48 protein-coding genes and 1 tRNA gene (1 of these 49 running past the window's edge) are annotated in these 57,671 nt (G+C 31.7%); 13 read left to right on the forward strand and 36 right to left on the reverse strand.

Annotated elements, in window-relative coordinates:
* Positions 1-138: 138 nt before the first annotated feature.
* From WC663_05600 to WC663_05685, 18 genes are all read right to left on the reverse strand, one after another.
* Positions 139-2,268, reverse strand: a complete 2,130-nt coding sequence (locus WC663_05600) for an OPT/YSL family transporter (GenBank protein MFA6296805.1) — start codon at positions 2,266-2,268, stop codon at positions 139-141.
* 211 nt (positions 2,269-2,479) lie between these two features.
* Positions 2,480-4,399: a hypothetical protein gene (locus WC663_05605; protein ID MFA6296806.1), complete on the reverse strand. Its 1,920-nt coding sequence runs from the start codon at positions 4,397-4,399 to the stop codon at positions 2,480-2,482.
* A 95-nt stretch (positions 4,400-4,494) separates the two neighbouring features.
* Complete coding sequence (locus tag WC663_05610; protein MFA6296807.1) at positions 4,495-5,406, reverse strand: FAD-dependent oxidoreductase; 912 nt, start codon at positions 5,404-5,406, stop codon at positions 4,495-4,497.
* A gap of 122 nt (positions 5,407-5,528) precedes the next feature.
* The gene (locus WC663_05615) at positions 5,529-5,717 is read right to left on the reverse strand and encodes a hypothetical protein (protein MFA6296808.1); all 189 of its coding nucleotides are present in this window, start codon (positions 5,715-5,717) and stop codon (positions 5,529-5,531) included.
* 5 nt (positions 5,718-5,722) lie between these two features.
* A complete protein-coding gene (locus WC663_05620; protein MFA6296809.1) occupies positions 5,723-7,474 on the reverse strand; it encodes a choice-of-anchor D domain-containing protein in 1,752 nt (583 codons plus the stop codon).
* 9 nt (positions 7,475-7,483) lie between these two features.
* Positions 7,484-7,759, reverse strand: coding sequence for a ferredoxin-thioredoxin reductase catalytic domain-containing protein (locus WC663_05625; GenBank protein ID MFA6296810.1), 276 nt, complete (start codon positions 7,757-7,759; stop codon positions 7,484-7,486).
* Positions 7,735-8,022, reverse strand: a complete 288-nt coding sequence (locus WC663_05630) for a thioredoxin family protein (GenBank protein ID MFA6296811.1) — start codon at positions 8,020-8,022, stop codon at positions 7,735-7,737. The genes WC663_05625 and WC663_05630 overlap by 25 nt, the downstream gene beginning before the upstream one ends.
* 1 nt (position 8,023) lies before the next feature.
* Positions 8,024-8,317 (reverse strand): hypothetical protein, encoded by a 294-nt coding sequence (locus WC663_05635; protein ID MFA6296812.1) that lies wholly within the window; start codon positions 8,315-8,317, stop codon positions 8,024-8,026.
* 142 nt (positions 8,318-8,459) lie between these two features.
* The gene (lgt, locus tag WC663_05640) at positions 8,460-9,902 is read right to left on the reverse strand and encodes a prolipoprotein diacylglyceryl transferase (GenBank protein ID MFA6296813.1); all 1,443 of its coding nucleotides are present in this window, start codon (positions 9,900-9,902) and stop codon (positions 8,460-8,462) included.
* Between the two features lie 58 nt (positions 9,903-9,960).
* The gene (locus WC663_05645) at positions 9,961-10,830 is read right to left on the reverse strand and encodes a cytochrome c biogenesis protein CcdA (protein ID MFA6296814.1); all 870 of its coding nucleotides are present in this window, start codon (positions 10,828-10,830) and stop codon (positions 9,961-9,963) included.
* A 201-nt stretch (positions 10,831-11,031) separates the two neighbouring features.
* Entirely contained in the window at positions 11,032-12,672 is a 1,641-nt protein-coding gene (locus WC663_05650) for a hypothetical protein (GenBank protein ID MFA6296815.1), read from the reverse strand.
* 148 nt (positions 12,673-12,820) lie between these two features.
* The gene (locus WC663_05655) at positions 12,821-14,065 is read right to left on the reverse strand and encodes a hypothetical protein (protein ID MFA6296816.1); all 1,245 of its coding nucleotides are present in this window, start codon (positions 14,063-14,065) and stop codon (positions 12,821-12,823) included.
* A 69-nt stretch (positions 14,066-14,134) separates the two neighbouring features.
* Complete coding sequence (locus tag WC663_05660; protein MFA6296817.1) at positions 14,135-15,082, reverse strand: carbohydrate kinase family protein; 948 nt, start codon at positions 15,080-15,082, stop codon at positions 14,135-14,137.
* 25 nt (positions 15,083-15,107) lie between these two features.
* The gene (locus tag WC663_05665; GenBank protein ID MFA6296818.1) at positions 15,108-15,464 is read right to left on the reverse strand and encodes a hypothetical protein; all 357 of its coding nucleotides are present in this window, start codon (positions 15,462-15,464) and stop codon (positions 15,108-15,110) included.
* 30 nt (positions 15,465-15,494) lie between these two features.
* Entirely contained in the window at positions 15,495-16,511 is a 1,017-nt protein-coding gene (gene gap / locus WC663_05670; GenBank protein MFA6296819.1) for a type I glyceraldehyde-3-phosphate dehydrogenase, read from the reverse strand.
* A gap of 184 nt (positions 16,512-16,695) precedes the next feature.
* Positions 16,696-19,086 (reverse strand): chitobiase/beta-hexosaminidase C-terminal domain-containing protein, encoded by a 2,391-nt coding sequence (locus WC663_05675; protein MFA6296820.1) that lies wholly within the window; start codon positions 19,084-19,086, stop codon positions 16,696-16,698.
* 102 nt (positions 19,087-19,188) lie between these two features.
* The gene (locus tag WC663_05680) at positions 19,189-19,473 is read right to left on the reverse strand and encodes an MGMT family protein (protein ID MFA6296821.1); all 285 of its coding nucleotides are present in this window, start codon (positions 19,471-19,473) and stop codon (positions 19,189-19,191) included.
* A 73-nt stretch (positions 19,474-19,546) separates the two neighbouring features.
* A tRNA-Glu gene (locus WC663_05685) sits at positions 19,547-19,618 on the reverse strand.
* Between the two features lie 100 nt (positions 19,619-19,718).
* Between WC663_05685 and WC663_05690 the strand changes: the two genes are divergently transcribed.
* Both WC663_05690 and tsaD read left to right on the forward strand, forming a co-directional pair.
* Entirely contained in the window at positions 19,719-21,245 is a 1,527-nt protein-coding gene (locus WC663_05690) for an FG-GAP-like repeat-containing protein (protein ID MFA6296822.1), read from the forward strand.
* A 122-nt stretch (positions 21,246-21,367) separates the two neighbouring features.
* Positions 21,368-22,441 carry a tRNA (adenosine(37)-N6)-threonylcarbamoyltransferase complex transferase subunit TsaD gene (gene tsaD / locus WC663_05695; protein ID MFA6296823.1) on the forward strand — a complete coding sequence of 358 codons (1,074 nt, stop codon included), beginning with the start codon at positions 21,368-21,370 and terminating at the stop codon, positions 22,439-22,441.
* Positions 22,442-22,487: 46 nt separating this feature from the next.
* Here the strand turns inward: tsaD and WC663_05700 are convergent, their stop codons facing one another.
* On the reverse strand, positions 22,488-22,865 hold the full coding sequence (locus WC663_05700) for a hypothetical protein (protein MFA6296824.1): 378 nt from the start codon (positions 22,863-22,865) through the stop codon (positions 22,488-22,490).
* Between the two features lie 92 nt (positions 22,866-22,957).
* Between WC663_05700 and WC663_05705 the strand changes: the two genes are divergently transcribed.
* The gene (locus WC663_05705) at positions 22,958-25,507 is read left to right on the forward strand and encodes a valine--tRNA ligase (GenBank protein MFA6296825.1); all 2,550 of its coding nucleotides are present in this window, start codon (positions 22,958-22,960) and stop codon (positions 25,505-25,507) included.
* A 159-nt stretch (positions 25,508-25,666) separates the two neighbouring features.
* Here WC663_05705 and WC663_05710 read toward each other — a convergent pair whose 3' ends face one another.
* From WC663_05710 to WC663_05735, 6 genes are all read right to left on the reverse strand, one after another.
* Entirely contained in the window at positions 25,667-25,915 is a 249-nt protein-coding gene (locus tag WC663_05710; GenBank protein MFA6296826.1) for a hypothetical protein, read from the reverse strand.
* Between the two features lie 30 nt (positions 25,916-25,945).
* A complete protein-coding gene (locus tag WC663_05715; GenBank protein ID MFA6296827.1) occupies positions 25,946-27,598 on the reverse strand; it encodes a GspE/PulE family protein in 1,653 nt (550 codons plus the stop codon).
* A 145-nt stretch (positions 27,599-27,743) separates the two neighbouring features.
* Positions 27,744-29,051, reverse strand: coding sequence for a Glu/Leu/Phe/Val dehydrogenase (locus tag WC663_05720; protein MFA6296828.1), 1,308 nt, complete (start codon positions 29,049-29,051; stop codon positions 27,744-27,746).
* A gap of 64 nt (positions 29,052-29,115) precedes the next feature.
* Positions 29,116-29,310: a DUF1858 domain-containing protein gene (locus tag WC663_05725; GenBank protein ID MFA6296829.1), complete on the reverse strand. Its 195-nt coding sequence runs from the start codon at positions 29,308-29,310 to the stop codon at positions 29,116-29,118.
* Between the two features lie 8 nt (positions 29,311-29,318).
* Entirely contained in the window at positions 29,319-29,519 is a 201-nt protein-coding gene (locus tag WC663_05730; protein MFA6296830.1) for a ferredoxin, read from the reverse strand.
* 129 nt (positions 29,520-29,648) lie between these two features.
* Positions 29,649-30,791, reverse strand: a complete 1,143-nt coding sequence (locus WC663_05735) for a DHH family phosphoesterase (GenBank protein ID MFA6296831.1) — start codon at positions 30,789-30,791, stop codon at positions 29,649-29,651.
* 260 nt (positions 30,792-31,051) lie between these two features.
* Here WC663_05735 and tsaE point away from each other — a divergent pair, with 260 nt between their 5' ends.
* Both tsaE and WC663_05745 read left to right on the forward strand, forming a co-directional pair.
* The gene (gene tsaE / locus WC663_05740) at positions 31,052-31,486 is read left to right on the forward strand and encodes a tRNA (adenosine(37)-N6)-threonylcarbamoyltransferase complex ATPase subunit type 1 TsaE (GenBank protein ID MFA6296832.1); all 435 of its coding nucleotides are present in this window, start codon (positions 31,052-31,054) and stop codon (positions 31,484-31,486) included.
* A gap of 143 nt (positions 31,487-31,629) precedes the next feature.
* Entirely contained in the window at positions 31,630-32,325 is a 696-nt protein-coding gene (locus tag WC663_05745) for a PrsW family intramembrane metalloprotease (GenBank protein ID MFA6296833.1), read from the forward strand.
* A gap of 167 nt (positions 32,326-32,492) precedes the next feature.
* On the opposite strand, the gene WC663_05750 is transcribed toward WC663_05745, so the two are convergent.
* From WC663_05750 to WC663_05775, 6 genes are all read right to left on the reverse strand, one after another.
* On the reverse strand, positions 32,493-34,541 hold the full coding sequence (locus tag WC663_05750; GenBank protein MFA6296834.1) for a chitobiase/beta-hexosaminidase C-terminal domain-containing protein: 2,049 nt from the start codon (positions 34,539-34,541) through the stop codon (positions 32,493-32,495).
* Positions 34,542-34,615: 74 nt separating this feature from the next.
* Positions 34,616-36,463: a hypothetical protein gene (locus WC663_05755; protein MFA6296835.1), complete on the reverse strand. Its 1,848-nt coding sequence runs from the start codon at positions 36,461-36,463 to the stop codon at positions 34,616-34,618.
* A gap of 50 nt (positions 36,464-36,513) precedes the next feature.
* Complete coding sequence (locus WC663_05760; protein ID MFA6296836.1) at positions 36,514-38,358, reverse strand: hypothetical protein; 1,845 nt, start codon at positions 38,356-38,358, stop codon at positions 36,514-36,516.
* Between the two features lie 56 nt (positions 38,359-38,414).
* Entirely contained in the window at positions 38,415-40,265 is a 1,851-nt protein-coding gene (locus WC663_05765) for a hypothetical protein (protein ID MFA6296837.1), read from the reverse strand.
* Between the two features lie 72 nt (positions 40,266-40,337).
* Positions 40,338-42,149 carry a hypothetical protein gene (locus WC663_05770; protein MFA6296838.1) on the reverse strand — a complete coding sequence of 604 codons (1,812 nt, stop codon included), beginning with the start codon at positions 42,147-42,149 and terminating at the stop codon, positions 40,338-40,340.
* 77 nt (positions 42,150-42,226) lie between these two features.
* Positions 42,227-44,077, reverse strand: a complete 1,851-nt coding sequence (locus tag WC663_05775; protein ID MFA6296839.1) for a hypothetical protein — start codon at positions 44,075-44,077, stop codon at positions 42,227-42,229.
* A 221-nt stretch (positions 44,078-44,298) separates the two neighbouring features.
* Between WC663_05775 and WC663_05780 the strand changes: the two genes are divergently transcribed.
* From WC663_05780 to queA, 7 genes are all read left to right on the forward strand, one after another.
* Positions 44,299-44,856, forward strand: coding sequence for an Hsp20/alpha crystallin family protein (locus tag WC663_05780; GenBank protein ID MFA6296840.1), 558 nt, complete (start codon positions 44,299-44,301; stop codon positions 44,854-44,856).
* Positions 44,857-45,030: 174 nt separating this feature from the next.
* The gene (locus WC663_05785; GenBank protein MFA6296841.1) at positions 45,031-45,309 is read left to right on the forward strand and encodes a hypothetical protein; all 279 of its coding nucleotides are present in this window, start codon (positions 45,031-45,033) and stop codon (positions 45,307-45,309) included.
* A gap of 25 nt (positions 45,310-45,334) precedes the next feature.
* A complete protein-coding gene (locus WC663_05790; GenBank protein MFA6296842.1) occupies positions 45,335-45,709 on the forward strand; it encodes a cupin domain-containing protein in 375 nt (124 codons plus the stop codon).
* 87 nt (positions 45,710-45,796) lie between these two features.
* Entirely contained in the window at positions 45,797-47,536 is a 1,740-nt protein-coding gene (locus tag WC663_05795) for a VanW family protein (GenBank protein ID MFA6296843.1), read from the forward strand.
* A gap of 437 nt (positions 47,537-47,973) precedes the next feature.
* Positions 47,974-48,996 carry a Holliday junction branch migration DNA helicase RuvB gene (ruvB, locus tag WC663_05800; GenBank protein ID MFA6296844.1) on the forward strand — a complete coding sequence of 341 codons (1,023 nt, stop codon included), beginning with the start codon at positions 47,974-47,976 and terminating at the stop codon, positions 48,994-48,996.
* A 297-nt stretch (positions 48,997-49,293) separates the two neighbouring features.
* Positions 49,294-49,809 carry a PH domain-containing protein gene (locus WC663_05805; protein ID MFA6296845.1) on the forward strand — a complete coding sequence of 172 codons (516 nt, stop codon included), beginning with the start codon at positions 49,294-49,296 and terminating at the stop codon, positions 49,807-49,809.
* A 180-nt stretch (positions 49,810-49,989) separates the two neighbouring features.
* Positions 49,990-51,033, forward strand: a complete 1,044-nt coding sequence (queA, locus tag WC663_05810) for a tRNA preQ1(34) S-adenosylmethionine ribosyltransferase-isomerase QueA (protein ID MFA6296846.1) — start codon at positions 49,990-49,992, stop codon at positions 51,031-51,033.
* 96 nt (positions 51,034-51,129) lie between these two features.
* Here the strand turns inward: queA and WC663_05815 are convergent, their stop codons facing one another.
* From WC663_05815 to WC663_05825, 3 genes are all read right to left on the reverse strand, one after another.
* Positions 51,130-51,666: a hypothetical protein gene (locus tag WC663_05815; protein ID MFA6296847.1), complete on the reverse strand. Its 537-nt coding sequence runs from the start codon at positions 51,664-51,666 to the stop codon at positions 51,130-51,132.
* A 274-nt stretch (positions 51,667-51,940) separates the two neighbouring features.
* On the reverse strand, positions 51,941-52,786 hold the full coding sequence (locus WC663_05820; GenBank protein ID MFA6296848.1) for a hypothetical protein: 846 nt from the start codon (positions 52,784-52,786) through the stop codon (positions 51,941-51,943).
* Positions 52,787-53,050: 264 nt separating this feature from the next.
* Positions 53,051-53,404: a hypothetical protein gene (locus tag WC663_05825; protein ID MFA6296849.1), complete on the reverse strand. Its 354-nt coding sequence runs from the start codon at positions 53,402-53,404 to the stop codon at positions 53,051-53,053.
* Positions 53,405-53,580: 176 nt separating this feature from the next.
* Between WC663_05825 and WC663_05830 the strand changes: the two genes are divergently transcribed.
* Positions 53,581-54,381: a hypothetical protein gene (locus tag WC663_05830; protein MFA6296850.1), complete on the forward strand. Its 801-nt coding sequence runs from the start codon at positions 53,581-53,583 to the stop codon at positions 54,379-54,381.
* 183 nt (positions 54,382-54,564) lie between these two features.
* Here WC663_05830 and WC663_05835 read toward each other — a convergent pair whose 3' ends face one another.
* Both WC663_05835 and WC663_05840 read right to left on the reverse strand, forming a co-directional pair.
* Entirely contained in the window at positions 54,565-55,932 is a 1,368-nt protein-coding gene (locus WC663_05835) for an O-antigen ligase family protein (protein ID MFA6296851.1), read from the reverse strand.
* Between the two features lie 165 nt (positions 55,933-56,097).
* Positions 56,098-57,671 carry the 3' portion of a glycosyltransferase family 39 protein gene (locus WC663_05840; GenBank protein MFA6296852.1) on the reverse strand. The gene runs 307 nt beyond the window's last position, so 1,574 of the gene's 1,881 nt are visible here — the last part of the coding sequence; the start codon falls outside the window, past its right edge — the gene reads right to left on this strand; its stop codon occupies positions 56,098-56,100.

Raw genomic sequence — 57,671 nt, forward strand, 5'->3', positions numbered from 1 at the left:
TTGCTTGGAAATTTAATCATAGAATGATTTCGCTAGACAAACAAGAAGAATTATTAATTGATTTAGTTACTAAATTTGGTGGCTAAATCCAGTTATTACCCTTCACAAAAAAAATCATGTCTCAAACATGATTATAACTTATGCTTTTTGTGTCTTCGTCTTTTTCGAAGTGTACCAATAAAAGAACCAAATTGAAAATACAATAATCAACAGACTGATCCAATTCGACCAATCATAGTTCGTTGCCAAACTATAAGTTACCATTTCACCATTATCATTCACCAACGCCGGATATCCCAAGAAATGAACAAAGAACCAAGTCGGAAGATCAAATCCGTAATACTTCAAAATATACTTCAAAATTCCAGCTGTAATTCCAGCAATGGAACCTCCTGCTACAAAGCCAGTTCCAATCAAAGTACCTCGATCATACCTTTCCTTTGCCAGTTTTTCTTTTTCATCGCCATCATCTTTACGCTGTTTTGAAACAATCATTGCAATAATTGCGCCACCAAGCAATGGAATATTGTATTCAATTGGAATATACAAGCCCAAAGCTACAGCCAGAGCCGAAATTCCCATCCAGTTCAAGATAATTGCCATCGCCATTCCAAAGCCATACAAATACCAAGGCGCTTGCCCACCACCCAAAAAAGTCTTGATAATACTTGCCATTGCATTTGCCTGAGGCGCTGGCATTGGATTCTGATGAGCATCGCTCTTCACAAATCCATACTCTTGATTGATAATATGCATTGCAAAAATTACCACTGCTACTGAAACAAAAGTTGATGCTAACTTCAGTGCCTGCTGTTTTGCAGGAGTTGCTCCAAGCCAGTAGCCAATCTTCAGATCAGTCACAAAGCTTGAAGAAAACGCCAACGCAGTGCACATGAATGTTCCAAACAATGCTGCAACAAGCATTCCATCCTTGCCCTTGAAACCAAGAGCCAGCAATGCAATACATGCCAAGACCAATGTTACGATAGTCATTCCTGAAACTGGTGCATTACCCATCGTTACGGTTGCCATAATCGCTGCCGGCACAAAAACAATCAGCAAAGCAGCTGCAATAAAGAAAACGACAACTGCAATCAGAACATTCAAACCTACCAAACCAAAAATATATCCAAAAAACACCAGCATCGTAATTCCCAAAAGAATCAATACCAGATTCATCTTCAAATCCCTCAAATGCTCTTCCGAAGTTTCGCTTGAAGAAAGCTTCGTCTGCTTGAAACTCGTCTTCACCGAATCAACAATCTTTCGAAACTGCTTGATAATGCCAATCACACCAGCCATGAAAAACACACCAATACCGATTGGCCTAACAAAAACAATAAAGATATCATCAGCTGAAGCAGACGCCATTGCCGCTTCATGAGAAATTGCCTGTCCGCCTGAGATCTTCATCCACAAATAATCTGGAATGAATGGCAACAAGTCAGAATAGCCAAAAGCAAAACAAGGAACCAAAATATAATAACCAACCATGCAAGCAACACACATGTACAAAGCGAATCTGATTCCAACGAGATAGCCCATGCCCAAAATTGCCAAGCTTGTATCATAGTTGAAAAGCAACTTTCCCTTTTCTGCTACACCCTTCAATACCGGCATGTACGATGTCTGAAAAATGGACTTCCAGAATCCAAAATAATTATTGCCAAAATCAACCAGATAGCCAACCAAAAGACTGATCCAGATTGCCCTTGATTCTGCACCACTACTCACTCCAGAAACAAGAATTTCAGTGGTTGCAGTTGCTTCAGGAAATTCGTATTCTCCATGCTGTTCAACAACATAATACCTCTTCAACAAAATCATCAATAGCAGTCCAATAAAAGCGCCCAATCCAACTGCCAAAAACATCTGCAAAAACATCATCATTACATTAGAAATTTCAAGCTCCAAAATATAGATTGCCGGAAGCACAAAAAGCGCGCCAGCTGCAACGCCAGTCGAAACTGAAGCCATACTTTGGATAATCACATTCTCAAGCAACGAATTATTGCGCTTCAAAATCTTTGCCAATGCAACAGCAACAAGAGCCACAGTCATTGAAGCTTCAGGAACCTGAGCAATCTTCACACCCAAAAATGCCGATGCTCCTGTAAAAATCACGACCATGAAAAATCCAAGAATTACTGCATACGAAGAACTCTGACGCCAAGAAGAATTGTTTGAAACAACCGGAACATACTTTTCGCCATTATTCAACTTTCTCTTCCAATTATCTGGCAAACCCAACTTCTGTTCTTCTGCCATTCCTACCTCCCTTTGCCCGCCGTAACTCCGCAGAGTGAAGGCGGGATTGTTCGCCGTTTGGCGGACTTGTCGGCTCACAAAAAGCACAAATTGTAATGAACAAAAATAAGACAAAAATAACAAAACATCAATGTCTTAATATACAAAAATTAATAATTTTAGTCAACAAAAAAGAAACTATTTCTAGTTTCTTTTTATATATAAAATTATTTTACTCCTCACCATATCTTGCCAAAACTTCTGGATCAATCTTAATTTGTTTTTCTTTATCTTCAGAAATCTCCATTCCTTCTTGTTTATATCCCATTATTTTTTCATAACCAACTTTATACATTTTCACCAAATATTTCATATCAGCTTCATTTTTTTCAAGTTCTTTCAAACGTTTTTCCAATATTCCTTCAGCAATCGTTTCCACTAATTTGTTCATATTAAAAAACTCGCTCGCTGCTTCACGTAATTGTTCAAAATTTTCCAAATCATCTATATCTCTAAAAAAATGATCATAAGCGGAAAAATCAATTTCTTCAATACCCTCATACCTAAGTTTCACTTGAGAATATGAATACCTTAAAGGAGTTTTCAACCAATCACTTTTAATCCCACGCCATTTTTCTGCTAATTTTTCTTTCTTGCCTATCGTCCAAGAACTTGCTAATTTATCATATGCTTCCATTTCTTCTTTTAATCCATCCATTCTCTTTCCAAAGAATTTTACGTCTGTCGATTTCAAAATCTCTTGTTCTTCTTCAACCTTAGTCGGAACCTCTTCTTCAATTTTTGCTTGCTGATTTCTTATTTCATTTGTTAAATGCCATAAAAAAGGAAAAAGCGGATAATCTCTACGCATGATATCTTCCAAAAATGCTTTCATCTCTGCTTCACTCAATTTTCTTTGTCCAGATCTCCATTCCTGTTGAAGATACATCCAACCATGGTCCTCATAAAAACCAGGACGACTATCTTCACGAAAAACATTATGCTTATAAAAATAACTTCTTTCTGCCTCACTCGCTTTTCTTGTCTGCTCTTCATACATTGGTTTATACATCGTTTCATAATCTTCATTTCCAACTCGATTAGTTTCGAGAGCCATTTTATTAATCGCTTCGCTACCTTCAAGTCCAGACAATACAACTCCATCTTCTTCATAAAGATCCAAAAAAGGTTTATCTTGCAAAAGTCCAGTTACTTTTAATCTTTCTTGATAATTTGCTAAGTTTGACAATGTTCCTCTTTCTTCCATACCATGTCTTTCCGGACGACAAGCTAAATAATAATTCACTACTGGCAAAAGATCTCTAGCCATTTCCTGGCTTCTATTTTTTATTTCATTAAACAAATCACCTTGAATTTCCAAATTCCCATCTTCACTTACTAATAAAACTTTATCGGAAGATAAATGATAAGCACTACTTGCAATTAATCCTTCCAATACAGTTCGAGCTTCATTAACAGAAACATGACGTCCATATAAAAGTTGGGTTCCTCCTAAATTTCTTTGTAATTGCAAAAATAATTCGCTATTATTTTTTTGGGCATCTCTCAATACTCTTTTAACAATATCTCTTGAGCCAAATCTTGATAAGCTTTCTTTATCATATATTCTATTTTTGACTTCCCATGCTTCTCTTGATAATGGACTGCTATAATTTTCAGCCTGAACATAACTTTTTATCCCTTCAAACAAATCTTTTCTTTTGCTTACTTCTTTAACATCAGTCAATCTCGCCACTTCTTCCAATCCCAAAAATAATTTTCCTTTATCGTCTTTCGCCACATCACCAGATTCAGTAAAAGTTTTTAATTCGGTCGCATAATCTCTAAATTCTTTTTTCTTTAACATTGCCAATTTTTCTGGATCCAAATGAACCAATTCTTTTCCAATCCATTCTACATCAAAAGGATCTCTAGCTTCAGTAGTTTCTTGTTCTAATCTAGTTTTCAATTCCGAAATCAAATCACCAAAACGAGGATCATTTTTAAATTCCTCTTGATCTAACATAGTCGCCAGCAATTCTCTACTTGATCCGCCATAAGCTTCAACAGCATGGCCCAATCGGACTTCTTTTGACTCCTGATCAGTTGAAACTTCTTCTTCACTAATTGGATTGCCTGTATCTCTTGGCATAATATTAAAATTATTTTATTTATAATTAAAAATTTTTAATTCAGTTTAGTTTCCGCATTTTCCGCGTTAGCTTCCGCGTTATTCCGCGTAAAGAATCAGCGATTTAAATATTCATAAATTGCCAACCCAGCCTTTGCACCTTCACCAACCGAAATCGCAATTTGTTTATACTTTGTATTTGTCACATCTCCAGCCGCAAAAATTCCAGGCTCTGTCGTCATATTTTTTTCATCAACAACAATCTCGCTCTTTTCATTCAATTTTATTGCCTGTTTTACAAGTGCCGGCATTGATCCAATTTCTACGAATACTCCTTCAACTTCCAATTTATTTTTCTTTTTACTATTCAAATCTTCATAAATAATTTCTTTTACAAATCCTTTTTCATTGCCAATAAATTCAACAATCTTTGAATTATGAATTTCTTTTACATTTTTATTTTTCAAAACTTTTTCTGACAAAAATTTATCAGCAATAAATTCTTTGCCAATATCTAAAATATAAACAAATTTTGCAATCATTGATAATTCATTTGTTGCATCCAATGCCGCATTTCCTCCGCCAACTACTACTACATTTTTATCTTTAAACATCGGCGCATCGCAAGTCGCGCAATATGATACGCCTTTGCCCACAAACTTTCCTTCATTCTGTACACCCAATCTTTTTGGCTTGCTTCCTGACGCAATCAAAACAGTTTTACCCAAAAAAGATTCTGCATTTGTTGCCACTTTAAAATTTTCATTTTCTTTATCAATCTTGTTAACCAAAGCATTTTCTTTGACCAAAATATTTTCAAACAAACTTATATGCTCTCGCATTTTTTTTGCAAAATCAGTTCCTTTTATTTTTCCTAATCCTAAATAATTTTCTATCTCCCAAGCTTCTTTCACTTGCCCGCCAATTTCTTTGCATAAAATTAATGTTTTCAATTCTTTGCGCGCAGAATAAATTCCAGCTGACAAAGCAGCTGGTCCGCCGCCAATTATAATCAAATCATATATCATATTTTTCTAATTATTTTCAGATCTTAAATTTGTTAAATATTCTTTCAATTCGCTATATAAATTATTTAATTTTCTTGCTTCAATCACATCTTTAGTTTTTGCTTTTTCTAAACTTAGCCAATCTAAAAATATTTTTGTTGCGCAAAAGAAAAATCATTCCTAGCTACTTCAGCCAATTTTTTATTAATCAAAATTTTTTTAGAGTCTGACAATCCAGAATCTTCCACAACATCAACAAAACTAGTTTTTAGTTCTTCATTTTTTATAGCTTTCGCTTTTGCCAAACTGATCTCTCTAAATCCTTCAGACATAAATTTTATTTAATACCAATACCAAAATAATAATTAGCATTATCTAAGTTTGTATAATATTTGATTAGAGTATTATTTTTAGTTGATAATTCTGCCTTTAAATTTTTCCATTCCAAACCATCATAATACTTTAATCTCAAGTTTTTTTCTTTAACAAGCTTATTTCTTTTCTTCAAAGCTTTAAATTCTTTTTGGCTATACTTAAATTTAAACTTAATTTTATAATTTTTACCACTATAATTATAAAAATTATTATTTAGTTTAATATATTTTTTCAAAAATATCTCTGACGATTGAGCTGGATTTAAATATTTTTTATATTTTCTAATTTGCAAATAATATTTTACTTTTTTTAATTTTTTTGGATATTTTTTAAATTTCAAAGTTAAATTTTTTGCATAAAGATTTTTGTTTTTCTCAATTAGCACTTGCTTAGATTTTGGTCGCTTAGTAACAAAACGATCCGCATAAATACTAGCACCGCTCAAATTTATCAAAGTTGTAATATGATCTGGATCATTAGATGTTATCGTTAAACTAGCAGTTTTTGAACCTGAAGTTTGTGGTCTAAAAACGACATCAAAAGTACAAGTCCCTTGCGGTATTATTGATTCGTTTGAACAATTATCATTTTCTAATACAAATTCATCATCAGTTGAAGATATTTGATTTAAATTCAAATTAACTGTCCCATAATTGAAGACTGTAATATTTTCTATTCTCTCCTCGCTAGCTAAAGTTCTCTCAAAACTTAAATCAGATTCAGAAACAGAAATAATTGGTTGCTGTTCTAAAAAAGTTCCTACTGCATAAGGCCTATTTCCAACGGAAATTGTATCAATAACAGTATTAGTTGACACATCAATCACTGATATATTCTTAGAATCTTGATTTACAACATAAACTCTAGTACCTAAATAATTTGATGATATTCCCCATGGAGCATCGCCAACAGTTATAGATCCAATTACTGAATTATTAGTTGTATCAACTATTTTGACTTCATCAGTTAAAATATTAGTTGCATATAGCAAACTGCCCAACGGATTCAAAGCTAATCCGGTTGTATCAGTACCAGCTCCCATACTAATAGAAGTAAGATACAAATCATTAACAGTATCAATTACTGCAACATATCCATTGCTCGATCCATCAAATGATGCAACATATAATCTAGTCCCAGCCGAATTAATCACTGCATCATGAAGAAAATTTCCAACTCCGCTTATTGTTTTTATTACGGTATTAGAATTCAAATCAATAACTGAAACATCGCCTCCATTAAAATTCGCAACATATAATTTTGTTCCCAACGGATTAATTGTTAATCCCGCCGGACTATTTCCAACAGTTATTAAAGCCTCTTGCTCATCTGTTGCTACATTTATAACTGAAACATACCCGGACAAATTTCCTAATGACACATAGCCTTTTGTCCCAGATGGATTAAAAACAATTCCATAAGGCTGATCAACTAAAGATATTGTCTTAACTACTTCTAAAGTCGTAGTATTAATTACTGAAATACTATTACCAAAAGCATTAGTAATATAAACTTTAGTCCGATCTGGCGTAATTCCAACGCCTAAAGAAAAATTTCCTGCACCAATAGTCTTTATCACACTATTAGTTGCTGTATCGATAACTGAAACGCTATTATCATCAGCATTCGTAACGTAAGCATAAGGTCTCGCCCAGACAATCGCTGGTAAGACAAATAAGAGAGCCCCATAGAGAATTAATAGTAGCTTTTTCATAATATAAAATTATTTTTTAATAAATAAACCACACCAACATTCTCCTTTTTCTTGCCATACTTTTTGTACAAAAAAATTGCAAGGACAAACTAATTTCAAATCCTCAACTGCATTTCCGCTTTTCATTCGGCAAGGACAAAATTTCAAACCATGTTTTTCTTCATTATTCAAAACACCAGTTGCCAATTTTTCAACTTTTGAAGAATCTGGATTAATCTTAAAAACTTGTTGTTGATTTCCCAATTTTTTCCAAACTTCGATTATTTTTGTTGTTTTTGTATCCATTGTTTTAATTTTTCATAATTAAGCTCTCCGCATGTACAATCTTTTGTGTCCATATTTATAAAAACAGGAACACCCATCTCTCCTCCACAAGCTTTTTTTATCGTTACAGTATCCTTTTGCATCTCCGCTGCATTTTCATCATTTTGCCAAACTTCTTTTTTTTCTATTTCTACATTTAATTCTTTTTGTACTTTATCAATCAATGGCATCATTGCCTGGCAATGTGGACAATCTTGTCCATGATACATAACTATTTTTGCCATATTATTTTTTTAATGTTAGTAAAATTATATCAAATTCCTCTCGACTAATTTCAACATAAACATTCTGGTGCTTACAAGTCGGACATAATGCTGACCATCTTTTCCCAAAATGAATGTCATTACAAACAATACACCTCCAATATTTTTTGCCAATTAATCGCAATGTGTAGAAAAAAACAGAAAAATTTTTTCTTTCATAATAAGTATTAACATGTCCGCAAGTGGGACACCTTTCTGGCCCCTCAATTCCAAAATGAATATCTCCACAAACTCTGCATCGATAAACTTTTTTCATTTTTATTTTTCCTAATCTTTAATATTCTTTATTATAACATAATTATTAAAATCAAAAAACCCACGAAATCGTGGATTTTTTAATCATTCGAAAAAAATATTAGTGGTATTCGAAAAGTTATTCGAGTGAGGCCGAAAATTTATTAGAGTGATTTCAGCTCCTCATCAATAATCTGTTTAAATGCTTCAAATGGTTGTGCACCAACAATTTTTCTACCATTAATAAAGAATGCTGGAGTTCCATCTACACCTACTGCCTCGCCATCAGCTAAATCTTTTTTAACTTCATCAGCAAATTTATTGCTATCTAAACATTGATTAAATTTTACTGTATCTAATTTTAAATCGCCAGCATATTTTTTCAAATCCGCGACTGTCAAAGCTTTCTGATTAGCATATAATTTATCATGATATTCCCAATATTTTCCTTGATCATTCGCGCATTGTGAAGCTTCAGCTGCTTTTTGTGCATCCTTATGCATTGCCAAAGGAAAATCTCGATATACCAATTTCACCTTGCCACTATATGTATCCAAAATCTTTTTTAAAGTAGGTTCAGCTTTTTCACAAAATGGACATTCAAAATCAGAAAATTCAACAATTGTTATTTTTGCGTTTTTATCTCCTTTTATTGGATCATCATCAGTACTTACATCAACAACTGCTTCCTCATTAGTATTTACAACTTGTTTTGCCTCGCCTTTTACTTCATTGCCAACATCATTACCTTTATTACTAAAAATTATTGCACCCGCAATTATTGCTCCTGCAATTACAATTGCCAAAGGCATAAACATTGCACTAGATTTTCCTGATCTTTCTTCATTCATATTTTTTTTATTATTTTTTAGTTTTAACTTAATTAAAATAATTAAACCAATCACTGCGACTAGAATTGATATCCATTGAGAAATCGTTAGATTAAAGTATCTTACATCAAAATTTCTAAACATGTCAATAATTAAAAATCTGAAAAAAGAATACCAAATTAAAAAGCTCGCAAAAATTACGCCATCTGTCTTTATTTTTTTTCTTAACAACCAAAATATCACAAAAAATAATAAACATAATAATGATTCATACATCGCAGTCTCGTGTCTAACAACACCATTACCCATATTAATCCCAAAAAAACGCACATTTTTCATTACAATGCCTAAATGATCATGAATCAAAAAACAACCAATTCTACCAACAAACAATCCAAACGACATTGCCAAAGAAATGACATCTACAACTTTCCAAAAATTTAGTTTCTGTTTGAATATATAAATTAAATCTAAAATAAATGCCAAAATCAATCCGCCATAAAAAACCATTCCACCTTCCCAAACTTTAAAAATATCCCAAAAATTTTTAAATTCATTATGGTATTGAATTAAATAAAAAATTCTTCCGCCCACAAATCCGCCAATTAAACTTAACAAAACCAAATTTAAAATATGATCGGTATTTATCTTTTTTTCTTTTGCTAATCTGTTTGCAAAATACCAAGCCAATAAAAAAGCAAAGGCTTGAAACAAGCCCCACACAAATATTTTAACTGGCCCTAAATTTATGTATTCAAGAGTAAAATAAGGAATCATGACAATCAATTTCTAATTTCTAATTTCTTAATATCCGAATTTCCGAATATCTTAATATCTATAGCAATACCAATATTATCCCCATTATTACAAGAGTAATTCCCATAATCAGCTTCAATGTTCGAAGTTTTGATTCCTGCCATTCTTTTAAAACTGCAATTTTCCTGCCAGCCAAAACCAAAACCCAAATCGCAACTAACGGCAAAACAAATAACAAATTATAAAGTATCAGATAAAAAACAATTTTTACAATTCCTAAATTATCATGTATGATCGAAACTGATCCAACATACAAAGGCAAAGAACATGGCATTTCAAATAACGTTACCAAAATTCCTAAAATAATTGTTGATGGAATGCTCGCCTTTTCCACAAATTTCGTTAACATCCATCTTCTTTTTTGTGATACTTCCAAAGAAAAACCCTGACCATGCCACCAAAAATCTTTGATATTAATAAGACCTGCTAAAATTATAAAAAATGCCAATACATATTTTAGATATAAAGAAATATCGCCAAAATAAGGCATTGTCACCAAAATATCAATGAACTTGTAGAAAAATATTCCAACTAAAAGATAAGTCAAAAAAACAGTCACAATGTAAATTCCGCCAATTTTAAGAATTTCTTTAAACTTTTTGCCATTATCTTTTTCTTCAGGATGAACAAAAATAATTAAATAGCCTAAAAGCAAAATTATCAATCCAATCGCGCATGGATTTATGCCATCAATCAATCCAGCAACTATCACAATAGGCAAAGTTAATTGTTCGGCATTCAAATGCAACATTTGTCCGACATCACAACCAAAAATAACAATTTTTTGCGCTTTACAAGTCGCTTCCGCAGCCAAAACTTGGTTAGTAACTAGCAAACAGTAACTAGTAATTAGCAAAATAAAAACACTGATTTTTCTAAAATATTTCATAAACTAAATCTAACACAAAAATTTATTCGGAACAATATTTCACCCTTCGGGTGACCACCCGCAGGGTGGCAATATTCAATATTCAATTCTAGCATCCAATCTTCGTAACAATATCCAAATTTCCTAATTTCCGAATATCTTAATATCCGAATATATTTCGAAATACTTTATAAACTTTAAGAACTTTATAGACTTTACAAACTAGAGTATCTCTTCCCGTTTTTCCTTGATATACACAATCCAATCTTCAATAATTTCAATCATTAATTGGAATGGCGCTTCAATCAAAAAATCCATAATAAAAATAAAAACATTAACTCTAGAAAAAGTATTAGAGATCCATCTGCCAAATCTCAAAATTGGCAAAGTAAAAATATCAAAAATAAATGTGATTATATTCTCTTTTTCTGTTTGTAAAATCAATTCTCGAACACTTTGCCGTAAAGAAACGCCAAAGAAACAAACGATACTGAATAACACAATGAAAATACCACCAGAAACAACATTAAAATCAAGTTTATGTAAAGACCAAATAATAAAACCAAACGTCATTGAAAAAACTAACAGATACAATGCCGAAAAAATAAAATTAAAAATAAATTTTCTTTTTCTCAATAAAACTTTTTCTTTGACAAAAATTTTTCTTTTTACATCATCGTAAACAATTTCTTTTATGCCAGAAATAATTTTGTCAGAATTTTTTTCACCTGGTACTCGAACAAGCAATGCTACCAAAAATATCAAAAATGGCGGAACTAAAATATTCACAATAAATGCTGGATAATTTATCAATGACAAAAAAATCAATTCATACGGCACTTCTATAACTAATGCCAATAATATTTTTGTTAGCAAAATGTAAATAACTGCTCTAACAGCTTTGCGTCTTAATTTTGTTTTAAATTCTGCATATTTTTCTGAACAAACAGAACGCAATTTATCTTCCAATGATAAAATATCTGGCGGTGCAAAAGGATCAAATTCCAACGATGGCTCTGGCGGATTGATAAATAATTCCTTAGCATTCTCTGGACTCTGTTCAATAAAACTTTTTAAAATCACAAACGGCGCCACATATTTTCGAACTAGCTGGTACAACCGATTCGCCATTTTATGATTCAATTGCCGATCTATTCCATCTTTAATTAAATCAATATCATTCGCAATTTTTTCAATTGTTTGATATGAAGGCGTAGCAAACCAATTTGGAAAATGCAATCTAAACAAATGGTAAGACAAAATATCATCATCTGACTTTATCAATGCTCGATGAATCGCAATATAAACTTGAATATCTTTCTCGCCTTCCTTAATTCCTTGCTGCTCTAAAGAAATTTTCTTAGCCAGCATATCGTACATGCAATTTACTAATGCTGTTTCCACTATTTTCGGTTTTAATAAATTATCAATTTCACAAGCTGAAATTGCCAGCAACCATTCAATTTTTTTCAATGAACCTGGCAATTGCCTTTTTGCCAATTGATTATTTAAAAAAATATATTTATTCAAAATCGCGCTGATTTCTTCAACTGTTTCTTCAGTCACGCTCATATTTTTCAAATGCCTTGATCTAATCAATTCTCGAACTAACGAATCAGCAATAATTTTTGCCTTATTTTTATGGACAAATCTTCTTTTCAGAATTCTCAAAATTGCGCTTTTTCGTAATAAATGCTCTTCGCGATAATCAACTGCTGTTCTAATTTTTTCATAAAAAAAAGACAAAGTGGAAATAACTTCATTTACTTTTATTACGGATCCTTTTCTCTTCTTATCCAAAGTCGATGCTTCGAAGAAAGCATCAAACAAATCATTGGCTTTTTTAGATAATCTTTTTTGCATAACAAGCTATCTTAGCTAAATATGCAATTTTAGTCAACAAAAAACCCAAATAATTTTAGGTTTTTAGATATAAGATATCTGTGTTATCTGTATAGAATCTGTGTTATCTGTATAGAATCTGTTTTAAATCTGTGTAAAATCTGTAGCATTAGACTTCAATATATCCTTTTTCCCAATTATCAATAATCATTTTTTCCATCATTGTTTTACCGCCGACATATTCATAGAAAATCTTATTCCATAATGATTCTTGATGGTGATAAAGATATTTAATCATCTCTTTTCGCTTCGCCAAACCCATTTCATTATCAATCAAATTAAAACTAATCAGTTCATCATTCAAATCGCCTTTAAAAAAATCTCCGACAAAATTCAAACCTTCCCAAAAAGCAAATTCTAAACCTTTAAATTTAACATCGAGTTTTGATAATGATTCTTCTGCTTTTGACCAATGAATTGTTTCTGGATTTACATGCGGTTCAAATAACCTGAAGTCATTTTCATCATCTTTTGCTAAATATCTTTGTACAATTCTAAAAAAACCAAATGGCATTTTTTCACTCAACACATCGCCACGAATTAATGAATCTAAATTATTTGCAAATTTTCCATCTGTTTTATGTTTTTCAATTAATTTAGAATAAAAAGGAATTTCGTTCAAATAATGCAAAATCAAAGAAAACATTCTCAAGGTTTCACCTGCAATTCCAGATGAGATTGGAATAATAAAAATTATTCCTAATTCTTTTAAATGGCTTAAATTATGATATTTTTTCTTAATAAATCTTTGGGCAATTCTTAACCATTTTTCATTTAAAACAATTACTTCGATATCACGATACTCAAAATCTGATGGCTGTAACTTTAGATAAGCTTTACTAAAAACATTATTCATCCAATCTCTTGATTCAACAAATCTAAGTGCCGCATATACTTCTCTCCAATCTTCTTTTTCTAACAATAATTCCATACTTTTGTACTTCAAAGCTGACAAAATATTCGGCGGCGGATTTTTTAATAAAAATTCTTTTGCCTTGTCTTTTTTTATAAAAAAACCTCGCTTATTATCTGTAATCTCCAATGCTACTTGTATTGCTTTAGAACAAGATTCTTTTTTTTCACAAATCGGTTGACCAAGCATTTCAAACAAAGCTCGATCATCTCTTTTTAATTTTAAAATAATTGCTTTATGAATAGTCAACGCATGACTATTTTTCGGCAATTTCAAAATTCCAAGCAATTCCTTTATTCGAAAATTATTTTCCGAAACAATTTTATCCAATACTAAAGATTTTTTAAACTTTTTTTCCATCAACTCCGCAGTTTTTAAAACAGTAACCTTGTCGGTTCTCAAAATTCTCGCAATTTTTTCCGCTGAAACATAGTTTGCCATAAAATATAAGTTAATAGAAAACAGAAAACAGAAACAACGACGACGTTACTGTTTCCTATTTTCTGTTTTCTAGAGCAGATAATTCTCTACTTTCACTTTATCAAATTTATTTAATCCACTCTTCGTCATTAATCCATTCTTTGCTCCAATTTTTTTCACAACTGATGATGCATTAGCAGTTGCTAATTGAATTGCATAATTAACATCATTTTTAAAAAATAGTCCAGAAACAAATCCAGATCCAAAAGCATCTCCAGCACCAGTACTTTCAACAGCCTTACCTCCCATTGCCTTTGCTTTATAACAAGTTTTTCCGCTACAAGCTTCAACACCTTCCATTCCATTTGTAATTACTACTATTCCATCAGTCAAACTGTCTAATTTTTCAAAAATTTCTTTTGCATTTTTTAAACCAGTCAATTCTTTTGCTTCATCAAGATTTAAAATCAACACGCCAACTTTTGCTAAAAAAGGTTTTAAAGAAGTCATGCCTAATTTTATTTCCGAATTTCCAGGATTCCACGCAATTCTTATTTTTTTATCATTTGCACAATCAAAAATAGTTTTCAGAACTTTTACATTACCAGACAAAGAAGTAATGTAAAACCATTTTGCATTAATTTTATTACATGGAATATCAGACTCTTTAAAATATTCACTTGTCCCTCGATGCACCAAAGCAACTCTGCCATTTTCAGTTGAAATAATAATTGAATAAGCTGTATATAGGTCTTTAGTTTCAGTAATAAATTGTGAACTAATCCCAAATTTTTTTAAATCTTCTAACACTGCCATACCTCCTGGATCATTTCCAATTCTACTAATACAAGCAGTATTCAATCCAAAATTTGAAAAAGTTGCTGCTGCATTAGTTGCTCCTCCGCCAGTAAAAAAGAAAATCTCATCAACATCATTTTTTGATCCCAAATCAAAAGATAATTTATCTTTAGTTATAGGAAATTTTCCTTTCAAAAAAACATCGCGAGTCGCTGATCCAATTGTAATTACATCAAACATAAATAAAAATATTAATAAAAAATATTTAAATTATTCTATTGCCTAATCCTTCTATCATTTTTTTCATCGCCTGTATCATTTCTTCTTTATCAGATGAGCCTTTGGTCAAAACAGAATTAGCATTAGTTGCTAAGAAAGTATGGACTTCTTTTAATGATGGAGTAACTTCGGATAATTTAAAAATATTACCAACCTTTTCTATATAAATTCCTTCACCCTTCACATTTCTAAAACCATTTTCATTTTGATGAAAAGTTTTTGATGCCAATTCTTGAATTTCTTGAAAAGCTCTTTCAAATTGTTCAAAATTAAGTTCCTGAAGATCTAAATTTTCGAAATTCTTAGGTCCCTCAACATCTAAAGCAGGATGTTCTCCTATCATAATTTTGTTATTTAGTTATTTATAATTTCGTTATTTTATTAATGCTCCAGATTTAACAACATGCTCTACTAAAGTAACAGCGTATCCCCATTCATTGTCATACCATGCCATAACTTTAACCAAATTTCCGCCAACAACTTTTGTAAATTCTGAATCAACAATACTAGCATGAGAATTCTTAATAATATCATGTGAAACGATTGGTTCCGTAGAAAATTCTAATAAATTTTTCCATCGATCTTCTTTGCTCGCATCTTCCAAAATTTTATTTACTTCGGAAACGTTTGTTTCTTTTTTTGAAATAAATGTCACATCAGCAATAGAGCCACAAACAACCGGAACTCTAACAGCAATGCCATCAAATTTATCTGCCAATTCAGTTATTGCTTCAGTAGTTGCTTTTGCAGCTCCAGTTGTTGATGGCACCAAATTTTGCCCTGCTGATCTTCCACGTCTCATATCTTTCAAATCAGCTGGACCATCAACCAAGCTTTGAGTTGCAGTATAAGCATGAGTTGTATTCAACAACGCTTTTTCAATTCCTAATTTTTCATTTAAAATCGCAACAACCGGTGAAATAGCATTTGTTGTACAAGATGCGTTTGAAGTAATCACATCATCTTTCATTTTTTCTTCATTAACTCCTAATAAAATAGTTGGCACGCCTCCTTTTGCTGGTGCAGAAATTACCACTCTTTTTGCGCCAACTGTTAAATGCATTTTTGCCTTTTCTTTTTCCGTAAACACGCCAGTACATTCAACACAAACATCAACATTCAATTCTTTCCATGGCAATTTGCTTGGATCTTTTTCTTGAGAAAAATTAACTTTCTTGCCTTCCACAACTAAATTTCCATCAACAACTTCAACTTTCTTATCATATTTTCCATAGACCGTATCATACTTCAAAAGATAAGCTAAATTTTCTAAATCTCCCAAATCATTAATTCCTACAATTTCCATTTCATCTTGCCGATCAAACGCAATTTGAAAAAATTGTCTGCCGATCCTGCCAAATCCATTGATTGCTACTTTTATTTTGTTCATAAAAATTCTTTTTTAAATAATAAAAACACCTGCTTCCCCTCCTTATAAAACAATTATAACAAATTTTAACAATTCAGCCAAACCAAAAAAGGGCACGTGCCCTTTTCAAAAAAGTTATTAGCAAATTATGAGCAAGTTAAAAAAATTGAATAAATTTTTTTAACAGCAAAAGATTAACGATTCTTTATTCAAAAAAGAAATCTTGGCTATCCGATGTTTCTAAATTAGTTGAATTAGATAAGGCATTCTTCTCAGCAATCACGAATTTAATCTTTTTTAATGTTCTGAAGTAAAATGATGGAGCAAATGGTCTGTTCTTTGTCTTGATATCTAAAGGATTTGGAACAGGATTTTTAGGTATCTTTACAAGATAATTTCTAATCTTAAATTTCAAAGTATGAGTTGTTTTGTTTTGATAAATTCTGTATGGTCCTCGCCAAATTCCGTCTCTATCTTTAATAAATAGTCTTAAATTCTTTTCTTTGATCTTTGTCTTGTTTAATTTAGATTTTGAATATCTAACAGAGACTCTGAAATTAATATGTTTATTAACATTTTTCTGATAGGCTCTTTTGACTGTACCAATATTTGATAATAGCTTTAAGTATCCTGGATAGCTGTTTTTCTTTGTAAAACCATTTAGATGTTTCTTTTTGTTTCTAATTAATTTGATATATAGATCGTTGATTGATTTTTGTTTAGGAAGAAGATAGAAAAGAAGATCTGCATTATCTTGTTGACTTTGATAAGTTTGGTTTAAAATTACATTTTCTAAATTAAGTTTTTCAATGAAAGGAATAACTGGAGCTTCAGTATTAATAATATATTCTTCAGTTTTTACACTTTCTGAATTTCCAACATTATCAACTGAAAAGAATTTTAGAGTTGTTGTTTCAGAAATTTCGATTGGCGAAGAATAGACTAATGATGAAGTAGTTGGTTCTGTGCCATCAGTTGTGTAATATGTTGTAGCGACGCCAGAATTATCATCAACTGCTGTCAAGGTAACAGATTGAACTGATGTGTAAGTTTCACCAATTGGAGAAGCAGTGGTTATTGGTGCTACTGTATCAATAACATAAATCTCTGTTTTCACAGCTTCTAAATTACCAATGGCATTTTCTGAAAAGAATTTTAAGGTTGTATTCGTTAAAATATCAATCGGACTAGAATATGTTGGTGAAGCTTCTGTTGGGTCTGAACCATCTGTTGTATAGTATGTTGTTGCTGTCTTATTTGGAGTCAAAGTAATTGATTGAGCGCTATTGTATGTATCACCTACTGGAGAGGCAGTTGTAACTGGAATATCACTATCCAATACATCGACAATTGTTTGGGCAATTTCCGTATACCCTGCTACATTTTCGTGTACTCCATCACCAGAATCATATATGGCCTGTATATCCCAGTAATTACCAGCGTCTCCACCAACTCTAAATTGCCCGATATGTGGTTTGCTGTCAACTACTATGGCGGACGAGTACGAAGTGGCTATCAGATTTACAAGGTGTGTTTCCCAATCACTTCTTATCTGCCAGTTAGCATTCGACCTTGCAGTGAATGGTGTCGATAGCAGAACTACAGGTATAATATTATTAGTTACACAGGCATCAAGCATTGAAGTCCAATTGGCAAGAAAGATTGCCTCGGCCCCTTCTGCACTTGTGTCATCATTTGCGCTGGCTTCTATTATTGCCATCCTGGGGTGTAAATTAACCACATCATTCGTAAATCTTGCAGCAATTTGGGTAGATGTTTGACTTCCAATACCCATATTCTGATATGTTGCAGAATGCAAAAGAGAGAATTGGTAACTAATAGAACTACTAAGTGAATATGTCGTACTGTTTTCAATAAACGAATAGTTTGCTGGATGTCCAGCCACAATAGAATCTCCAATATATACTATTTGAGGAGCTTGCATATAAACTTTGACAGGAAGTATTGAAGTGTATGGAGATTGTGCCGACCAATTATAATTAGTCGCACTAGGAGTCGCATCGTAAGCAAAATAGGCTGAGTTAGCCGCTTGACCAATTAATACATTCCATTGGTTACTACCTGCTCCACTAATAACTATTCCACATGCGATATAGTCTCCCTCTTGCACTGTCCAGGTAGTAGAGGGTGTAATATTTTTAGTCGCAGGTAAACCAGTTAATTGGGCTAATACGTCTTCTTGATAAATTCTATCAAAAGTTGCGCCATTCTTACGCCATATCTGTATATAATAATTAGTTATATTAGTAACATTATTTACGTGAATAGACAAATGGTCTATGACTCCATTTTGTCTAATACGCGACCTGTTATTATTAAGTAACCGATATCCGCTTGTATGTAATGACCCATCGACACCCGAGTTGCCACCAACAGTTAATATTGCATCATAGCCACCAGCTTCAACAATATTCGAATTTGGAGCCATATCCCATGCATATGTAGAAGTAGGTACAAGCAAAATAAGTATCGGGATTAACAAGACCGCAAGTAAAATTAAAAAAGAGTTAAAAATTTTTACTTTTCCATTAAGCCCCCCCCCTCGTACTTTTTTGTTTATATTTAAATTATCCATTTTGTTTTAATTAATTTGTATTTTTAATTCTAAAAAATACAAAACAACTCACAGAGTTTTATCAAAATTATTATAGCACAAAATATTATTTTCTAAAAATCATCACACAAAAAACTTATCCACATCTATTTTATTTTTCTTAATTTCAATTCCTTCTTGTCTTAACAATTTTATTTTCTTTTTTAATCCTTTATTATATCCTCCAACAAAACCATCACTTCTTATCACTCTATGACATGGCACTTCTTTATTAAAATTTTTATTCAAAATATTACCAACAGCACGATAAGCTCTAGGTTTATTTATCTTCTTTGCAATTTTTTTATAAGTAATAATTTTACCTTTTGGAATTTGCTTACAAATTTTATAAACTTCTTCTTTAAACATAAATTTATTATATCAAAAAAGCCTACTAAAATTGAAGTAGACTTTTTTTAAATTTTTAAAAATGATATTTAAATACCGCCTAGGGGAATCGAACCCCTGTTGTCAGGATGAAAACCTGATGTCCTAGCCACTAGACGAAGGCGGCACAATTATTCTATATACACAGAATAATACTAAAATTACTTAAAGTCAATACTCAAACAATATATTATTTGTTATAATAAAATAAATATTACATAAAATTCATGAAAATAAAAACAACAATTTTAATTTTGTTATGTTTTCTTTTTACTCCTTTTTTAACATTAGCGGAAGGCTCATCTGCCATATCCTACAGTTTTACTTGGCCATTAGATAAATGGATCTTTGACATGGAAGGTCAAAAATTTGGCACTATCAGAGGATCTGGGATTTATCATCTTGGCGATGATATTGGAATACAAGCAAACTCACCAGTTTATGCAATTGCCACAGGAGTTGTAAAAAATATTGGCGTTTATACTGATTTCGGCACTGTTATTTTAATTGAACACACATTAGCAAATCAAGAAAAAATTGTTTCATTATATGGTCATCTTGGACGAGACACTCAAGTTGAAAAAGGACAATTTGTTAATAAAAATCAAATTATTGGTTATATCGGTACTACAGATGTTAATGGAGGCTGGCCAGAACATCTTCATTTCGGAATCAGAAAAGGCGCCTATGTTACAAATTGGGTCTATTGGGGCTTAGGGTCAAAGGACAAATTAAATGATTGGCATAATCCAACTGATTTTTTATGGTACAAAATTAATAATCCAGATGTTAATTCTGGAAAAATTGTAACCTCCCCAAATTATCCTGGACGATCACACATTAGAATTTTTGACGAACAAGGTCTTGCCATTCCAACTTTTGATTTCTTCGCTTACCCTCCAAAGAACAAACAAGGATCTCAAATTTCTCTTGGCGATATCAATAATGATCAAAAACAAGAATTAATAATTAGCTCAAATAGTTATAAACCACAAATAAAAATTTTTAACAAAAATTCACAAGACTTTATTGCCAAATTCAAACCATTCTCCAAAAAATATAATGGCCAAATTAATCTTGCAACGACAGATTTAAATTTAGACGGTCAAGATGAAATTATTGCCACATCTAGTTCAAATCAATATCCAAAAATAAAAATATTTTCTTTATCCGCCGAAGTCCCGCAGGACGAAGGCGGACTATACAAAACAACAAACACTTTTATAGAATTAACAAAAATTCCAAGTCCATTTAGCCATAAAATAAAATGCGGAATTAATTTAACAACTATTGATCTAAATAATGATGGCAAGAAAGAGATTCTCGCTACACCAGCCAATAATAAAAAATCAGTTTTAAAATATTGGGACGGCACAACTTGGCAAATTTTAAAATCCAGGATTTTCAAAAAAACTACCGCAAAATTAACAACTGGCGATATTGATGCAGATGGCAATGAAGAAATAATTGCTGGCTCACAATCAAATACAAGATCAGTCATCAAAATTATTAATAAAAATGGACACATCAGAAAGAAAAAAATTAAACCATTTGCCAGATATAATCAAGACGGAATAAATATTTCAACAGTTGATTACAATAATGATGGCATTACTGAAATAATTACTTCAATTGCCAAAAATGGCTCGCCTAGAATTAAAGTTTTTCAATATCCTCAAAATATTGCCATTGCCAATTTTTTAGCCTATAATGAAAATTTCACTGGTGGTGTAAATATAGTGGGAATAAAATAACTGCACTAAAATTACAAATCCCAAATTCCAAACAAATTACAAACCACAAATTACAAATCGCTTTTTTGTGATTTGAAATTTGGGATTTGTTTGGAATTTGGAATTTGTTATTTAAGACACGTATGTTAATTTTAGGTATCGACACATCCTGCGACGACACATCAGCCGCCATAGTCAAAGACGGCTCTTTTGTTTTATCAAATATTGTTTCTTCTCAAACAGAAATCCATAGACAATTCGGCGGAGTTGTTCCAGAAGTTGCAGCAAGATCTCACATTGAATTAATCATTCCTGTTATTAAACAAGCTTTGCAAGAAGCAAATATAAAAAAAGAAGAATTAGATTTAATTGCCGTCACCAATGGTCCAGGTCTAATTACATCTTTAATGGTCGGCATTGATACTGCCAAGTCATTAGCCTATTCTTTAAATAAAAAAATCATCGCTATCAATCACATCGAAGGCCATATTTACTCCAACTGGCTCGTTCAAAAAAATAATTTCCGAATTTCCGAATTTCCCCTGTCCGCCGAAGCCAAACAAAGTGAGGCGAAGGCGGAGAATTTCCAATTTCCAATATTATGTTTAATAGTTAGTGGTGGTCACACTGAATTAATTTACATGAAAGATCATCTAAATTACAACGTCATCGGCCAAACCAGAGACGATGCTGCTGGCGAAGCCTTTGATAAAGTCGCTAAATTATTAGATATCGGCTATCCAGGCGGACCAATTATTTCCAAATTAGCAGAATCTGGAGATGATCAAGCTTACAATTTTTCTCGGCCAATGATTAATTCTAAAGATTTTGATTTTAGTTTTTCTGGATTAAAAACAGAAGTCTTAAGATTAACAAAAGAAAATAATATTTTTTCAAAACAACAAATTAACGATATTTGCGCTTCCTTCCAAAAAGCAGTTGTTGATACTTTAATTTTTAAGACAATAAATGCCGCCAAAAAATATAATGTCAAAACAATTATGTTGGGTGGCGGAGTTTCTGCAAACAAATCTTTACGAAAAAACCTTGAACAAAAAATCCAACAAGAGATCCCAGACTCTCACTTCTCAATTCTCAATTCCCAATTCTCAAGCGATAATGGAGCGATGATCGCTAGCACAGCCTATCAATACGCTAAAAATAACAAGTTTAGCGATTTCTCAAAAATCATTCCAGAAGCAAATCTTTCGCTATAAATCTTAAACTGCCAAAATATGACAGTTTTTTTACAAAAAAAATCAGCTAACATCGTAGCTGAGAATCACAAAGTACATCATCATCAACAACATAATTTTCCAAATCAAATCTCAATTCACCAGATCTAAAAAGCATCAACACAAAATTAACAATTGCATTATTATGACAATTGTCCGTCAAAAAAATCCGCCGATAACTACCATCAGAATCATAATAGAAATAGATATCTGGACTGAAATCACTAATTTCTGCAAGTGTTACTTCCTTTAGATCATCTCTTTGCACATAGCCACCTAGACAATGCTCATCATTAAAAGAATATTTTTTCATCTCCACAACAAAATACCTTATTTTTGCAACACTATGATCATATCTTGAAATTGGCTTGATGATCAAAGCTCTTAGACTTTGTTCGATCAACATTGCCGGTTCCTCCTCTTGTAAAAGGGCATCTTTTCTGATAGAATTAATCTCGAAATCGGTAAAACAATTTATTTTAGTACTAAATTCATAAAATGTCAAGTCTTTCCAAAAAATATAATATTTTAGAACAAGAACAAAAATGGCAGAATTTTTGGGATCAAAACAATATTTATAAGTTCAATTCTAGCTCAAAAAAGCCAATTTTCTCAGTTGACACTCCTCCGCCTTATGCTTCAGCAGCTCATCTTCATGTCGGCCATGCCATGTCTTATACTCAAGCCGAATTTATCATCCGTTTCAAAAGAATGCAAGGTTTTAATGTTTTTTATCCCATGGGTTTTGATGACAATGGCTTACCAACTGAAAGATATGTTGAACAAAAATACAAAATTGCTGATAAATCAAAAATTTCTCGCGAAGAATTTATTCAATTATGTTTAAAAGAAACCAAAGAAGTTGCCAAAACTTATACTTCTCTTTGGAAATCTTTAGGCCTTTCAATTGACTGGTCTTTATTATACTCAACAATCAGCGAATCATCTCGTCGTATTTCTCAAAAATCATTTTTAGATTTATACAAAAAAGGCTTATTAGAACATCGCGAAGAGCCAACAATTTGGTGTCCGCACGACCAAACAGCATTAGCTCAAGCAGATCTTGAAGATGCCGAAGAAAAATCTACACTAAACTATATATCGTTCGAACTTAAACACTCAAACACTGAAACACCGGAACACTCTGACGATCCGACGCTCCGACGTTCTGACGCTCTCATTATCGCCACTTCCAGACCAGAATTATTACCTGCATGTGTAGCTCTCTATGTCAATCCAGACGATGTCCGTTACAAAAACTTAATAAACAAAACTGCCATTGTTCCATTGTTTAATTATGAAATCAAAATAAAATCCGACCCCACTGTTGATCCAAAATTTGGGACTGGCTTAATGATGGTTTGTACTTGGGGCGACTCCGAAGATGTTGCCAAATGGAAAAAAGACAAACTAGACACTAGATTAATTTTTGATAAATCTGGCCATCTTAATGAATGGGCAAAAACTTATCAAGGCTTAGATATAAAAACAGCTCGCACAAAAATTTTAGAAGATTTACAAAAACAAAATCTTTTAGTCAAACAAGAAGATATTACTCATGTTTTAAATGTTCATGAACGTTGTAAAACTCCTGTTGAATTTTATTTAACTAAACAATGGTTCATTAAAATTTTAGACAATTTAGAGGATTTTAAAAAACAAGGAAACAAAATAAATTGGTTTCCGCTCTTCATGAAAAAGAAATATGACACCTGGCTAGATGGCTTAAAATGGGATTGGAATATTTCAAGAGAGCGCTATTATGGCGTCCCATTTCCAGTTTGGTATTGCAAAAAATGTCATGAAATAATTTTACCTGACGAAAAAGATTTGCCAATTGATCCATTACAAGATCAACCAAAACATCCTTGCCCAAAATGCCAATCGGAAGAATTTGTTCCAGAAAAAGATGTAATGGACACATGGATGACATCATCATTGACTCCACAAATTAATTCTCATTGGCAAGAACAAGATGAAAACAAAAAACTTTATCCAATGTCTTTACGGATTCAAGCTTTTGAAATTATCAGAACTTGGCTTTTTTATACAGTTGTAAAATCTTGGTACCATGAAAAAAAATTACCATGGCAGGATGTTATGATTTCAGGCCATGGCTTGGATGAACAAGGCCGAAAGATTTCTAAATCATTAGGCAATTATGAACCAGTTGCTAATATAATTAAACGCTATGGTTCTGATGCTCTGCGTTATTGGTCAGCTGGATCAAATTTAGGAAATAATTTGAGATATAAAGAAGAAGAAGTCAAAGATGGCAAAAAATTAATCACCAAATTATTCAACGCTTCAAAATTTAGCTTAATGTTTTTGCAATCCGTCAATCCGTCCGACTTTAAGAACTTTATGAACTTTAAAAACTTTCAACTTCAACCTCTTGATCAATGGATATTAAGTAAACTTCAAACAACAATTAAAAACGTTACTGAACATTTTAACACGTACGAGTATTCAAAAGCCAAAAAAGAAGTTTACAACTTTTTCTGGAAAAATTTTGCTGATAATTATATTGAGCTTGCAAAATCAAGACTTTACAATGATGAAAACAAAGTAGCTAAAACATCAGCTCAAGCAACATTATATATTTGTTTAATAAATATTTTAAAAATGTTCGCGCCAATCTTGCCTCACATCACTGAAGAGATTTGGCAAGCGTTGCGAGAATTAAACAACGAAACAAAAAAACAAGAAAACAGTCCAACTATCGAACAATCAATTCATATTAGTGCTTGGCCAAAAGTTGATAAAAAATTAGTTAACGAAAAGCAAGAAAAACTTGGTGATCAGATTGTCGAAATTTTAGCCGAAGTCCGAAAAACAAAATCGAATACTAATCTTGCAATGAATAAAGAAATCAAAGAAATAATTATTGATTCTAAAGAAAAAGATTTAGAAAAATTCTTTCCAGATCTAGCCAATGCCACACATGCCGAACAAATTTCATTTGGCACTGGCGATCTTCACCCTACGAGTGACCACCCGAAGGGTGGGAAAATTTCTGAAAATCTTAAAATAAAAATTGTTTTGTAGAAATTCTACCTGGCTTTAGCCAAGGGTTGTAGGACTTTAGTCCTAGTTCGTCATAAATAATACGAGAACTAAAGTTCTCCTAACCCCAGCTAAAGCTGGGTAGAATCACCAAAATAAAAGACCGTTTTCACGGTCTTTTTAAATTAACAATTTTTATTTCTAAAGAAGATCCTTGCCAACATCCTCATTATCTACATTATCGCTTTTTAGACCCTTTTTAGACCACTTTTCTATTACTGCAATAAGATCCCCTTTTAACTCATTTAGCTCTTCATCACTCATTTTTTCCAAAACATCACTACTCAACGTATCAATGTACTGACAAGCAGTATTCAATTGTGCTTCAATTCTTTCTCTTTTAGTTTGCATTTCTCCTTCTAACGAACCTTCGACTTGTTCTATTGGCATATTATTTTTATATTAATTAATTAATAAAATCTACACTACTCTTCCCACTTCCTCAACCGTTGTAATTCCATCAACAGCTTTTAACAAACCATCCTGCTCCATAGTCATCATTCCTTGAGCAATTGCTGCCTTTTGAATTTCGATATTTGAAACTCGATATCCAATCGCCTCTTCAATTTTATTATCAACTTCAAACATTTCATAAATTCCAGTTCTACCTTTATAACCAATATTATCGCAAACTTTGCAACCTTTTGCTTTATATAATTTTTTAATTCCTGTTTTTGGATAAAATTTGCCTAATTTTTCTTTCAATTCTTTTTCTTCATCTGCATCTGGATTATATTCTTGTTTGCATTTATCGCAAATTCTTCTAACTAATCTTTGCGCAATCACTAATCTCAAAGCCGGCGCTAATTCTTCTGGGCGCAACCCCATACTAATTAGACGTGGAATTGCACCTGCTGCATCATTAGTATGCAAAGTTGATAATACTAAATGACCAGTCAAAGAAGCTTGAACTGCAATTTCAGCTGTATCTTTATCCCTAATTTCACCAACCATTACTACATCTGGATCTTGTCGCAGTACTGATTTTAGGGCATTTGAAAAATCCAGTCCTTTTTTTGGATCAATTTCTGTTTGTGAAATTCCTTTTATTTTATATTCAATTGGATTTTCTAATGTAATAATATTTTTCGCTGGATCATTAACTTCAGTGATGCAAGCATACAAAGTTGTTGATTTTCCAGAACCAGTTGGACCAGTTGTTAATAGCAAACCAGATGTTTTTTTAATTGCTTTACTAACAAGATCATGTTCTCTTTTTCTCATTCCCAAATCTTCAAGTTTTAATCCAACAGTACCAGTTCCAAGAAGTCTCATAACTAATGTTTCGCCATAAGCTGTTGGCAATGTTGACACTCTCAAATCAATTTCCTTATTTTCCATATCAATCGAAAACCTACCATCTTGCGGTTGATCAATCACATTAATTTTTAATTTTGAAACCAGCTTTACTCTCGATAAAATTTTTAATGCCACTTCATTTGGCAATTCCATAATATCTTGCAATACTCCGTCAATTCTATATCGTAATTTTGCCTTTTCTTTTTCTGGTTCAATATGAACATCAGAAGCATCAACGCTCAATGCGCCAGCCAAAATATAGTCAATCATTTCAGTTACTTTAACTTTTTTGATCGTCTCTTTCAAATCAGTTAAATTTTGAATCTGTTCTTTTGCGCTTAATATTTCTTCTTTGCCAACTTTTATTTCATCCTTTTGCGGAATAACAATTTTAACTTTTTTGTATATTTCTAATGCGCTTTCCAAACCTTCCAAAGAAATTACATAAAATTGATATTTATAGCCCATCTTTGATAATTTTTCTATAACTAAATTTAAACTTGGATTATTTTTATCCACAATTCCAATTCTAACTTCAGAGTCTTTAATCAAAAAACAAACAGCTTGCGCTTTTCTTGCTAAATCTTCAGGAATCAAAGTTATTGCTTCCTTATCAAGAGGAAAAATCCTCAGATCAATATAAGGCAGATTAACTGTCAAAGAATAAGCCATCGCTTTCTTTTCTTTTATCTTTTTTTCGGAAGCTGTTAGTTTCTCTTTTAATTTTCTTTCACGTTCCTGCTCTAAAATTTTATCAGCATCAGTTTTTGCCATATGTTTTAAAAATATAAAAATATAAAAAAAATATTCTCACTTCAAGAATAGCAAATTTTAAATATTTATACCAGATTCAAAAGTATTCAAAAAAATATCAATCAAAAAACAAAAAAAGGGCAATTACCCTTTTTTTCAAAAAATATTATTTCTTAATCTTTTTTGTTATTCTCTCAACTGCCAAAGCATCAGCGCCCATTCTCAAGTCAACTTTATATTTTTCCGCCATTTTCCAAACATCAGCAAAAGATTTTTTAATTATCTTATTTAATTTTCCGTTCACTTCGTCTAACTTCCAATACTTTCCATCCATATTTTGCAACCATTCAAAATATGAAACAGTCACACCACCTGCATTTGCCAAGATATCTGGAATCACCACTTTTTTCTTTTTAAACAAAATTTTATCAGCATCAGGAGTTGTTGGACCATTTGCCATTTCTAAAATTATATTTGCTTTAATTTTATCAGCATTATCGGATGTTACTTGATTTTCAATTGCTGCTGGCACTAAAACATCAACATCTAATTCCAATAATTCAGCATTTGTAATCTTTTTTGTATCAGCCAATCCACTAACACTTCCAGTTTTCTTTTTCTGATTCATTATTTTTTCCAAATCAATTCCTTCTTTTTTAAATACACCGCTTCTAGAATCAGAAACAGCAACAATTGTAAATCTATTATCAGCAGATAAAATCTTGGCAATATAGTAGCCCACATTTCCCACGCCCTGTACCGCAACAGTCAGTTTTGTTTTAGTGTTTAAGTGTTTCGGTGTTTTTTTCAACGCTTCACATAGCGTAAAATATCCGCCCAAAGCAGTTGCTTCTGTTCTTCCCAAAGATCCGCCTTTTTTAATTGGTTTGCCAGTAAAAGTTCCCAACCATTCATTATCTTTAATTTTAAAATTTTTGCGTTTTTGTCCGCTTTTGTGCTTTTGTGGTTGCAGTTTTTTTATTGTCAATTTCTTAAACTCATCTGACATCCAAGCCATAATTTCCGGAGTTGTATTAACATCAGGTGCTGGAATATCTTTGTTTGGCCCAATACAATCAAAAATTGCTCGCACATATCCTCTTGATAGATTCTCCAATTCTTTTTTAGATAATTTTTTTGGATCAACAATTACTCCACCTTTTCCACCACCCAAAGGAATATTTGCAACTGCACATTTCATTGCCATCCAAAAAGACAATGCTTTTACCTCATAATCAGAAACTTCTTGATGGAATCTTATTCCGCCTTTGTACGGCCCTCTTGCAGAATTATATTGCATTCTAAATCCTTGAAACATTTTAATTTTTCCGTCAGCCATTTTAACTGGAAAATTAACATTAATTTCTCGTTCTGGTTTTGATAAAATTTCTAAATAAGTTTTATCTAGTTTTATCAATTCAGCTACTCGTCCAAGCTGAGTTAGAGCATTCTCGAATACATTTTCTGGCATAATTTTATTTTAGTTTATTAGTTGATTAGTTTATTAGCAATTAGTTAACAATTAACAATGAAACAATTTACTTCTTGTTGATCTCATCGATTATTTCTTTTATTTTTTTATCGTCTAAACCATGAGCCATACAACCTTGTTCAATTGTTTCACCATGCGCCATCAAGCAACCAACGCAAGGCAAACCATGCTTAACCAAAACATCAACAGTTTCTGGTTTTTCCTCAACTGCTTTACTAATTAAAGTATCTTTTGTGATCATAAAATAAATTATAATTTTGTAATTTTAATACATTGCACTGGACATGCATCAGCAGCCTCTTGGTTACAACTAATTTCATCTACTTCTGGATTTTTTGGAAATGATTTATTATTTTCACCCTTTAATTCAAAATTTTCCGGACAAATTGTTGTGCAAGCACCACAGCTAATACATTTTTCTTGATCAATTTCGATTTTAAATTTCGCCATATTTTTTTATTAAATAATATAATACAAATATACAAATTTATGCAAATGATACAAATTGCGAATACGTCGATTCGTAATTCGCAACATTCGTATTATTCGTATTCGCATTCGTATTATATTTTATGTTTTTTAAAAAGACAATTGCTTTAATTTCTCTAGCACCACTTTTTCCACATCCAACAAACTAATATTATCAAAATCAACTAAAATTAAGCCGTTCACTTTCTTACCCATAAAAATATCTCTGATTTTTTCTTTTGCTGAATCTTTATTGGTTTTGAAAATTGCTTTAACTCGTCCTTGCTGAAATTCATAAAAAATTATCACAATTTCTGCTAAATTCACTGACATTGAAATTTCTTCTTCAACTCCCAAAATATCATTTTCTTCCTTTGATCCAGTCTTTTCAAAATCTTGATAATTAACTAATGTCCAAGCAATCTTTTTCGCATCATCAAATTTTACTCGAGCCAAAGCTCTGCCCCATAATTTCAAAGTTGATAATGATTTATTCTTAAAAATTGATTTAATAATTTTTTGCTGATCTGCACCAAGCGCAATTAATTGCGCTGCAATTGTAAAAGATCTTGGTGTTGTTGTTGATGTTTGAAAACTCTTTGTTGATGACACGATTCCTGTCAACAAACAATTTGCAATTTCCTCATCAACTATTTTTTCGCCAAAAGATTCTAACAAAGTATACACAACTTCGGAAGTTGAAGAAGCTGTTACATCAACTAAATTCACTTCTCCATATTGCTCATTTGATGAACTGCTATCAATATTTATAATTGGAGTTTCATAAAATAATTCTGTATTTTCTTCATATATTTTTCCAAGCTTTTCTAAATCTGGAACATCAATACAAATTATCAAATTATATTTAAAACCAGAAGGTTTTGTTATCACATTGCTTGCATCATAATTTCCTTTTTCTGGAGTAATATAAATATTTAATTTATTTCCATCCTCATCAAAATCATAAGAAAATTGAGCGACTTTTGCTTTTGATGTGTCTAATGTAATCACAAAATTCTTAGAGCCATCAATTGTTTTTCCTAATTTAGAAATATTAGGCAAAAATGATAATGTCGAAGATATCGGTGCAGAACAAACCATATCAACTTCATGTCCGCCCATTTTTTCCAAAACTAAACCCAAGGAAAGCAAACTTCCAATCGAATCTTCATCAAAATCGGCCTTTGTTACTAATAAAATATTCTTGCTCTTTTTTATTAATTCAAAAATCTGTTGCTTAGATGATAATTCCATAAAATTTAAAAAAATTACAATATACAAATCTCAAATTCCAAACAAATACCAAATCACAATACACAAAGATTTTTGGAATTTGGAATTTGGAATTTGTTTGGGATTTGGAATTTGGGATTTTAATAAGTAATTCTATAACTCCAAAAATAATCTGTCAAATGTGGATTATTTTGTTAATTTTTGTTATCATAAATTTAGTTTAAATTATAATAAATATTAATTAACACAGTTACTGATTGCTAGTTACTAGTTACTTCAAAATGGAAATTATTTCTAAATCATCGCAACAAACACAAGATATCGCTCACAAACTTGCTCAACAATTAAATGGTGGCGAAATTTTATGTTTCTCTGGTGAATTAGGTGCCGGAAAGACCACTTTTATTCAAGGCCTAGCCAAAGGATTAGAAATCAAAGAAAATCTAACTAGCCCAACTTTTGTCATCTTCAAAAAATATCCTGCCAAAAACAATCTCGAATTTTATCATTTTGATTTATACAGAATTCATGATCCACAAGAAATTTTAGATTTGGGCTATACCGAAATCATTAATAACAAAAAAAATATATCAGCAATAGAATGGTCAGAAAAAATTAAGGATCAAATTCCACTCAAAAATGTAATTCATATTAACTTAGAATATCTCGACAAAGATCAAAGAAAAATAATAATCAACGAGAATAATGAATTATGAATCAAGAATTATGATTAGAATTATGAATTACTGAATAACGATTTTTTTAATTTTCATAATTCTCAATTCAATATTCAAATCATCATTCATAATTCATCATTCATAATTCATAATTCATAATTCATAATTCATAATTCACGTCTATGATTTATCTTTGGTACATTTTTGTCGCCTTATTGCCAGGTTTATTCTGGCTCTGGTTTTATCGTCGAAAAGACAGACAAAATCCAGAACCATTAAAACAAATTTTCAAAATCTTTGTTTGGGGCATGGCTGCAACAATTCCTGCTATTGCTTTGGAATTCTCCGCTGATTTTTTTATTCCTTATGCTTCGTCAACAAAATATTTAGCCATGGTTTTAAGCTCATTTTTAATCGTCGCTCCGATTGAAGAATTTTTTAAATATTTAGTTTTAAAGCACAAAGCAGCAGAAAGCAAAGAATTCAACGAACCAATTGATGGAATTATTTATGGCATTGTTGTTGGCTTAGGCTTTGCGACATTAGAAAACTTTTTGGTAACTTTAAGCGATGGCGGAACAGTTATTATTTTACGCTTTGCAACTGCTACTTTAATGCATGCGATTTGTTCTGGTATCGTTGGTTATTATCTTGCTCGTCAAAAATTCCATCCTCAAGGCAACAAATCAAGCGTCATGAAAGGACTTTTCCTTGCCATTTTTTTGCATGGCTTATACAATTCCGTCGCCTCTTACAATTCATCATATTCAATCATTTTGCTCGCTATTTTAATCATTGTCATGTATCTGATGCTTTCTCAAGATATTAAAGCCATAAAAAGATTAAAAATTACTGCTCAACAAAATAATCAAGAATAATTCATTAGTACACCATTCGCAAACACTTGTCCACCGAAGTCCCGCAGGACGCAGGTGGATTCGAAAATTAATTAGAGTGTACAACCAAAACTCCAAGAAATTTCCTGGAGTTTTTTTTGCCTGCACATTGCCAAGTCTCTGTATTCAATCTTTTAATCTTGAGTAGATTATCTACCTATGGCATAATATCTTTCTGAAAAATCAAATGGAGAATTCAAATAAATCGTAAAAGTATTTTCTTTGTTATTTTGTCTGGCGTCTAAATCAGACCATTCTCTTAGTTCAACATCATATAATTTTAAATGCAAGTCGCTTTCTTTTAAGCCAGTCATTTTCTTTTTTAAAACTTTAAATTCTTTTTTAGTATAATAAAAAATCACTTTAATTTTAAAGCTATCAGACAATTGATTTAAATCAGTTGTTATCAACCAATTTTTTTTCAACAACATATTTTCTGCATTAACATAAGTTATTGGATATTTTTTAAATCTTTGCACTTGCCAATAATAATTATATTTTTTAAGACTCTTAGAATATTTCTTAAAAACAAAATCAAAATCATTAGCAAAATAATTATGGTTTTTTCCTTTAATCTTGACTGTTTTATCGTTTGCTTTCTTAGTTACAAATTTAGCTTTTTTAATTACATACTTTTTACTGACAACAGAAGATTGATTGCCAGCATTATCAATTGCCATAAATTTCAAAGTCATGTCTTTGGAAACAACAATTTTCTTGCTGTAAACATCGGAAGTTGTTTTTGGCTTCTTGCCATTAGTTGTATAATAAATTTTATCCACGCCAGAAAGAGCATCAGTTGCTGACAAAGCAACTTTTTTAATATTTTTATAAGTGCCTTTTTTTACTGATGCCAAAACTTCTGGAGCTGTCGCATCATAAACAATGCTGGCTGACACTGCTGCTGTTTCTGCATACCAAGTATCTCGAAATTTTGCATAAACAGTTTTTGTCCCCTCGCTAGCTGATAAAGTAAAAGACTGCGAAGTTCCATATGTCGTCCATGCTGATCCAAAAGAACTGCTGTTTTCTGTTGTTGCCATTTCTAATGTATCGCTTGAAGAAGACAAACCAAGCGTTAAACTTGAAGAATTAGTGTAAGTTGCTCCAGAATTAATTATTAATGCTGCTAAAGACGGACCAGGAGTATAGGTATAAACCAAACCAGTAGCAATATCATAATTACACACTTGCGACCGATTATTAGAATCAACATCAATAGAAGTATAATAGCCAGAACTAGAAGCACCTATAGTATATGTCGCCCAAGAGCCAGACACATTAGTCGCATATTTCAAACCATTGCCAGAATAAGTAATTCTAACTTTATCATTAGAATCAATTGCCAAAGAATTATTTGATCCCACAGTGCCAGAACTGTCTAAAATTTGTACTGTCCCCCAAAAGCTGGGCCTACCAGTAATATACTTCAAATCATAACTTACATTATCAAAATAACAAATATGAACATTATCGCCGGAATCAACGCCAAGATCCATATGCGTAGAAGTATAGTCACCCATATCAACATCATCCAAAGTTTCTCTCACCCAACTCCCAGAAGAATTTGTTACAAATCGCAGATGATTATTAGTATCATCATAATAACTTATCTGCGGATAGTTATTGGAATCTAACTCAATTGCTGTATATTTTCCCATATCAGTACTTGTATCATCAACCACTTCTGTGCTCCAAGAACCATAATGGCCTTTGGCATATTTCAAATCTTGTCCTGTTGAATAATAATAAGAAATATGCGCTTCGCTGTCAGATCCAACCGCAATTGAAGTGTACCTGCCTACAACACCAGTTGCATCTACCTGTTCCGTCTGCCATGATCCAGAAACATTAGTTGCATATTTCAAAGAAGTATTATCTGTATCATAATAACTGATATGCGCTTTATTATTAGAATCCAATGCTAATGAAGAATATCTACCAACATCGGGACCGCCAAAACCATCTACTATCTCGCTTGTCCAAGAACCAGTTAAATTATTGACATATACCAAATCTTCATCACCTATAGCATAATAACAAATATGAATTTTATCATTCGTATCAACTTTTAATTCAGTGTCTGTAATATTTGCTAATATCGTAATTGTACTCGCTGACCAGTCAGCCGCTTTTACATTTTGCCCAACAAAAATTACACTAATTAAAATTAAAAATAACCACAAAATTTTTCGCATACTTTTTTATTAATTAGTAGTGATATTCCTGCCTGATAACAGTCAGGTATAACAAAATTTGCGTAAATTCACAATTATCTTCCGATTGCATAATATCTTTCCGAATAATTAAATGGCGAACTTAAATAAATCATAAAAGTATTTTTTTTAGTATTCGGCTTGACTTGCAAATCCGCCCATTCTCTTGATTCAGAATTATATAATTTTAGATAAAGATTTTTCTCTTTCAAACCTTTTACCTTTTTCTTTAAAGCCTTAAATTCTTTATTAGTATAAGAAAATACTAATTTTAATTTTACTGGTTTGCTAGAATTATATTTTTGATAATCAGTTTTAATTTTCCAATATTTCTTTATCAAATTATGCTTTGCGTCAACAAAAAGTTTCGTATACTTTTTTTGCCTCTCAACCAAAAAATATCTTTTTGTCTTTTTAAAACTTTTTGGAAATTTTTTGAAAGTCAAATTTAATTCTCTTGCATAATATTTTTTATTTTTTTTCTTGATTTTAACTTCATTCTTTTTCTTGGATTTTTTTGTTGTAAATTTTGGATTGCCAACATATTTAACAATTTGTGAAACAACATCTGATTCAGCATGCCAAGCATCTCTATATTTTACATAAACAGTTTTCTTGCCTTTTTTTGCTGGCATTTTAAATGTCTTATCAGCCAAATAACTTTGCCAAGTTTTGTTTGAAAAATCAGATTTTGTTGACACAATCATTTCGACCGGACTTTCAGTCAAAGAAGATGTAATATGAATTTTTCTATAAGCAGAATATTTACGTCCATAATTTATTTCTGTTATTTGATTTGAAGGACCAGGAGTATTAGCAAGTTTTAATTTCTCGCTTGTCTGATCATAATATGCGATATAGGCTCTGTTTTTTGAATCCACATCCAAAGATGGATAACCAACAACATCGCTGTCATTCAAAGTATTTTTTACAAAAGAATCAGTTACATTGCTCATATAGCCTATCCAATTTCCTCCTCCAACTGTTCCGCCATAATAACTTAAACGAACCTTATTATCAGAATCTAAAGCTAAAGAATTATTAAATGCTGTAAAATCAGGCAAGATTTCACTATCCATATCGCTTATCGTCCAATTACTGTCTGCCGTTGTTTTAGTCGCATATTTAAGCGTCGTATTAGGATTAGCTAAATACAAATAAGCCAAATGTGCTGTATTATTGCTATCAAACTTCAAAGAATTAAAATAACCAGTTCTATAAGTACTATCAATCGCGCTCAATACCCAACTGCCGGAAACATTAGTCGCATATTTCAAATAATCATTTGTCCCTTCAAAATAAGCAATATGAACTTTATTATTAGAATCAATAGCCAGAGAATTAAACGTTCCACTATTATCAACCGTATCCAAAGTCTCATAAACCCAATCACCAGTAACATTAGTCGCATATTTCAAATGATCATTAGTACCATCATAATAAGCAATATGCGCCTTATTATTTGAATCCAAGGCTAAAGACGGATATGAACCAGCTTCAATTGTCGGATCTAAAATTGTTACTTGCCAAGAACCAGAAGCATTAGTCGCATACCGCAATTGATCTTCAATCATAGCATAATAAGCCAAATAAAAATTATTATTAGAATCAACTGCCGAAGAAATAAATAATCCTGCATAAAGAGTATCATCAACAGTCTGTTGCTCCCAAGCCCCAGAAGCATTTGTAGCATACTTTATTTTATGATCAGTATTATCAAAATAACCAATATAAATCTTATCATTACTGCCAACTTTTAAAGAAACAACAGCCGCACCTTCTGACACCATTGGCACGTTTCCCATATCAGCCACATCGCTAAAAACCCAATCAGCAGCCTTAACATTTTGGCCAAAAATAAACAAAGTAAAAACAACAATCAAAATTAACAATCCTTTTTTCATTATTTTATTTTAATTAACTTTTAACTTTAGATTTTAGACTTTTAACTCACCTATCTGCCGATAGCATAATATCTTTCCGAATAATTAAATGGCGAATTTAGATAAATAATAAAAGTATGATTAGTTGTATCAGGTTTAACTTGTAAATCAGCCCAACTATCAGATTCAGAAACATAATATTTCAGATGCAAATTCTTTTCTTTTAATCCTTTAACTTTCTTTTTCAAAACTTTGAATTCATCGCTAGTATACTGAAATACTAATTTTAATCTAACTTGCTTGCTTCCTGTATATTTATTAAAGTCAGTATTTACTTTCCAATATTTTTTTAACAAATTGTGCTTTGCATCTGCAAAAAGTTTTGTGTATTTTAATTGTCTTTCAATTAGAAAATATCGCTTTGTATTTTTGAATTTAGTTGGATATTTTTTGAATTTAAGCTTTAGATCTCTTGCGTAATAAGTTTTATTCTTTTCTTTAACTTTCACTTCATTAGATTTCCTTGCTTTTTTTGTTACAAACTTTATTGGATTGCCAGTATATTTTACTTCTTGAGAAACAACATTAGATTCAGCATGCCAAATATCTCTGAATTTCATATAAACAGTATTTTCACCTTTTTCTGATGGCATTCTAAATGTTGTATCAGCTGAATATGTTTTCCAAGTTTTATCTGAAAAATCAGATTTTGTTGAAACGATCATTTCTGTTGGAGTTCCTGCAACTGTTGATTTTATATTAATATTTCTTGTTGCTGAATAATTTCTACCATTATTTATTTCAGAAGAAGTGATACTTGGACCAGGAGTGAAAGCATAATTCAAATCATTATCAGTAGTATTATAATATGAAATATGAATACGATTATTTGAATCTACGTCAAGTGAAATTTGATTATAGTATCCAAATAATACCACTATGTATGATCCAACATTATCAATCACATTATATGTCCATGACCCTGAAGTATTAGTTGCATACTTTAATTGTTGCTCAGTAACATCATAATAACCAATATGTACACCATTATTGTTATCAACAGCTATCGAAGTATTATATCCTGCTTGATTTGCCGTATCCAAATTCGTTGCAACCCAAACACCAGTAGAATTAGTAATGTATTTCAAATCTAAATTTGTAGCATCTAAATAACTAATATGGATGCTATTGTTAGTCCCAATCGCCAAAGAAGAATACCATCCAGCCTCAACTGAATTATCTAAAGTACTTGTTGACCAAACACCAGACAAACTATTCGTCGCATATTTTAGAGTACTATTAGTTTCATCACGATAACTAATATGCGCAAACCCATTTGAATCAATACCAAGCGAATTAAAAATGCCCACATCACCAACTGAATCAACTGTTGTCAACACCCAAGAACCGGTTGCATTAGTTGCATATTTTAAATCACTATTAGTTGAATCATAATAGCTAATTTGAACCGCATTATTTGCATTCAATACTATTGATGTATTATTTATATCAAAAATACCTACTGTAATAGTACCTGAATTATCAACAGTTGTAGCAACCCAAGAACCAGAAGCATTTGTGGCATATTTCAAATTACTATTAGTATCATCAATATAACTAATATGAGATTTGTTATTACTATCAATTGCTATTGAAACACCTTCGCCTACGTTTCCTGCACTATCTACAGTTGTAATAGCCCACGAACCTGACTCATTTGTTATATATTTCAAATCATTAGTACCAACTTCAAAATAAGCAATATGCACAAAGCCATTATGATCAACAGCAATCGCATTATCAGCGCCAGTATTTACAGCATCGATTGAAGATTTCTGCCAATCCGCAGCCTTCACATTTTGGCCAAAGATAAACAAACCAACAATGGCCAGACAAATTAATAAATACTTCCGCATAATTTTTTTGTTTTAAATTTTTAAATTTCTGAAACTAAATTTATATAAATTATATATTATTTACCAATTGCATAATATCTTTGCGAAAAATTAAACGGAGATTTCAAATAAACCGTAAAAGTATTTTTCTTTGTATTGCGTTTAGCTGACAAATTAGTCCACTTTTTTGATTTCAAATTATATGCTTTTAGATATAAATTCTTTTCTTTCAACCCTTTTACTTTTTTCTTTAATTTTTTAAATTCTTTTTTAGAATATGAAAATACTAATTTTAATTTAACATTCTTACTTAATTTATATTTTGAAAAATCAGTATTAATTTTCCAATATTTTTTTAACAAATTATGCTTTGCATCCACAAAAAGTTTTGTAAATTTCTTTTTTCTCACAACCAAAAAATATCTTTTTGTTTTTTTAAAAGCTTTTGGATATTTTTTGAAAGTCAAATTTAATTCTCTAGCATAATATTTTTTATTTTTCTTTTTAATCCTTACTTCATTTTTTTTCTTCGCTTTTTTTGTAACAAACTTTGGATTACCGACATATTTGACATTAAAAGATACAACAGCAGATTCAGCACTATAGACATCTCTAAATTTAACGTAAATTGTTTTTATGCCTTTTTTTGAAGGCATTTTAAAAATCGTATTAGCCAAATAACTGCTCCAAATCTTATTAGAAAAATCAGACTTTGTCGAAACAATCATTTCAGTAGGACTGCCAGAAACTGAAGATGCAATATTAATTTTTCTATAAGCTGAATAATCCCTTCCATTATTTATTGTTATTGTTTGAACTGAAGGTCCAGGAGTATAAGTATAATTCAAACTAGTATTAACTAAACCAGCACTAGTTTTAAAATAAATAACATGTGTTCGATTCATTGAATCTATTCCTAACGATATTGGACGATAATATGCATTAAAAGTTTCAAAAGAAAACAAAAGACTGTACGATCCAGTATCCTGTTGATTATAAATTGACCATTGTCCAGAAACATTTGTCGCGTATTTTAATCTGCCATTTAAAATATCATGATAAGCAACATGCAATTTATTATTATCATCAATTTTTAATGAAGGATAATAGCCCACTTGACCTGCACTGTCATTATCAATAACACTTGCAACCCATGCTCCTGAAATATTAGTAATATATTTTAAATCAGAGTTAGTATAATCCAAATAAGCAATATGAATTTTATTATTTGAATCAATCGCTATGGAAGACTGAAGACCTACCGATCCATTAGAATCTAAAACTACAGATAGCCAAGAACCACTATCATTAGTAATATATTTTAAATCGGAATTAGTAGTATCACGATAAGAAATATGCACCTTATTATTTGAATCCAATGCCAAAGAAGAACTACCTCCAACATCAGTACTAGAATCTATTGTTTCATTTGCCCATGAACCAGACACGTTTGTCGCATATTTCAAATTGCTATTATCTGAATCATAATAGCTTACATATATTTTTTTATTTCCATCCAAAGCCATTGATACTTGTCCCAAGCCAATAGTTCCACTATTATCAATTATCTCGAAAACCCATGTTCCATTAACATTATTCGCATATTTTAACCAATCATTCGTTCTATCTTCATAAACAATATATACTTTTCCATTAACATCTATTCCCAAAGAAGAATTACCAACATTAACAGAGTTATCAACAATTTCTGCCATCCAAGTACCAGAAGAATTAGTCGCATATTTCAAATCAGAATTAGTATTATCAAAATAACTAATATGAACTTTGTTATTTTGATCAATTGCTAATGCATTAACACTTCCAGCAGATGCCTCCAATTCCTGCGACTGCCAATCAGCAGCCAAAACATTTTGGCCAAACAGAAACAGACCAACAATGGCCAGACAAATTAATAAATACCTCCGCATAATTTTTTTGTTTTTATTCCACCAAAGTTCCGCAGAACGTAGGTGGATTAATTTTTAAAAACTTAAAATAAACTATTTTATTCCAATCCCAAAAGTCCTTTTGCTAAAAGAAATTGGAGAATCAATTATTAAAGTAAAAGTTCTCTTTTTTAAATTTAAAGTTGCAAATGAATTTTTCCACTTTTTCTTTAATTTATTGTAATATAATAATTTCAAATCACTTTGTTTTAATGTCTTATTATTCTTTTTTAATTTTTTGAATTCTTTTTTAGAATAATTAAAAGTCACTTTTAATCTGAAATTATTCTTGGCTTTTTTATAAGTATATTTATTTAAATCATCTGTCACTAGCCAATATTTTTTTAATAGCTTATTTTTGTCTATTTTCTTAAAATAGTTACTGAATAATTTTGATTGAACAAAATATTTTTCTTTTTTTAAATTTTTTGGATATTTTGTCATTACAAAATTCAAATCTCTCGCAGAATAAACCTTGCCTTGCTTTTTCAACAAAACTTCATTAACTTTTCTAGCCTTTTTTGTTACAAATTTTGGATTTTTAATGTATCTAATTGTCTTTGTTAAAGCACCTGATTCAGCAAACCATTGATCTCTGAAATTGACATAAACTGTTTTTGTTCCATCAACTTTTGATAAAGTAAAAATCTTTGATGTATCATAAGCTTCCCAATTTGCATTTGCAAAATCAGCATTTTCAGAAATTATCATTTCAGTTGGACTGCCTGCTGAAGATAAAGACAATGCTACTGTTCTTAAGGCAGTATATGCTTTATTAGAATTAATCTTTAAACTTGTATTTGTTGGTCCCATAGAAGCAGCGTATTTTAAATCGCCATTTGTATGATCCTGATAAGCAATATGAATTCTATTTAGATCATCAACCTTAATTGAAGTTTGAAAACCTAAAATTAAAGTATCGCTTCCTTGATCAACAATATATTTCTGAAAGGTTCCTGAAATATTTGTCGCATATTTCAAAGAATAATTTGGATAACCATCATGATAACTAATATGAGCATAATTATTTTTATCCAAGCTCAAACTAGAAAACATTCCAGTCAATCCTCCTGCTAAAACTGCAGTATCAATTGTTGTTTTCTGCCAACTTCCAGATAAATTTGTAATATATTTCAAAGCTTGCACTCCGCCATCATAATAGCTAACATGCACTTTATTATTTGTATCAACAGCAATTGAAGAATATTGTCCAACTCCTCCATTATCAATTGCTGAGCTTAAAAAAGATCCTGATTCATTTGTTGCGTATTTTAACCATTGATTACTGCTATCATAATAGCTAATATGAGCTTTGCCATTTGAATCAACTGCAATTGATGTATTGCTTGTAGAAGATAATGTTTCTACATCGTAGAAAAACCAAGTTCCAGATGACTTGATTGCATATCTAACTTTTGATCCATTATAATAGCTAATATTCAATCGATCACTTGAATCAATCGCCATATCCACAAAAGTCCCGCCCAAAGCATCTAAAACAGAATTTCCCCAATTTCCTCCAGCATTTGTGGCATATTTCAAATCATCATTTACAGCATCATAATAAGCAATATGAATTTTGTTCGCTGAATCAACCACTAAAGAAGGATAAAGCCCAACCATTACTGAACTCTCGTCAATTATCGTAATTTGAAAACTGCCAGAACTATTAGTCGCATATTTTAATTTACCATCACCAAGATATGCAATATGAACATATCCTAACGAATCAACACTAATTGATGTTCCATCTCCAGCAAAACCAGTTGCATCAACTGTTGTTTTTTGCCAATCTGCTGCCAACACAGTATGACCAAACAACATCAGGCAAAACATTGCCACCAAAATTAATAATTTCTTTTTCATGATTTTCCCTCGTCCGCCATGCTTCTTCGCTTAAGCGAAGAGCGAAGGCGGATATTAAATAGTAATTATTTTAAAATTTATTTTTTTCCTATTGCATAATAAATTTCATTCCAAGATATCGGCGAAATCAAAGTGATAGCAAATGTCCTATTTTTCACAGAATGTACGGCATTTAAATTATGCCATTTCTTTTCTTTAACATTATAATATTTTAAAACCAAACTACTTTCTGACAAACCTTTATTTCTATTTTTTAAAGTCTTGAATTGCTTTTTTGTATATTTAAAAACAAATTTAGTTTTAAAATTATCAGCTAATTTATATTTATTAAAATTACCTTTTATTTTCCAATATTCTTTAATCAAATTTTTCTTGGCTGCAATATAAGTTTTTGAATATTTTCTATATCTTTTTACTTGCCAAGAATATTTTGCTTTTTTCAAACCTTTTGGCAATTTCAAAAATTTTAAATAAAATTTTTGAGCAGTATATTTTTTATTTTTCTTTTTTATTAAAATTTCTTTGCTTTTTGCATTTTTTGTTACAAAAGTTGGATTTGGCAAATATTTAATTGAATCAGAAACAGTTGCTGATTCCGCATACCATTGATCTCGAAATTTTACATAAATAGTCTTTTTGCCAACCCTAGAAGACATTTCAAAAACTTTATTCACATTATATGTTTCCCATTCTGCTCCAGCAAAAGTAGAATATTCAGACAACATCATTTCTGTTGGATTGCTAGTTGCAGATAAAACCAAATCAACATCTTTAAAATTTGTATATTTTTTACCTGCTTCTATTACAACTTCTGGACTTATTGGACCAAGTACATCAGCAAATTTTACTTCACCATCCCAAGGAGAATAAGTATGCAGATAAAATAGACCAACGTAAAGTCTGTTTGAAGAATCCATAGCCAAAGAAATTGGCTGTTCAGCTGTATGAATTGCATCTCCAATATCACTAACAGCTACAGTTGAAAAACTTGTCCCAACATTATTTGCCAGCTTAAAATCAAAGTTATCCACATCATAATATCCAATTCTTACTCTTGAATTGCTATCAACTACTAGAGAAGAATATATTCCAACATCTCCAGCAGTATCAACTGTCGAATTTGACCAATAGCCCAACATATTATTTGCGTATTTCAAATCTCGATTCCCGCGATCATAATAACTAATATGAACGAAATCACTATCGTCAATTTTTATTGAACTAAACTCACCAACATTACCGCTATCAACGGTTTGAGCCACAAAATTTCCAGAAGAATTTGTAATATATTTTAAAGATAGATTTGCCGAATCATAATAACTGATATGGACTTTATTGTAATCATCAACAGTTAATGAAGAAAATAGTCCGACAAAAGTACTACTGCTATCTATTGTTGATAATGTAAAACCAGTTCCATTAGAATTTGTTGCGTATTTTAAATCGTCATTTGTTAAATCATAATAACTAATATGCACATAACCTAATGAATCAACACCAATCGAATCATACATACCAACTTCGCCTGTTGTATCAATTGATGATGCTGCCCACACTCCAGAAGCATTAGTCGCATATTTCAAATCAGAATTAGCATAATCATAATAACTAACATGCGCCTTATCATTATAATCTATTGCAATTGATGGATACTGTCCCAAACCAGAACCAAGATCAATTGTTTCACTCACAAAACTGCCAGATGCGTTTGTTGCATATTTTAGATAATAAGTTGCACCAGTTGTCTCTAAATAAACCAGATGCGCTTTGCTATTTGAATCCAAAGCAATTGCCACAATAGGACCAACACCTACTCCTCTCGACAATGACTCAAATTGCCAATCCGATGCCTTTGCTTGACCAAAAAAACAAAAGACACAAGACAACGTTGCAAAAACCACTCCTAAAATTAGAGATTTTTTTCTCATTATTTTTGTTTTTTATTTTAATAAATTTTAATTACTGATATCTTAACATTTTTTTACCTATTTAACAAAAAAGCTATCCACTGCCAAAATTTACATTATGCCAATAATAATGTATAATAAAATTAATCAAATATCATTTTTAAAAACAGAATTAAAATTAGAAAAAGTATTTGCATTATTTGCATATTCGCAATATTTGCATAAATTCGTATATTTGTATTATGCCTAAACAATCTTTTTTCGCAAGATTTTTACAATCAAAACAAGTTGCTGACAATCCTACGCCGCCAAAACCACCAGTTGGACATCTGCCAACTCCAAAGACTTCTCAGCCAGATCCAGCTCCAATCCAAGTTCAACAGCAACAACAACCACAACCTCAACAAAATTCTTCTCAATCTTCACAAGATAGTCAAGAAAATTACGAAGGCCAGCTTGCTATTGATGTTTATCAAACTCCTCAAGAAATAGTTATTAAATCAACAATTGCTGGTGTTAATCCAGAAAACATTGACATCAATATCGATAATGACATGGTTACAATCAAAGGCGAAAGAAAAAATATCACTGAAGCAAAAGAAAATGATTATTATTATCAAGAATGTTATTGGGGCTCTTTTTCAAGATCAATTATCTTGCCAGAAGAAGTCGTTGCTGATAATGCTGTTGCTGAATTAAAAAATGGAATTCTGACAGTCAGATTACCAAAAGCAAATGCCGTTAAAACCAAAAAAATAGAAGTCAAAATGGCGAGCGATACAGTGACTAGTAATCAATAACTAGCAACAAGAAATCCAATTGCCAATTACTAATTTTTCTAGTTACTTGTTACTTGTTAATACATTATATTTACCCGAGCTACAGCTCGGGATTATTATTGTTTTTTATTCTTTACAAATTAAAAAATAGCTGTTATATTATTTCATTAAGATTTCAATATTTTTTTGTTTATAATGCAAACGATAAAAGTAATTTTAGATCGATTTTTCGATGATTCCGTAATATTAATTACCGAATCTGGCAAACAAATTTTATGGCCAAAAGACAAGCTTCCAGAAGAAGCAGAACTTGGTCAAACTTTGAATTTGACTTTAAATATAAATTCGCCTGCAATAAATTTTGTTAAAAAAAATAAAGATAATGCAATTCAAATACCGCAAGATCATACCAAAATCGCCAAAGCAATTTTAGAAGAAATCTTAAATAGCAACGAACAAGAAATCTTAAAATAGTACCCTAAACAAAAGGAGAACCGAAGTGGAACAATCAGAAGGATACGCGATCTTTGATTTTAATTTAGATCCTTCAAAAAGAAGTAAATGGTCAACTGGTTCTTTTCTTGAACCAAATTCTCCATTCTTTTCAAAACATGTAGAAATCGGAATTAGCCAACGCAATTCACAATCGCGACCAGACTCTCAACATTTTCACCGCGAAACCAAAGAATTTTATTTGGTTATTTCTGGACAACTTGTTCTGCAAATCAACAATAAAACAATTATCCTAAAACCTCTTGAAATGGTTGTTGTTTTACCTAATTCAATTCATGCAGTAATAAAAGCAGTTGATGACACAAAATTCATTGTCATCAAATCACCTTCGGGACTTAATGACAAAGTAATCGTTCCCTAAACACCTACTCTCGTAGGTTTTTTTATTTCAATATTCAAATCATAATTCTTTATTCTTTATTCATAATTCTCATGCTAGAATAATTTAATGCCTAAAAAAATATTTAAAACTTTTTTTATAATTTCAATCATTTTCTTAACCACGTTAAGCCTTTCTTTAATTGTCTTAAATTTTTATTACAAAGATAAATTTTATCCAGGTACAACAATTGCTAATTTTAATGTTTCTGGAAAAACAAAACAACAAGCAACTGATTTTTTAAATAATAAATTAGAAGAATTTAATCAAGGAATTAGTTTTGTTAATAAAGATTATAACCAAAAAATAAAACCAGAACTTTTTGGCGTTGAAATTGATTTAGAAAAAACAATCAATCAAGCTTTTGATAAAACAAATTCTGGAAGCAAACATAATCGAAGTTTCAATATCATTAAAACTTTAATTTTAAAAGATCATAATAATTTAATTTATTCGATCCAATCAAATAAATTAGAAAATTTTTACAATCAAGAATTATCCAAATTAGACCAGCAAAAAAAAGAGACCAACATCTCTTTTCAAAAAAATAATTTAAAAATAATTTCTGGAAATTCGGGCTTTTCTTTAAACAAGCAATTTTTAACAAGCTTAATAAATTCCAGAATTAAAAATTTATCAGCTGACGAAATAAATGTTCCATTTCAAAAAATCAATCCTGAAAATAATAAAAAAATAATTTTTAAAACAAGTCTTGAAGCCAAAAATATTGTTTCACAAAAAATTATTTTGCAATACGAAAAAGATAAGTGGATAATTGACCAAGATACGTTAAAATCCTGGGCTAATTTTGCTGTTCAAAAAACACCAATTACTAGTTATCCAAGTCTAAATAAAAATTATCCAGTACAAAATCTAATTTATAATTCTTTATCAACTAAACAAAAAAATAATTTTCAAGATCAACTAGTTGCCTATTTTGACCGACAAAAAATCGGCGATTATTTATCAAAAGAAATTGCGCCAAAAATCAATCAAGCTCCTCAAAATATCCGCTTGCAAATGCAAAATAATGAATTAACAATTTTTCAGCCTGCCAAAAAAGGCAAAGAATTATTAATCGAAGGCAATCTAAAAAATATTATTGATAATATCAAAAATCAAAATACCAAAATTAAATTATTAACCAAATCTTTAGGCGCTGAAATTAACAAAAAAAATATCAAAGAACTTGGCATCAAAGAATTATTAGGCAAAGGCGAATCAAATTTTTCTGGAAGTCCTACCAATCGCATTCAAAATATTACTGTTGCCGCCCAAAAACTGAATGGTATTTTAGTAAAACCAAATGAAGAATATTCTTTAGTTAATAATTTAGGCGAGGTCAATGCTGAAGCAGGATACCTGCCAGAATTAGTTATTAAAGAAGACAAAACCATCCCAGAATATGGAGGAGGTTTATGCCAAATCGCCACCACTAATTTTCGTGCTGCGCTAAATTCAGCCTTACCAATCACCGAACGCCAATCGCATTCTTATGCAGTCCAATATTATGATCCGCAAGGAACAGATGCTGCAATTTACATTCCTCATCCAGATCTAAAATTTTATAACAATACTAAAAATTATATTTTAATTCAGACATCAATCTTTAATGATATTTTAACTTTTGAATTTTATGGAACTAATGATGGCAGATCTGTCAGATTTGAGGGTCCAGAATATTGGGACCAAAAACCTGACAAATCATTCAAGGCAAAATATTCCCAAATTATTACCTATCCCGACAAAACCGAAAAAAAATCAACCTTCTTTAGCTATTACGATAATCCTGATAAATACAAACACTAGACAAGAATACAAATCTACAAATAACGCTAATCTACGAATATACGAATCGTCGTATTCGCATATTCGCTATATTGGCATTATTCGTATATTCGTATTTTACCCAACAAAAAACTGTAGGCTAATGTCCCGTGCTACCTTATGTGAACGCATATTTCACAGAAAATAGCGCGGGACGAAGTAACAATCCCAAGTGATTCAGTAGTAAAACACCGCCGAATCCTTTCTGATTGTTCCTTATAAAATAGCTGCCTACAGATTTTTGGCCACGAAAAACATTACTTTTTTTTCATGACTAAACAGCTTAGCATATTATATTTCGCCTGTCAATACTTTTTGCTATAATATAATACGAATATGCAAATCTATGCAAATAATACGAATATACAAATTCGTATATTCGCAACATTTGCATAAATTCGTATATTTGTATTACATAAATGATAAAAAACACAACACCAAAAATCATCGCACCAGAAGAAAAATTAGAAGACAAAGCTCTTGATTTTACCTTAAGACCAAAAAAATTAGATGAATTTATTGGCCAAAACAAGCTAAAAGAAAACCTCAAGATCTTAATTCAAGCTGCAAACATGAGAAAAGAACAAATTGATCATTTGTTACTTTATGGCCCTCCTGGTACTGGAAAAACAACACTTGCCAACATTATTTCTTGTGAAACAAACGTCAATATCAGAGTCACTTCAGGACCAGCCTTAGAAAAAGCCGGAGATCTAGCTGCCATTTTAACAAACCTAAAAGATAATGATATTTTGTTTATTGATGAAATACACAGAATGAACAAAAACATTGAAGAAGTCCTTTATCCTGCCATGGAAGACTATTCTTTAGACATCGTTCTAGGCAAAGGTCCTTCTGCCAAAACAGTCAGATTAGATTTGCCAAAATTTACTCTTATCGGCGCAACTACCAGAATTGGTTTATTATCATCACCTCTTCGCGATCGTTTTGGTGCAATTTATCATTTAGATTTTTATGAAGATCACGAATTAGAAAAAATTGTCACTAGATCAGCCAATATTCTAAATATAAAAATTGAAGCTTCGGGTTCATCAGAAATCGCTAAAAGATCTAGAAAAACTCCTCGAATTGCCAACAGATTATTAAAACGAGTTCGCGATTTTTCTCAAGTAAAATCAGATGGTACAATTACTCAAGCAACTGCTAAAAAAGCTTTAGATTTATTAGAGATTGATAGCTTAGGATTAGATGCCGTTGACCGCAAAATTTTAATGACTATTATCCAAAAATTTAATGGCGGACCAGTAGGTATTAAAACAATTTCTCAATCAACTGCCGAAGAACAAGATACATTAGAAGAAGTTGTTGAACCATTTTTATTGCAACTCGGTTTTATCAATCGTACAGCCAAAGGCCGAGAAACAACCAGTCTTGCTTATCAACATTTAGGCATTACTAACATCAAAGAATGGAAAAAATAGTTTTTTTACTTTTTAATTTTTCCTTTTTACTTTTTTTAACATGCCAATTTACATCATCTATATAATTTTTTATGCCCTTCTCGCAATCTACATCATTGCCAGTTTTTTAGTCATTAATTATATTTATAAATATAAACATTTAGGTCCAGCTGTAAAATATCTTATTCCGCTTTATATTGCCGTATCATTAATCATTATAATTATTGCTAATTTTTATATATTAAAGACCGGCTTTTCCGAAATTATCACTTTAAATATTTTTTAATTTTATTTACTTATTACTAGTTACTTTCGCTCATGCTAAATTACACTCTTAATCCAGACGAAAAATTAATAATGCTTATTAGAAAACATAAGATCTACTATCTAAAACATGCTTTAGTAATATTATTTTTATCAATTTTACCAATTTTATTATATCTATTTTTAGCCTTAAATTTTGAAGATCTATTCAATCCAATAATTGATACTTTATTTATAATCATAAGTTCTATCTATTATTTAGCTATTCTTTTTTTCTCACTTATCAGCTGGATGAATTATTATCTTGATGTTTGGTTGGTTACTAATGAAAGAATAATTGAATACGAACAGAAAAGCCCATTTCGTCGCGAAACTGGTGAATTAATGCTTGAATCAATTGAAGATGTCTCAGTTAAAGTTGAAGGCATTATTCCATCAATTATAAAATCTGGCAACATTTATGTTCAAACTGCAGGCCAAGCCGAAAGATTTATTTTTACAGATGCGCCAAGACCTGAAGAAATTAAAGAAACAATTGTTAAACTAACACATCAATCACTGCATCAATAAAATTATAAAAATAAATTAAGCCTTGATAATCTTCAAGGCTTTTGTTATATTTGGCAGAAGAATCTTGAATCTAGAATTTGGAATCTAGAATGAATAATGAATTTAGAATACAGAATTCTCGATTCTAAATTCCAAATTCTATTCCAGATTCTAGATTCCAGATTCTATATTCTAATTTTTATGTCCACAAAACTTTCAGACTACGACTACAATCTTCCACAAAAACTAATTGCCCAAACACCAGCTTCTCCAAGAGACAAAGCACGTCTTTTAGTTTTGAATCGAAAAAATGACAAGATTTTTCATCACAAATTTTTCGAAATTGACAAATTTTTGAAAAAGGGCGATGTCATAGTTTTAAATAATACCAAAGTCATTCCAGCCAGATTATATGGCAAAAAAGAAACCGGCGGTAAGGTCGAAATTTTATTATTAAATCCTGTAGCGACAGGGCACTGCCCTGTCGCGGTCTGGTCGTGTCTCACCAAGCCAGGCTTAAAACCAAATACTAAAATAATTTTTAATAACAAAATTTCTGCCAAAATAATTTCTCGTGAAAATGAAAAAGCAACTATAGAATTTGATTTAAACAAAAAACAATTTAACCAATTTTTAAAAAAATCTGGCAATGTCCCATTACCTCCATACATCTCACCAAAACAAAAAAACAATAAAACAAAAAAACAATACCAAACCGTTTTCGCAAAATTTGATGGTTCTGTCGCCGCTCCAACTGCTGGTCTTCATTTCACGAACAGATTAATCAAAAAATTAAAAAATAAAGGTATTAAATTTGAATATATAACTTTACATGTCGGTTTAGGCACTTTTCAGCCAGTCAAAGAAAATGATATTACTAAACACAAAATCCATTCAGAATACGCTGAAATTTCTGCACAAACCGCTAAAAACTTGAACAATGCAAAGAAAAAAGGCCATCGCATTATCGCTTGTGGAACAACAGTAGTTCGAACACTCGAAGCCGCAGCAATTAACAATTTAGCAATTAAACAATTTAGCAATAATACATCAATTTTTATCACGCCAGGCTATAAATTCAAATTCGTTGACGCGATGATCACGAATTTCCATTTACCAAAATCAACACTATTAATGTTAATTTCTGCTTTTTCTAATTTAAAACAAATTAAAAAAACTTATAAAGTCGCCATAAAAAACAAATACAAATTTTATTCTTTCGGTGACGCAATGTTAATATTGTAAAACAAATTTTAAACTAATTTTCCGACGCTCTGACGTTCTGACGCTCTGATTTTCCGAAATAAAAAAGAGCCCATTAGGACTCTATAAAAAAGAGCTTCAGTTCATCTTCATCCTGTAAGCTTCACAAACCTTGAAAGTCAGACTTCCCCGAAAATCATAATAGTTGGTAGCACGCTTGCCATTTCCATTCACTGGCAAGTTTTCATAATCGTAAAAAGTTGAATCGTCAATGTGACTCAACGAAATCTTTCGAGCCATTTTGCGATTCACATTGATTGCAGTCATCATTCGACCCTTGTATCGCTTCGGCCGATGTCCACCGATCAACCGCTCAGCGCGACGATTGTCTTCACCAACCTTCACGCCAACAGTCAACAGATGACGCCGCCTCAAGTTCGAATAAGGAGTGCCATTCCCACGTTCACCATGATGTTTTCCAGTCCCGGCAACAGGCTTGCCCCGAACCGGATCTCTCATCCATTCCATCACATTCTTCTTCTCTTCACGCTTCCTTTCCACTTGCTTTCGCACTTCTTCGTCATACGACATCCTGTTCTCAATTTCTCTTCTCTGATAGTCTCTGTCAGCAGTATTCTTGTTTGCAACACAAGCAGTATCTCGATGAATGCCCATCTCTTTCCCTCCACGCGCCTGTTTTTCCAGGCTGTTCGTCCCTCCACGACACCAGAAAACAGAATAAAACATTATATCACAACCATATAATTTGTCAAGATTTTTCAATATTTAAGCTTATTTAAAACAAAAAAACTACAAACATTTCCGAAAATCTGACAATCAGAAGCTCAGAAGTCTGACGCTCCGACGCTCCAACGCTCCGACGTTCCCACGTTCCCAAATAAAAAAGAGCCCATTAGGACTCTACAAAAAGGTACAAATTACAAATAGTTCAATCGAATACAACTGGTACGAACCCACCCTGATTGTGCCAAGGCATATGCTCTCCCATCGCAAATCCGAAAGGATCTTCAAACCGACGATCTTCCAGATCCTCAATCTTTGGAACCTTCCAATTCGAACTCCGATCTGTAACAACTCGATTCAGCTTAGGATCGAACATTCTGAATTGAAGCCCATCTTGACTGAAAAGATCCGCATTGAAATGGATTCCTCCATTCCTATCTTCTGCATCTTCATCTTCATCATGTTCATCAAACTGCTCAAAACTCTTCCCATCAGAAGAATTGTCATCATCTTCACAATCGTCTTCATCCTTATCATTCACATCATCAGCACAAATGTAAGCAACAGCCGGTTCAGGCACATCGTTGATAGTCTTTTTCTTTGAAATGGCCACAAGTTCCTCAATCGTAACCTGATGCTCTTCCCTGAATTGCCGATCGATCTCAGCTTCCCATTCCTGAATGGTCGAATCATCAGCTTCACTCAAAGTCATCTTCCTCAAAACCAGATCACGATGTTCACTTTCCATATCATGCACACCCTTCGGCTGTTTCGTTCCAATCAACCTTGTTCCACACTTCAAACGAATTGTACAAGTTGATTCACCTTGTCCAGAATCACCATGATGCTTTCCAGTTCCAGCAATTGGAAAACCCCTTTCCGGAGCAATGTAAGTTCGCTTCTCCCCTTTCTCTGCAAGTTCGTTCAGCCTCATCGTATGATAAACACGCTTCTGATCCTTGGACAACCGAGCCATTTCTCTTTCCCTCCGCGCCACCAAAACTTCTTGTTTGGTGGTCGTTTTCCCGCTTTTTTCTCTTGCGGGTCCCATCGATCTCGTACCCAAAATAACATAGAACTAACCAGAAATATAGCATTTTATTCTATCATTAAAAAATAAAAATGTCAATAGAAATCAAAAATACCAACTTTTTGGCTTTAAAAAGACAAGAAAAATATCATAAATTTGAGTGGTGGCGTTCTGACGATCCAAAGCTCCCACGCTCCGACGCTCCGAAAGTCCCACGCTCCGACGCTCCCACGTCCCACGTTCCCAAATAAAAAAATGGCATCAAAGCCATTAAATAAAGAACAACTACAACTTTTTTGCTTCTACTCTTCTTTCAATTTCTCGCCTTACAGCCGACAACACACCTTGAGGCATCAGCTTCGAATCAAAATTCGTCCAACGAAAAATTTCAAAACCTACTTTGATTTCACCCAAAGCAATCACTTCTCTCGCAATTTCCAACCTTTTCTGCAAATAATCCAAATCTTCCTTTCTGCACCATCCTCTCCTTTCAAATCCAAATTCATCAAAACCCCAGTCTGCCAAAACATCATCTGGATGATCAAAAAAATCTGTTTTGTGATCACCCTCGAAAGGATAAAAAACAGTACCACGCCTAACAAAAATATCATTCAATGCATACTTCCGACCCTTATCCATTTCCTCTCCTTTGCCTGTCTCCCCCTTTTGACAGGCTTTTTTTGCACCTTAAAAGTATATCAAAATTTTTCATAAAGTCAATATTATATTATAATCATAATATCAAAACCCTTGACTTTAAATAAAAAAGATATTATAATCAACCGTTCGTTCTCTTGACAACAAGGGGGGAAAAAATGCCTCCATTCAGCCAAACAAGATTAAATATCAACAAAATGCTTTTTGAACGAAAATGGTTTCAAAATACTGATGCTAATATCGTTCAAAAACTCTTCAATTTGCCTGAAGCTTGTAATGGTTTTTTGGAAGATCTAGCAATTCGTCCTGAACAAATTGGCAAATGGACACTTTCCAAAATCTCTGAAATCTTCATTCCATTCAATGAACGTGCCTGGAACATTTACATCGTTTTTGAAATCAAAAATCAGAATGATGAAATCAGTCATTTCCAATACCATTCTTGGCAAAAAGGACCTTCGTCTGGAGTCAAAGGCATTGTTTTGATCAAAGATAAGACTTCTGGAAAAATCTCACACTTTGTTTTATTACAAGGCTATAAATTTGGAGCAGGAGTACTAACTTTCGATTGTATTGGTGGCTTTGCTGAAGATGGTGAAGAAAATGAAGCCGGAATGACACAACGATTCCGCACTGAAATGAAAGAGGAGCTGGGACTTCCAACCTTGCCTCCTCATCAAATTGTTTCTCTTGGCAGATTTAATCCAGATGCTGGGATTTCCAATAACAGACCTTTCTTGATGGTTGCAATTGTTTCTTCTGAACATTTGCCATACATCGAAACATCAAATCTCCCTAATCCAAGCACATTTGAAAACGTTGCAAAAATCATTGTTCCAGTTTCCGAACTTGCAAGATTTGTTGACAATTGCGAAGACTCGTTCTTTCATGTCTGCATTACCAGACTTTTAGCCAAAGGCATTACTCTTTCCACCAGCCCCATCTCAACTCACCCTTAAGTGAGTTTTTTTATTCCTTGTCAACCGTAATGCCTTCAAAATTTAGTTTCAAAAATTAAGGGATTTAGAAAATAAGAAAATTAAAATAAATTCATATCATATTTTTAAGGCATGAAGGTTGAACAAAAAAATCGCAATAGCGATTTAATTTAGAGTTATTTAAATAAATAAAAGTTTATTTTTTCAATTTTCTTTTTCCGTTTTCAATTTTGTAATAATCATCAAAGCAATAATCAACCAAAATAAAATTGACAAATCATTTTTAAAATACGGCACATCAACAATACCATGCATAATTATACAAACCATCGCACCCATCAAAGCAATTTCCAATTTCCAATTTCCAATTTCCAATTCTCCCATCCCAGTTTGTAATTTGTTGTTTGTAATTTGTTTGTTTTTTTGTTCTTTTGTTTTTTTGTTTTTTTCAAAACCTTGCCAAAAGAATAAAACTAAAATCCAAACAAAAGAAATTAATCCGAGCACCCCCGTCTCCACCCAAAAATTCAAAATAATATTATGCGGATAAACTAAAATTTCAGTATGCTTATTTAATTTATAATTTGGATAAGCTTTTTGAAATCCAGCTAAACCAGCTCCAAAAATTGGATTTGCTTTTATTAAATTCCATGTTCCTTCCCAAAGAACAAGTCTCACATCGCCTGAAGTTTCTTGAAAAGTAATAATTGGCACCACTTTTTTTGAAGTTACTGGAACTATCAAAATAGAAATTATCGAAACAATCGCCAGTCCAACCACCCACCATCTGAATTTCGTAAACATCAGCATAAAAAACAATCCGATCAAAATTCCAAAAATCGCACCCTTAGACACAGCCAAGACAACTGCTATTACTCCTGCTAAAACAACCAAACAATAAAACAATAAAACAAAAATCGACACAATTTGTTTTCTTGTTTTATTGTTTTCTTGTTTCATGCCGACAATCAACCCACTAAACAATACAACTATTGGTGCGACATATAAACCGATCGCATTTGGATAATCAAACACGCTCGTTGCTCGTTTTAAATTTGGCAAATTATAATCTACTGGAATATTAATATTAAAAATGTATTGAATAATCGCATAAACAGAAATAACTAATGATGACAAACCTAATGCCCACAAAATTAAATTTAATTGCTTTTTAGATCTTAAGACATCAAGCAAAATTAAAAAAACTAAAATTGGTTCTACAAAATATGCTCTAAATCTTCCCAAAGCATGTTTAAAATCAGCCGAAACAAAAACTGAAATTATCGCAGCCAGCAAAAATAACAAAATTGGCAACCACCATTTTTTCAACAGTTCTCGCCAATTCGCAACAGTCTGCTTTATCTCTTTATTTAAAATCTTCTTAACAACAAAAATTAGAGTTAAAACTAATACCATCAATTCCAAAAATGTTGACGGCAATGGCCCAAGATTAAATCTCAACAAATACAATGGCATGGCAAAGACAACTAGACTTAATCCAATATCAACTCTTCGCCAACAAATAATGGCGTAAATAATCAATAGTGAAAATACAATAATTATGTTTAACATAAACTCAAAGCACTAATTTCGTTAAAAGCTTCTAAGGTCGCTTTTAACTCCTAAACAAATTCAAAACTCAAATTTCAAATTCCAAAACATTGACGACGAGTTTTGAAAATTTTGATTTTGAGCATTTAGATTTGTTTAGAATTTAGGATTTAGGATTTTCTAAAATTATTTTTCAGGTATATTATAAACCAAAATTGATCCGCCAATTATTGTTACTGGCTTATATTTTTCAAGCCAAGAATAATCTTTTTCTCCGTTAACTCTCGCATAATATTTTGAATTCTGATAATAAGTTGCTGAAACTGCCAGCCAACCAGTTGTTTCGCCAAAACTCGATCGCCATAATTCTTGTTTATCACCCATATAATAAGATGGTACTGATCCGCCAAAATAATCAACTTTTATTTTTTCAATTTTATTATCATCAACAAATTTTGCCAATCTCTTCAAATCCTGACCCCAATCAGTATTAGAATCAACTGAATATTTATAGCCATTTTTGTACCCACCAACTAACTCATTATAATACGCTAAATAATGAGGCCAAATTTCAAATTGAACAACAATATACCACAAAATTAACAAAGTACCAAAAATAATTCTCGGAATTTTAAATTTCATTGTCTTGTTCACTTGATCTGTTCCTAGCTCCCGCATTCGAGACTCATTCGAAAAATCGATTCGAGTGAGCTTCGCAAAGCCCCATCCGCACAGCATTATCATAAATGGCCACAAACCTAGAATATGCCTTAAACCAATATTTAAATTTCCTAATATACCAACCATCATAAACATTGTTATGCAAGTAATTGCAATAAAGAAAAATAAATAATCATTCATTATTTTCACAAACTCATTCCAAAATCGATTCCATTTTCCATGAATATCAAGCTGTTCTTGATCTTTTTTTACTCGTTTATAAATACAATAGCCTAATACAATTAATGAAAATCCCAACAACATCTGCAAAACTAAAGTAGTTTTAATTAAAAATGACACTGGATAAAAATACCACCAAGATTGATTAGATGTCTGACCTAAAAAATAAGTCGTATTTCCACCAGCTACTCTAGCAAAAACCATTCTAAGTCCCAAACCATAATATGCGTATGGACGTAAAACTCGATTATCCGACATTTTATTCAGAACATTTTTAATCTGAATTGACAGATTATCAGTTTGCTCTAAAGAACCATTTATTGTTTGATGAATTTTGTCTACAGGCATTCTACAAGTAAACAATGCATAAGTTGCTCCAACTATTGAAAATCCGATCGCACAAATTAAAATAAAAGAAATTGAGAACATCCATAATCTTCCAAACCATGCTCGTTTAAATTTATTATATCCCAAAAAAGTAGTCGGGCTAGTTGGTCTCCAAACAAACACTAAAACAAAAATTAATAAAATCATGTAGACAACTAACAGAATATTTGAAAATTTTGCTAATTGCGCGATTCCAAAAAATATTCCGCTTGCCCACAAATACCAGCCTTGCGGTTTTTTTATAAATTTATAAAAATAATAAATTGCAAAAAAGAAAGTTGCTGTCGCGCCCAAATCAGTTGTTACCAATCTAGAATGAGCCAAAATATTCGGCGATAAACAATAAAAAAATAAACAAACAAGTCCAACTTTCCAACCCCACAATTCTCGTGCAAAACGATAAATAAATAATCCAAAGATTAAGGCTAAAATCAAAACTGGAATTCTAGTCAGCAATAAAATTTGATCTGCAT

Source organism: Patescibacteria group bacterium (genome assembly GCA_041662665.1).
Classification (GTDB): Bacteria; Patescibacteriota; JABMPQ01; order JABMPQ01; family JAQVVF01; genus JAQVVF01.

Coding starts and splice junctions, on each gene's coding strand:
- WC663_05830 (MFA6296850.1), top strand. CDS start 53,581: ATGCCTCCATTCAGCCAAACAAGATTAAATATCAACAAAATGCTTTTT.
- WC663_05645 (MFA6296814.1), bottom strand. CDS start 10,830: ATGAAATATTTTAGAAAAATCAGTGTTTTTATTTTGCTAATTACTAGT.
- WC663_05760 (MFA6296836.1), bottom strand. CDS start 38,358: ATGCGGAAGTATTTATTAATTTGTCTGGCCATTGTTGGTTTGTTTATC.
- WC663_05820 (MFA6296848.1), bottom strand. CDS start 52,786: ATGGGACCCGCAAGAGAAAAAAGCGGGAAAACGACCACCAAACAAGAA.
- WC663_05730 (MFA6296830.1), bottom strand. CDS start 29,519: ATGGCGAAATTTAAAATCGAAATTGATCAAGAAAAATGTATTAGCTGT.
- WC663_05610 (MFA6296807.1), bottom strand. CDS start 5,406: ATGATATATGATTTGATTATAATTGGCGGCGGACCAGCTGCTTTGTCA.
- WC663_05825 (MFA6296849.1), bottom strand. CDS start 53,404: ATGGATAAGGGTCGGAAGTATGCATTGAATGATATTTTTGTTAGGCGT.
- WC663_05600 (MFA6296805.1), bottom strand. CDS start 2,268: ATGGCAGAAGAACAGAAGTTGGGTTTGCCAGATAATTGGAAGAGAAAG.
- WC663_05765 (MFA6296837.1), bottom strand. CDS start 40,265: ATGCGGAGGTATTTATTAATTTGTCTGGCCATTGTTGGTCTGTTTCTG.
- WC663_05675 (MFA6296820.1), bottom strand. CDS start 19,086: ATGGATAATTTAAATATAAACAAAAAAGTACGAGGGGGGGGGCTTAAT.
- queA (MFA6296846.1), top strand. CDS start 49,990: ATGTCCACAAAACTTTCAGACTACGACTACAATCTTCCACAAAAACTA.
- WC663_05655 (MFA6296816.1), bottom strand. CDS start 14,065: ATGGCAAACTATGTTTCAGCGGAAAAAATTGCGAGAATTTTGAGAACC.
- WC663_05630 (MFA6296811.1), bottom strand. CDS start 8,022: ATGGCAAAAATAGTTATGTATCATGGACAAGATTGTCCACATTGCCAG.
- WC663_05665 (MFA6296818.1), bottom strand. CDS start 15,464: ATGATAGGAGAACATCCTGCTTTAGATGTTGAGGGACCTAAGAATTTC.
- WC663_05795 (MFA6296843.1), top strand. CDS start 45,797: ATGCCTAAAAAAATATTTAAAACTTTTTTTATAATTTCAATCATTTTC.
- WC663_05750 (MFA6296834.1), bottom strand. CDS start 34,541: ATGCGAAAAATTTTGTGGTTATTTTTAATTTTAATTAGTGTAATTTTT.
- WC663_05710 (MFA6296826.1), bottom strand. CDS start 25,915: ATGCCAATAGAACAAGTCGAAGGTTCGTTAGAAGGAGAAATGCAAACT.
- WC663_05635 (MFA6296812.1), bottom strand. CDS start 8,317: ATGAAAAAAGTTTATCGATGCAGAGTTTGTGGAGATATTCATTTTGGA.
- WC663_05615 (MFA6296808.1), bottom strand. CDS start 5,717: ATGTCTGAAGGATTTAGAGAGATCAGTTTGGCAAAAGCGAAAGCTATA.
- WC663_05755 (MFA6296835.1), bottom strand. CDS start 36,463: ATGAAAAAAGGATTGTTAATTTTGATTGTTGTTTTTACTTTGTTTATT.
- WC663_05815 (MFA6296847.1), bottom strand. CDS start 51,666: ATGGGCATTCATCGAGATACTGCTTGTGTTGCAAACAAGAATACTGCT.
- WC663_05715 (MFA6296827.1), bottom strand. CDS start 27,598: ATGGCAAAAACTGATGCTGATAAAATTTTAGAGCAGGAACGTGAAAGA.
- tsaD (MFA6296823.1), top strand. CDS start 21,368: ATGTTAATTTTAGGTATCGACACATCCTGCGACGACACATCAGCCGCC.
- WC663_05725 (MFA6296829.1), bottom strand. CDS start 29,310: ATGATCACAAAAGATACTTTAATTAGTAAAGCAGTTGAGGAAAAACCA.
- WC663_05705 (MFA6296825.1), top strand. CDS start 22,958: ATGTCAAGTCTTTCCAAAAAATATAATATTTTAGAACAAGAACAAAAA.
- tsaE (MFA6296832.1), top strand. CDS start 31,052: ATGGAAATTATTTCTAAATCATCGCAACAAACACAAGATATCGCTCAC.
- WC663_05735 (MFA6296831.1), bottom strand. CDS start 30,791: ATGGAATTATCATCTAAGCAACAGATTTTTGAATTAATAAAAAAGAGC.
- WC663_05835 (MFA6296851.1), bottom strand. CDS start 55,932: ATGTTAAACATAATTATTGTATTTTCACTATTGATTATTTACGCCATT.
- WC663_05660 (MFA6296817.1), bottom strand. CDS start 15,082: ATGTTTGATGTAATTACAATTGGATCAGCGACTCGCGATGTTTTTTTG.
- gap (MFA6296819.1), bottom strand. CDS start 16,511: ATGAACAAAATAAAAGTAGCAATCAATGGATTTGGCAGGATCGGCAGA.
- WC663_05650 (MFA6296815.1), bottom strand. CDS start 12,672: ATGCAAAAAAGATTATCTAAAAAAGCCAATGATTTGTTTGATGCTTTC.
- WC663_05775 (MFA6296839.1), bottom strand. CDS start 44,077: ATGAGAAAAAAATCTCTAATTTTAGGAGTGGTTTTTGCAACGTTGTCT.
- WC663_05805 (MFA6296845.1), top strand. CDS start 49,294: ATGCTAAATTACACTCTTAATCCAGACGAAAAATTAATAATGCTTATT.
- WC663_05605 (MFA6296806.1), bottom strand. CDS start 4,399: ATGCCAAGAGATACAGGCAATCCAATTAGTGAAGAAGAAGTTTCAACT.
- ruvB (MFA6296844.1), top strand. CDS start 47,974: ATGATAAAAAACACAACACCAAAAATCATCGCACCAGAAGAAAAATTA.
- WC663_05770 (MFA6296838.1), bottom strand. CDS start 42,149: ATGAAAAAGAAATTATTAATTTTGGTGGCAATGTTTTGCCTGATGTTG.
- WC663_05745 (MFA6296833.1), top strand. CDS start 31,630: ATGATTTATCTTTGGTACATTTTTGTCGCCTTATTGCCAGGTTTATTC.
- WC663_05680 (MFA6296821.1), bottom strand. CDS start 19,473: ATGTTTAAAGAAGAAGTTTATAAAATTTGTAAGCAAATTCCAAAAGGT.
- lgt (MFA6296813.1), bottom strand. CDS start 9,902: ATGATTCCTTATTTTACTCTTGAATACATAAATTTAGGGCCAGTTAAA.
- WC663_05700 (MFA6296824.1), bottom strand. CDS start 22,865: ATGTTGATCGAACAAAGTCTAAGAGCTTTGATCATCAAGCCAATTTCA.
- WC663_05625 (MFA6296810.1), bottom strand. CDS start 7,759: ATGGATACAAAAACAACAAAAATAATCGAAGTTTGGAAAAAATTGGGA.
- WC663_05780 (MFA6296840.1), top strand. CDS start 44,299: ATGCCTAAACAATCTTTTTTCGCAAGATTTTTACAATCAAAACAAGTT.
- WC663_05785 (MFA6296841.1), top strand. CDS start 45,031: ATGCAAACGATAAAAGTAATTTTAGATCGATTTTTCGATGATTCCGTA.
- WC663_05690 (MFA6296822.1), top strand. CDS start 19,719: ATGAAAATAAAAACAACAATTTTAATTTTGTTATGTTTTCTTTTTACT.
- WC663_05620 (MFA6296809.1), bottom strand. CDS start 7,474: ATGAAAAAGCTACTATTAATTCTCTATGGGGCTCTCTTATTTGTCTTA.